The sequence below is a fragment of the Flavobacterium rhizophilum genome (genome assembly GCF_046000485.1).
GTDB lineage: Bacteria > Bacteroidota > Bacteroidia > Flavobacteriales > Flavobacteriaceae > Flavobacterium > Flavobacterium rhizophilum.
The window spans coordinates 299,132-353,900 of sequence record NZ_JBELQB010000003.1 but is presented as its reverse complement, the minus strand read 5'-3'; the positions used below and the strand labels follow the sequence as shown (position 1 = coordinate 353,900).

The window sequence follows — 54,769 nt, the reverse complement described above, 5'->3', positions numbered from 1 at the left end:
ATGTACGTCGCTGTATTAGCGGGTGCAAAACTAGTAAAGTTTTTCTTTTCTGCAAATATTTTCTGAACTTTTTTTTCGAAGCCTTTTTAAAGCAACTCCCTTTATTTAAAAGGGCTTCAGAACATCTACACTACCAAAGAACTTCGCCGTTATTGCGGGTGCAAAAGTAGCCATCTTTTCCACTTCCGCAAACTTTTAATGCCTTTTTTTTAATCTTTTTTTAACCTTATTTCATAACTTACTGAAAAAGTGACTTTTGAAGGAGGAAGTTTTTTGAGTAAAACAGGAAATAACAGAGAACAGACCAAAACAGCTCTACTTTATATAGTATAATGTAATAACAGCCCCTACCCTAGCCTATAGTTATGTCATTAGTATAAACTGCGTGTTAATTTACTTACAAAATATTGATATACAAGTATTTATAAATATTTTAATTATTTAAAACTAACAAATAAATAGTTTGATTCATATTATAAATATTCTGTTAATTGTTTACTAAAAAACACAATATCAAGCATTTATTGATTTTTTTAACATATAACTTTATATAACCTAACAGACAGGTTCTTTGATCACCGAATGTTAAATAATCACTAAAGTATATGAATCGCCTTACTAACAAAAGCATATATTTTTTTAAAACGAGATTAAGTTCTGCGCATCCTCCTTAATATCTGGGGCGCATTAACAGGAAACCAACTAATCAATTATTAATTTAATCTCATTTTATCATGAAAAAAATATACTTTTTAATCATTATTATGATAATGGGTCTAAGCTCCGGCTTTGCACAAAACAATTACTCCTATTATTATAAGGGTAAAAAAATTCCTTTAGACATTAATAAGGAATACCTAAATATCACCGTTACTAACCAGTTTAATGCAGATGAAATAAAACCGCTTGGTTTTGAGGTTGTAGGCATTGCCAGTGCTGCCACAAAAGAAACCCCTCAGGTTATTAAAGTGCATTTTACCGATTCTCCGTCGGAAATTGAATATTACCAAAAGCTGAACGCGCTAAGAAAACTCCGCAGTGTTAACCATGTATCTTATTATATAGAGAGGGGGCACGATGCCGAACCTATTGGGGTTTCAAGTGTTTTTTATGTTAAACTGAAAAGCGAGGGCGACATTGCATTACTTAATAAGGTTGCCGATGAAAAGAATTTAACCGTAATCAAACAAATACCATATATGCCGCAATGGTATATTGTTACTATTAATAAAAATAGTACAGAAAATGTGTTTGATATTACTAACTATATATATGAGACAGGTAATTTTGACGATATTGACCCTGCTTTCATGTTCAATTTTAATAAGAGATGTACAAACGACCCAATGTTTGGCAGTCTTTGGGGACTTAACAATTCTTCTAATCCAAGTTTTGATATTAATGCATGCCAGGCCTGGACTATTACCGAAGGTAACGGTATTAATGTTGCCGTACTGGATCAGGGGATTGATGTGTCGCATAACGACCTTAATGCCAATATCGGTTCGACAGGTTTCGATTCACAGTCGGGCACACCACCAAGTGTGTTTAACCCCTCCAACGATCACGGTACTCACGTAGCCGGTACAATTGCTGCTGTTAAAGATAATAATTTACAGGTAGTGGGCGTGGCTCCGCAGTCAGACCTTATCCCTGTAAGTCATGACCTTTATATATCGTCTACCATTTCGGCCGAACTTGCCAGTGGTATGAGTTGGGCATGGCAAAACGGTGCCGATATTATTAGCAACTCATGGGGTGACCAGGGTGGTGCTTTTTACAATGATCTTCAAAGTGCTGCTTTAGAGAACGCAATTACAAACGCGCTTACTTTGGGGCGTGGTGGGCTTGGTACTCTTGTAGTATTTGCTGCAGGTAACTGGTCTCCGGCTATGGACTATCCGGGTACTTATCATAGTGACATTACAACTGTAGGCTCAATTACCTCTTCAGGCGCACGTTCGTCATTCTCGGGTTATGGTAGCAATCTGGATGTTGTAGCTCCGGGATCAAACGTACTGTCAACACTACCGGGTAACAATACAGGTTATAAAAGCGGAACCTCTATGGCAACACCACATACCAGTGGTACACTTGCGCTTATACTATCTGTCAATCCATGTTTAACCGGTGCACAGGCAAGAGATATACTGGAAAGCACCTGCCAGAAAATAACCGTTTCTTATGGCACAACTGCCGGAAGACCAAACGGAACATGGAGCACACAAATGGGATATGGACTTATAGATGCTTATGCCGCCGTGCTACAGGCACAGTCCACCACATCAAATAGTTACGACCTATATGTTAAAGATTCGTCAAGCCCTTTTGATAATGGTGACGAACCTAATAATGTTACACCATATATGTGGGCAAGTCCCGATATTTGGGTAAGGGTATACCCTGATAACGGTTTAACACATCAAAATCCTGATTATAGCCCATGGAATACTCCAAACACTGTATATGTAAGGGTTAAAAACAGAGGGTGTGTTGCCACAGATGGTACAGATAAATTAAAACTATACTGGGCAAAAGCAGCAACATCACTAAACTGGCCTAATGCATGGAACGGTTCAACTTATGTAGGTGGTGTATTAATGGGCAACCAGATAGGTACACAAACAATACCAGTAATGCAGCCGGGTGACGAGATTATAATTCCGTTTTCATGGGTAGTGCCAAACCCGGCTGATTATTCTTCAATCAATCCTGAACCATGGCATTTCTGCCTTCTTACAAGGATAGAATCTGTAAACGACCCTATGACCTATATAGAAACCAGCGACCTGAACGGAAATGTTAAAAACAATAATAACATTGCCTGGAAAAATGTATCAGTCGTTAATACAATTAACAACGATGCTCCTCCAAGCGGTGTAATTGGAGTAGGTAACACTTTTGAACAGCCAAAATTATTTGCTCTTGAGTTTAGGGCAGATGAAGAAGAGCCGGGTGCCCCAATTTTTGAAGATGCCGATGTGGTTATAAAAATGGACGGTCAGCTTATGGAAGCCTGGGCTGCAGGCGGACAGGCTATGGAAGGTATTGAGTATATAGAAGGCGGAGAAGATATGCTTATCGCATCGCCACAAGCTACACTCCCTAAAATGCTATTCCATCCGGAGCAATACGGCACGCTAAACCTACAGTTTAAGTTCCAGCCGGATGCATCTGAAAAAATTACTTATACCTATCATGTAATTCAACGTGATGTGGAAACCGGCAGAATAATAGGTGGTGAAACTTATATAATTAATAGAGGTAAACCACACGAAAACGGAGAAGCAGTGGCGGTACAGGAAACAGATTATATAACATCTGTAGCTCCTAACCCTGCCTCAAATTCTGTAACCGTACAATATAATGTAACAAGCAGCGACACCGCAAGCATTATGATTATAGGTAGTTACGGCTCGCAGGGAGATAAAACTAATTACGACATTGATGTAACTAAAAATGAGGTTACTCTTGATATTAGCAAATACCCTTCAGGCTTCTATACTGTAGCCCTGGTATGTAATGGTAAAATAATGCATACTAAAAACCTGTATAAAAAATAATTAACTTAGTGCCTGCATGAAGTATGCAGGCACTTTTTTTAAAAAACTAACAAGCTATGAAACAGTTAAATACAACATTTATATTACTTTGTGTATTTGTTATTTCCTGTAGCAGTAGCGATAACAACACTACAGTTATACAAAACACACAACTGGTGGCAAAAGGTTATTTTATGCCGCAAGACGGAGAGTTTAACCCTAATAACCAGTACCTGGCGATTACATCACAAAGCCAGTGGGATAATCTTATTGATACTTTACAGGATGCCGACCCCAATGTTCTAGAGGGATTTACCGAAACAGATATCGATTTTAATGCCTTTGAAGTTATAGCAGTAATACAAAAAAAGAATAGCAGCACAACTGTAGATATTACTAATGTTGCCGAAACTCACAACAATATTATTGTTACAGTTAAAAACCTTTCGCAAAGTGCAATACAGGATGTGGCCTACCCCTATCATTTTATAAAAATTGAAAAGTCTAATAAACCTGTGGTTTTTGAGTAACCTGTTTTTTTATTGATTACTACTATTAAAACTGTGTTTAAAAATAGAGTCTGTTGTTACATCCTCACGGTAAACACCTATCCTTAATGCGGCAACCAAACTGTCTTTAATTTTAAAAAAAGCTTTTTTATCGGTTTGATTATAGCACAGTAACGAATCACCAAGTTTAATATAATCTTCCCCCATGTAATTTATAACGTCTTTTACAGGCATACCTATACTCACCTTATTATTATATAATGAAATTCCTTTTTCAAAAAGGCAAATCTCTGTAAACTCGTCGGTTAACTTATCATAAACATAAGGGTTAACAGAGTCATACACCACCAAAGCCCCAATAACACCTCTATCCCCTTCATTATCTGACGTAAAATAATACACTCCGTAGTAATTATTTTTCCCTTTGTCGGGATAAATACTCACCCTTTTTTTATTTAAAAATGAAGTAGTTATATTACGCCCCACCTGGCGTTTAATATCCTGCACACTTATATCTTCATCTAAAAGTAAGTGCTTAACCTTTGCTACTTCAAACTTAGCAGGTGTTTCTGTCACTTTCTCATCAATACTTTCTTTACAGGAAAACAGCACAGCTATAATAACAGGAACAGCTATTAGAAAAAGTTTTTTCATATATATAAATTAGAGTCCGCCAATACTTACACTCCACTCATTATTACGTTTTATAAGGTACAAATGAAGATTATGATCGTTAGGACAGGGAACCTGCATATAATGTTTAGGAAAAATACAAAAGCTTACTGAATTTTCACTAAGATGCCCCTGTTGGAGTAAATCCTGATAAGAGATTTTTGAAATGATGTTTTTAAGCACGTCATCAAAAACAAAGTCAAAATAACGGGGCATATCCCCTTTGTTGATATCTACATTTGCATACTTCTCTTCATTTTTAATATAAGTAATGGTATCACAGCTATAGGAATACTTAAACAGTACCGGATGTATAGCCCTGATAGGATAGTCTAACCTGGCAGCCGTACTTTTTACATTATTGGTACTGATGTCTTTTTTAAAATCTTTCCAAAACTGCTTTAACCCCACAGTATCAGGAAACACCTCTTTTGGCTGTTCTGTTTTTGGAGTAGCAACCATTTTAGCATCAGGTTTTTTAAACTGTCCTTCAACAACTACAGCAATAGTATCCTTGTCTTTTATTTGTATGGGCGATGTATCATCTGTCTCAATACGTAACGCAGTTCCTAAAGTAAACGGATTTTTAACCACCAGTAAAGATGCCTGAGAAAAAGTGTATTGTGCATCTATCTTTAAAGTTAGCTTTAGTTTATTATCGTTTGTTAGTTGCTTTTTATAAACATAACCTGCTCCCTCACCATTAATCGTAACAATAGTTCCCTCAGTTACGCCATCTATATTATCAAAAACCGCATATACATCATAGTAACTGTTATTACAACCTATAATTAAAAACGGTAATAATAAGTACAAAAGCTTTCTCATTGGTAAGGTTTTCTAAAAAATACGATTTCACTTAAAATAAAAAAGCATGGATAACTCCATGCTTCATATAATGTTATTTTTTACAACATCCGTCAAGCTCCTCATAAGCAACCGGATCGGCTTTAATATCATCAGCGTCATATCCCAGCTTACTAATTGCCGTTTTTATAGTAGTTAAATCAGTCTTCTTTGTATTATAGGTAACACTAATAGTCATAGCCTCCTCGTCAAGCTGAACCATTTGTACGCCTTTTGTTTTTAGCAACCCCAGATTAAGCCTGTCTCCGCACGACTCACATTGTTTACAATGATCGCAGTAAATAGCGGTTTTAATAACTGTTGTCTGAATCTTTTTTTGCTGTGCAAAAGCATTAGCCGACATAAAAAGCACTAAGGCAAAAAATAATGTTTTAAGTAATTTCATGGTTGTTTATTGTTTTTCCAAATATAAGATACCATTTCACAAAAGCAAAACTGAAATCCTCAGCTTAAACTATTTTATTTTTCCAAGCAGTGAGAGTAAAAACTCTTTGTACACATCTCTGGTATAGGCTTTTTTCATAAGGGCTTTTGCGGGAGAATCAGAGACCGAGGCTATAAACTGCTCTACCTTATCGTCACAGGTTTGTTTCCAGTTGGCCAACTTCGCAGCATCCGGCATAGTAGTAACCTGATGCTCAATCATACCTGTAAATTCTTTTATCTGCCTGTTTATACAGTAATTACTGTCTTCCAGCTCACGGCATTGTGGTTGGATTTCGGTTTCGGGATGCAAAAAATACCATCCGCCGTAGTGTTGCTCTATATAAGCTGCAGTAATTTTTTGCTGAGCATGCCCTGTAACTCCCAGGGTTAAAAACAGCAACATGGTTAGTAATGTTTTTGTCATAAATGTTTGTTTAGCCGATAAATATAAGAATTTTACTGCTTTACAATTATCAAAAAGTTTTACCACCTAATTGAATATTGCTTTATAACATCTCTTATAGTGTGACATTGGTTAAGCCTATCTTTAAGATCTGTATTATCATCTCCTTCTTTATAATCTAAACTATTTAATCCGTTAAACATATATTCCTTTACTTCATCAAAACTTATCTGTTTGTTTTGGTACTCAAACACATAACGATAGATAGGCACGAAAAACGGAACAAATTTTCTCCAGGCAGCTATCAATTCCTTACCCGTAATTTTAAAAACATATCCGTTACCATCAACTAAAACTCTGTTTAGGTGATGATCGTCAAAAACTTTTTGAGAAACACCGGGCATTATACCGCTATATTCAATAAGCCCTAAAACCTCTTCGCTGTTCCAGTCTTTTACAGAAATATCTAATAAGGGAAATTCAGGTTGTATTTTCATTAATTCAATTCATTAATCATTTTTAAAATGCTCCCTTACATCCTGTTCATTAAAATCAGGGGTCCAGTTTGGATTAATACGGGCAACCTCCTCAGGCCATTTTGCAGGATTTAGCTGTTTAAGGTTATTTAACTGAGAAATGGCTTTTTCCACACTCCAGTCCGATTTTTTATCATCAGACAACATTACGTTTTTGCAGTTGTCCTTAATCCAGTCTTGCCTCAAAAACATAATAAAATTAGGTTCGCCGTCATCTTCAAGATCAATATCACTGGCAAACAAACAGCACTGGCATTCGGCTTCACGTGTAAAAAACGGAACAGGTTTTTCCAATAGTCCTGTCACCTCATTACTCCCACAAACCGGACACATAACGGGTACATCCTCATACCCCTGGTTAACCGATGCTATAAGTACATCGGCAATTTTATTAATATTATCCTTTCCTATATTTTTTCCGGCAAGGGCAATAGTGGTTTTACCTTCAGTAAATTCAAACGACTTATCACTTAGTGTGTCCCATTCTGCCTTAGTATAGTTTACCTGTTTCTGTATCGGAACTAAAAGAAAAAAAATACGGTAACGCACAGTAAGGGTTTTAGCAACAGTATCTACCTCTGCAAAAGTATATTCCTTATGTATAATAAGGTAAATCAAAAGCACACCTACAGCTATATAAGCATTTTGGTTAATGCTGCCGTTTATTAGCAGATATAAAAACACCAGGCAAATAACAACATATAGTATAGGCCTTATTATATTGAACCACGGTGCTTTAAAAGTATGTTTCATTTTTAAATATTAAGTTGCGCTAAAGTAAGTATTTCCTGCCAAAGTTTACTATTTAAAAAAGTAAAACCCCGCACAAATGGCGGGGCCTCAAATTAATAACGCAGGTGTATTCTAACGGTAAGCCTACTGTATTCGGCTAAACTCTTCAATGCATTTTTTGGCACTTTGCTTAGCAACAGCCAGTGCGCGCCGACGCGCTTCAGGGTCGGTTTCCACATTGTGTTTCTTGAGATAATAGGTAGTGGTCTTATCAAACTCCTTTTGCAGCCCCTGTATAAAGGCTTCGAGTTTACCCCCTCCGGCAGAAATGTAGGTACTGTCGGCATTAAACTCTTTCAAAAAGTTTTTGTAGGCAACAAGGCATGCGCTTTCCAGCTCTTTTTCAAACTCACCGTAATCAAAACTCATGGCAAATACTATTATAACTATCTATTGGTTGAATGAACGGCAAAATAAATTATAATACACCCAAGCACAGTTATAAAATTCTACATGAAATTAGTAAGATTTGTCAGGCGATAGCCACATTATCAGATTGTGAGAAGAATCACTATTTTAAATGATAAATTTTGAATTTTGAATGAAATCCTTCCTGTCGTCAGGATGACAATCACCCTCCGTCATTTTGATTGCAAGGAAGTGAAGTCGAAACACGAGGCTGAAAAGGCGAACTGATGAAATAAATCTCTAAACAATGACAAGCAGAGTAAGCACATCACAGTGGCAAACGGCCTAAGGTGCTGTGGCGTATAGAAAATTATAAACGAGGCGTGAAAAAGCATCCGCTGTTTGAGGCGATAGCCGAGTTCGGATGGTTTAGCCGAGAGCCATAATTTTTAGCCTAAAGCATCTAAGCCCGACTTTTTCGTTCTTTTGTGTCACGGACAAAAGGACAAGTATTAATTTATTGAGATTTCTCCGCTCCACTTCGTTACGGTCGAAATGGAAAAGAGCCTATTCCTATCGTCAGGATGACAACCCTATCTATTATTATTTACAGTCTTAAAATTAATACACTACCTTTTTACTAACACTCCTGTTTACATCAATAACATAAAACAGCGCCTGTATATCATTTACATGAAGTTTAAAATCGGTAAATTCCGGACTATCATTTAAAGAGTGGCACACAATATAGCCCTCTTCGGTATTGTGTTCAATAACCTCTTTTAGTAACGGCATCTTACTTTGAGTAGTATAAATAACCCAGTACGGAAAATCACGATAACGCAACTTGTTTGTCCAGTGTTGGCGTTGCAGTTCGCGTGTGCTAACAATACTATTTCGGCTAATGGCATTACTACTGCCGTCATCCATACTATCGCCGTTAACCTTAAACGCCACATAGCGTCCCTGCACCGGTTTGTCTACCAATATCCCGTGCTGACTCAAATCCATAAGGAAGTCGGCATCCTGATAATTACTCAGCAATCCCGCCTGTACATTAAAGTCGGCTAGTGGCATTAGCATATAATACTGTCCGTTAGGCAGCTCTATAAACTTATTCCCGTTTTTGTTTTCAAAATCAACCGGAAGCTTCACCACTTCACTGCTCTTAACAATAATGGTATAAGGTGTATCGCTGTTAAGCACCTTATTAAGTATCTCCATTTTAGAATTGGGTATGGGCCTTCCTTTCTCATAATTAATAATGGTTTCGCGACTTGCACCTATCAGGTCGGCCAACTCGCGTTGGGTTAGCCCCAGGTGCTCCCTCTTCTGTTTAATCTCTAATGCGTCCATATTCAATACTTTATCGTAACTGTTGATAACTTTTAGATGTTAAAAAGTGATTTTTTACACTTTCGTATTTTGAAATGTGGAATATTCCACTTAATTTTGTACCAATGTTTGAGCAAAGATACACATTATATGCAAATAAACAATAATATTACACATCAAATTGTGGAACTTAGCGAAATAAAAAAAGGATACAATCAGTACTTACGTTCTTATGAAGCACAGCAGGATGTAGAGAATTACACTTACATACTGGAGCAAAAAGCCCATGTAAGTGCCCGCTTAAAGCAACTTTACACTAAGCTGGCACAACAACAGGCAACACAGCAGCACAACCCTGCCCCGGTACGTTACACTAAATACACACCCTGCAGCCATGAACAAAGTGCAATACTACACTTTAATAACGATAAAAGGTTTAGTATTACTGAATGATTAAGACAAAAGACAATTACTCATTAATCTATTATCTGTCATCTATCCTCTTTAAGTCTTTAAAAAATTAACTTAAAAACGCCTTACGCCATGAAAAATCTTATCTGCCAGTTAGAATCGGTTAACCGCCTTATCAGCGAATGCGAACAGGAAATACAATCCATTCAAAACCTGCCTTACTATTCGGTTTTTAAGCTGGAAGACCAGCGTACTTCCGATTTAACCCAACTCACTTCTCAGTTAAAGGGATACCACTCCCAAAAAATTATCCTGCTAAACCAGCTGGAAACTTCACTAAAATTTGAAAAAGCCGCAAGCGAACAATATGCCATTGCGGGGTAATTCGATTATTTGGTTATTCGATTATTTGATATGACATACCAATACACAAATCAACAAATAGCCAAATCCACTTTTTTAATTCTTCAATCATTAAATCTTTAAATCCAAATCCCATGACAATTACAGGAAACATTGAAAACATTGAGTACCGCAACACAGCCGGACATGAAAAAAAAGTAGTAACCATAGTGCCCGATCATCGCCAAAGAGCCTTTGTGGAGTTTCGCGGACGCAAAATGGACGAGCTGCACGGCCTTAAGGAAAACGACGAAATACAGGTTAATGTAATGCTGGAAGGTAAAATATCCAAAAACAGCGGCATACAATACAACAACCTTGTAGCACAGGAAATAAGAGCAATAGTAAGATAACCACAAACATTAAACATAAAATCATGAAAACTAAACAGGAAGAATATACCCGTAAAATACTGGAGCAACTGGAAACCCTTTTTATAGAAAACAGCGACAATGCCATTTCCCTTACCGAACTGGAAGACAATAACAACGCTGCCGATTTTTTCCATGCCCTGGCAAACCTTGCTCCGGCTGTGGTGTACAGTCAGCTTACGCAAAAACAGGTAAACACACTGGAGTTTAACCATGTTGCTAACCGACTGTGTATGATAAATGCCGTTCGATAATATGTTGTTTGCCTATTAAATACAAAGAAGCAAATAGCCGAATAACATTATCACAAAATATTAACATTTACTTGAGAAACCTTTAATACTTAAATAGTTAATTTCAATTTCGTAAGATTGAAAAATTGAACATTTAAAATTTAAAATGTCACCTGCCCTTTTGGGAACCTTAATCTTTAAATAGTATAATTATTAAATCTTAAATCAAACGAACCATGCAATATAAAATAAGAGGAATAGTAGTAGCCGTAGGCGATACCAAAACAACCAAAAAAGGTACAGCACTAAAACAACTTCAGTTTGAACAGGAAGACGGCAAATTGTTTTACCCTACCGCACTGGGTACCAAAATAGAATTACTGGACGATATGCTGCCGGGCGATGTGGCCGATCTTGAATTCCACATTAGCGGATCTAAAGGCCTATACAATAATGTAATTATTGATAATGTTGTAAGGGTGTAAAGCACCTTCAAAATGCCTGCAAAAAGGCTGCAAAAAAATATTTGAAATGAATTTTTGCACTTAATGAGCAAAAAAAACCTTCCGCATATAGCCCTCTATGTGGGCGACTGGGAACGTGATTGCAATGTTTTATCGCTGGAAGCCGAAATGGCCTGGCTTAAAATAATTTTTAAAATGCACCTTTCGGGTAACGAGCCCGTATACAAAACGTCAGCAAAAGGGCTGCAAATTCTCTGGAAATGTACAGCCGGTAAAGCTGCCGAAATTATTGATGAACTCAGCATTAATAATATATGTATAATAGATGAAATCACAGGAGGTTACAGTTTTACTTCCCGACGTTTACAACGTGAAAAAAACATCTCACAAACACGTTCTCAAGCTGCTAAAAAACGACGTAATAAAGCAGAAGAAAACACAACAACCCTAAACAAAACATCAGCAAAAGTGTTGCAAAACACTGACATTGACAATGACAATGATATTGACATTGAAGTTGAAATTAAAACTGATTTTGACGGAAAAGAGGGTATGGGAGAAAAACCAACGGTTGTACTGCCCTACCCCTCGGCCGAGTTTGCCCGCCAATGGCAACTCTGGAAAACCTACCGCCACAATGAGCACAACCAAAACTACCAAAGCGCCGAAAGTGAACAGGCAGCACTCCTACAGCTAACCAACCTTGCCCAAGGTAAACAAACTACCGCCATAGCTATACTGCACCAAAGCATAAGCAAAGGCTGGAAAGGACTATTTGAAATAAAACCACAAGGCAATGCAGGGAAAGAACCTGCCTCAAAGTCGAAAGTTAAGTATAGCGACGACTTCAAACGAAAAATTGCTAAGCGTTTACAGTCCGGTTAACTGCATGCGCCACGGCGGGAGGCTTACCACTATCGACAAAGCCATAAATGCCCCCGCCCCCACACTGGGAACACTGCAACGCGAAAAGAGTAAAGATTTTGCCATAGGCCTTACAATGGGTTGGCTGGTGTACCTTAACGATATACTTAACCTAAACAAACCCATGACCGAAGATCAAATTGAGCTTTGTGCCATAGAGGTAAACGAAACCTACTATACCCTCAAAATAAGCGACCTTACCTTTTTGTTTAAAAAAATAATCAGTGGTGCTTATGGCGAATTTTACGAAAGCCTCACCATCCCAAAGGTATTATCGTTTTTTAGGGAATACTTTGAAGAACGCTGCCAGCTCGCCGAACAGCAGTCACTACGTACTCATAACGACGACAAAAGCCATTCGGAATTTAATTACTCTAAAAACATTAAAAGGGTATTAACAGGCAGTACAAGGTATAAGTAGTATTGAGTAGTCAAAACTAAAGCTTCACCCTTTAAAGACTTTCGACTTTCAACTTTCGACTTTTGACCTGAAGACTTTGGACTATTTGGTCTCCCGTTCTTTGACATATTGTTTTTTCTTTTTCCTGTCATTTCGAATCGAAGCGAAACGAAGGGAGAAATCTCAATTAGATTCCTCATTACGCTGCGCTCCATATCGGAATGACAATCCTGCTGTCATTTCGAACCGCAATGAAATGAAGGGAGAAATCTTGTTTTCTTTTATTATGTTTGCCATATAACACACCTTATTATGTATAAAACTTTAGGCACACATAACTATTATATATACATCCTCACAAATAAAAATAAAACCGTTCTTTATGTAGGCTTTACAAACAATCTAAAAGAGAGGTTATATTATCATGAAAATCCTGAAGCACAGTCAAAATCTTTTACCACTAAATACAAATGCTTCTATTTAATTTACTGGAAACATTATGATGTTGTCGATATCGCAATAACAAGAGAAAAAGAAATTAAAGCCTGGAGGAGAGAAAAGAAAGAAAAGTTAATAGCCCAATTTAATCCTGAATGGAATTTTTTAAATAACGAGATTTGAGATTCCTCATTCCACAATGCCCCATATCGGAATGACATACACGCTGTCATTTCGAACCGAAGGGAAACGGAGGGAGAAATCTCAATTAGATTCCTCATTACGCTGCGCTCCATATCGGAATGACAATCCTGCTGTCATTTCGAACCGCAATGAAATGAAGGGAGAAATCTCAATTAGATTCCTCATTACGCTACGCTTCATATCGGAATGACAACCACACTGTAATTTCAAACTGTAATGAAATAAATTTGATTTTGTTTATGTACTCTAAAAAAGCTTAGTAATCAACAGCCCTAAGCCTAAAATTAAAGAGAAACTAATTATAAAATTATAGGCATTGCCTTTTTGAATATAGCTGTCTAATTTTTGTTTACGACCAAAAAACACCCAACGCAAAAAAGCACCGGGGTAAATAAAAAGAAATCCGGCAATAAATTCAAAAACTATTTCCATTACAAAATCCATCTGCTAAAACTCTAAAAAATCACATACAATTACTAATTCGGTAAAACTCGTCGTAGCGTTCAATAAGGTTATTTTCCAGCAGTTGGGTAAAAGTATAATCAAGCGTGTCCTTTTCATGATCAAAATCACGGTAACCGGTAAGCTGGTATACCTGTCCGCTATCCTTATTTATTATTAGCGGAATGTAACAGGTATTCTCTAAGTTAGTATTGATACCCTGTTCTTCATTAGGGTCAATAGCATATACATAGCCATACATCCTGAAATCAATATAATCAACCCGGAGTACAAGCCTAACCTTTCCCTTTTCATGTTCAAAGTACTCACGATTAAGCCCCTCTATAAAAGCGGCTACCTTAGCATCTATATTATCGTTAATAACCATAGTCCCGGAGATAAAAAAAGTTAACCTATATGTCTGGTTATTAAACAATAATCAGACACATAAATTAACAATAGTAAGTTTTTTGAAGAAAGTGGTTTTTAAGGCTATAATCTGATATTTCTATGTTCCCTAATCTCAAAACGAACAATATCGTACAGCACCTCAATAAGCGATCTAAAGTTCATAGCACTCTGTTTTAGTTAGTTAGGTATAAAGATATATAAATTTAACTTTAGATTAACAGATGGATACAAAATTTAACATTAAAATATTTCAACACCCTTTGTTAATAAGCCTTACCGAGTATTGAAAATTAATTGTTTAACATAAAACACTGTCATTAAGAAGTTTTGATTTCCCTGTATTTTGCCAAAAAAAGCGCAATGATTACAAGCTCCAGTAAGGCCGAAGTAAAAAAGGCATAAAACGACATGGAGAAAAACACTATCCATATTTCCTGCGGACTTTGTAATCCCAGCATTTCAAACATGCGGGTATAACTCCTAAACGGATCGTAAAACGTGCGGGTTGTAGTTAAAAAATAAACCAGGTACAATATATTAATACCATAAAACCCCCAGGAGAAAGGCACTCTGCCCAAGCGTTTGTTAAGCCACAGCTGAAGAGCGATGTTTATACCCAATACAACAAGTGACAAACCGTCTAAAACCGGAAAACGCCCAATTTTAAACAGCAAAAACAGCATCATACCAAGGCATAACACAAAGCTTACTATAGTAAAACGTACCAGTGTCATATAGCTAATATAATGATTTTTAAGCAAATCACTTATCAAGAAAAACCTCCCTATTTACCCGTAAAAACACCTGTTCTTACCAAACCCGTAAAACTACTTAGTGCTAACAGGATTTTCCCTGTTACTTTTGCTATGTGAAAAACAAACCACGCCTAAAACAAATAGTGTCTTTCCTCGAGTCTATCGGGATAGAGGTCGCTGAAGGCCCCCTAACAGCCACCACATTCCTACCGGGACTCGAGTTGGGGCCTAATGTGATTTATGTGGACTTTGATAAACTGAAACACCCCGGAGACATATTACATGAAGCCGGACACATTGCCGTAACAGAATCGACCCAAAGGCAGTATATAGGTACAGATAAAATGCCGGAAGACTGGCCTAATATGGGCGATGAGATTGCAGCCATAGCATGGTCGGCAGCAGTGGCACAACACTTAGACATACCACTAAGCGAAGTTTTTCATCCCGATGGTTATAAAGGTGCTTCTGACTGGCACATAGAAAACTTTTCAAACGGAAATTACATAGGTTTACCCCTGCTTCAATGGATGGGAATTGCCTACAACGATACTGAAATACAAAACGGACATCCACCCTTTCCGGCCGTTAAAAGCTGGCTGCGACCGTAAAATCTGCTGAGTTAAATAACCTATGGTTACCTTACAGAAAGGGAAAGGATGTTTATTTACCACTATTTATTATATTATTAGATTGCCACGCTTCATTGCATTCCGCTCGCAATGACAAACCATACCTAATATTTGATTACCCCTTGCCGTCATTACGAGGAGGAACGACGAAGTAATCTCAATAACCAAAAGAACAATAATCAACTACGTATTTCCCACGCTTTTAAAAGCCCCGTAATTCTACCTGGTGAAATACAATATTTTATACTATTTTTGTAAATAACCATTAATCATAAAGTAATGACTTATAACTGCTTTGACATAGCCGATTTTTTCACAAAACTGGCAAAGGAAGAGGGTCAGGGAATTGACCCCATGAAGCTATTAAAGCTTACTTATATAGCTCATGGTTGGTATTTGGGTATAACAGGGAAGCCTTTATTCCATAATCAGATACAGGCCTGGAAATACGGCTCTGTAATTCCTGATTTGTACTACCCTATCAAAATTTTCGGTAAGAACAACGTAGATCCCTATATTTTTAAGCTTTATACCAAAAATAAGCTGAGTAAGGACGATAAAGACTTCCTTAAAAAAATATGGAACAACTATAAAGATTTTTCGGGGCTGCAGTTATCTGCACTAACACACGAAGAAGGCAGTCCGTGGTCACAGGTTTGGGACGGAAACCATAATGCTATCATAGAAAATAGCATTATAAAAGACTATTACGAACACAAGCTAAACGATTAATAAATGGAACAACAGGACCAGGTATCTATTGCTGACAAGCTAAAAGGAGAAGCTCTAACAAAAGACGTTCAGGATATTCCAAACCAAAGCACACTCTCTGCAGAAGCCGAAAATGAGGAGAACCTTATTAAAAACGGCAACACTAATCCGCAAAACTACAACGAGTTTATGCAGTTTAAGCGTTTCAAAATTCAGCAGAAAAATGAAAAATCAGAACGCAAGCTAAGAAAAAAGAATGCCAAACTGGCCTTTATCTTTTCATCGGCCTGGGCGGTGTTTATAGCCATAGTGATACTCCTTCACGGTTTTGGTCAGCAGTTTAAATTCTTCTCCCTTTCACAAACCGAATTCCTGTTTATAATAGGATCCCTAACCGCATCCATTTTTGCCTTTTACACCTTAGTGTTACGTTATTTGTTTTACCGCAGGGAAACATCTTCAGCTAATACAAAACCGGGAATGTCCGGCATGCCTTCAATGCCCACTAACCCTGCAAATAATACTATAGGGTAGTTTAGTAGGCAGTAATCAGTATACACTTTTCCATTACAACAAGAGTAAGCACATCACAGTGGCAAACGGCCTAAGATGCTGTGGCGTACAGAAAATTATAAACGAGGCGTAAAAAGCATCCGCTGTTTGAGGCGACAGCCGAGTTCGGATGGTTTAGCCGAGAGCCGTAATTTTTAGCCTAAGGCATCTAAGCCCGACTTTTTCGTTCTTTTGTGTCAGGGACAAAAGAACAAGTAAGATTGCCGCGCTTCATTGCATTACGCTCGCAATGACAAACTAAACCCAATACTCATTTACACCCTATCGTCATTACGAGGAGGAACGACGAAGTAATCTATCCTATTTATTGAATAAGATCCTTCCCCGTCAGGATGACAATAACACTCTGTCATTTTGAGCGTAACGAAGTGAAGTCGAAACACGAGGCTAAAAGCCGAACTGATGAAATAAATCTCTAACAACATCAAGCGGCCTAAGATGCTGTGGCGTACAGAAAATTATAAACGAGGCGTAAAAAGCATCCGCTGTTTGAGGCGATAGCCGAGTTCGGATGGTTTAGCCGAGAGCCATAATTTTTAGCCTAAGACATCAAAGCCCGACTTTTTCGTTCTTTTGTGTCACGGACAAAAGAACCGGTAAGATTGCCTCGTTCCATTACATTTCGCTCGCAATGACAACAGGAGTAAATACTTCATCGTGGCAACCAGAAACAAGCAACCCACAAACAAAATATTTCCCAAACTCAATACCATGCCCGAAGCCAAAGCTTCACCACGAAAAAAAACCATATACGGGGAGCACTTCCCTTCGCAGGCCCACAAGCTTTGCCTTTTGGGCGCTACCGATAAAGACCTCGCCACATTCTTCGGCGTATGCAAACGCACATTAACCAACTGGAAAAAACAGCACCCCGAATTTAACCTTGCCGTTCAAAATGGACAAAAAGCTGCCGATATGGAGGTAGCCGCATCACTCTATCAGGCAACGCTGGACAGGGTAATATCCATAAAACAGGCCATTAAATGCAAAGAGGTGTATTACGACCAAAACGGCAAGCGTGTAGAAAAGGAACGTGTAGAAATCGTAGAGGTGGAAAAACACATTCCGGCCGACTTCCGTAGTCAGCAGTTTTGGCTCAAAAACAGAAATCCGCAACAGTGGAGCGACAAACACGACGATGATGATGCCGAAAACGACAAAAGTATAACCCTAAACTTGGGCTCTGGCCTTAACCCTCATGAAACTACTGATTAAACAGGAACACGCCGTGTATTTCCTTAAAGACCCGGTAACCGAAGAGGTACTGTATGGCGGAGCGGCAGGCGGAGGGAAAAGTGCTCTTGGCTGCCTTTGGCTTATGGAAATGTGCCAAAACTACCCCGGTACTCGTTGGCTTATGGGGCGCAGCAAACTCAAAACACTTCGGGAAACTACCCTAAATACGTTTTTTGAACTGGCAGCACAACTACGGCTGGGAAACCAGTTTACCTATAAGTCGGCCGATCATATTATAGTATGGAAAAACGGCAGCGAGATAATACTAAAAGATCTTTTCCTATACCCATCCGATCCAAATTTTGATTCCCTCGGTTCACTCGAAATCACCGGAGCCTTTATTGACGAATGCAGCCAGATAGCTTATGCCGCATGGCAAATTGTAAAATCACGTATAAGGTATAAGCTTAACGAGTATAAACTGATCCCTAAAATGTTGGGCAGTTGCAATCCGGCAAAAAACTGGACTTACAAAGAATTTTACAAACCCGAACGGGACAACTCCCTCCCCCCTTACCGGCAGTTTGTACAATCACTCCCTACAGATAACCCCCACCTGCACCCCAGCTATTTAAAATCACTGCTTCGGTTAGACAAAAACAGTAGGGAAAGGCTCTACTTTGGCAACTGGGAGTATGACGACGACCCCGCCACCCTTATAGATCACGACAGTATAGCCGACTATTTTAACCCCATACACCTTAAACCCGAAGGCTCCAAATACCTCACTATAGATGTAGCCCGTAAAGGGAAAGACAAAACCGTTTTCAGGGTATGGCACGGCTGGGTATGTATAGCCCGCGAACACATTGAAAAATCAGGGCTTGACGTAGTAGTGGCTCAGGCAAAAAAACTACAGTCCAAGTACGGCATCTCCTCTTCTAATACCATTGCCGATGAGGATGGCGTGGGCGGCGGTGTGGTAGATTTTTTAAGATGTAAAGGTTTTGTAAACAACTCGGCACCGCTTGAAGTCCGCGAAAACAACATCTATGTAAAACCCAACTACGATAACCTTAAAAGCCAATGTTCTATTAAAATGGCAGGGATGGTTGTAAACCGACTGGCAGGCGAACTGTGTGATAACCACCACATACAACAAACGGTTACCGAGGAAATGGAACAGGTAAAACTAAAAGACATTGACCGCGATGGTAAGCAGGGTATTATCCCTAAAGAAAGGGTTAAGGAACTCATAGGCCGTTCCCCCGATGAGTGGGACAGTATAATGATGCGCTACTGGTTTGCCCTGCGAAAAGACTACAGGACTACCGTAAGGGTGGGATGATTTGTTAAACAAACACATCCCTGTAGCAAACGGCCTGAGGTGCTGTGGCGTATAGAAAATTATAAGCGAGGCGTAAATAAGCATCCGCTGTTTGAGGCGATAGCCGAGTTCGGATGGTTTAGCCGAGAGACATGATTTTTAGCCTAAGGCATCTAAGCCCGACTTTTTGGTTCTTTTGTGTCACGGACAAAAGAACAAGTATTAATTTATTGAGATTTCTCCACTCCACTTCGTTACGGTCGAAATGGAAAAAGATCCTTCCTCCGTCAGGATGACATACAAGCTAAGTTAGAAGAGCCAAAAACAAGCAACTAAAAACCGGAAACTAATAACCAATACCCATTACAATGAAAAACATAAGTATAAAACAGTACACAGCCCTGCAGGACACCCTTATGTATGATGCCGTACTGGAACACCTAAAACCTAAAAACATCTTTGCCGGCAGGAGCATGGATACTAACAAAATGCCTTATGCCAACGTAAAATACTGCATTAGGTTGCTCCCCAAAATAAACAGTTGGGAGGATATTTGCCAACTCTTCACTATTTGCTTTGATATTACCGAGACTGAGTTTTGGGCAAGCCCGATAGCCGAATATTTTCCGGCAAAAAAATACTTGGTAAGTGAATTTGAAAAAATCATAACTACCGAAAGTAAGGCACTCTCCTCCCAATCGACCGACGCTCACTTGTGGCATATGGCGGGTGCCGACAGGTTAAAACCTTACAGTGATACTCTACCCCTGCTTCAGTTAGGCAAACTCTTTGGTCAGTACCCTTTTGATTTAGGCAGGAAACCTTATGGTGAAATATTCAGCCTGCTGGTACAAACAAAAACACAAAACGAAGTGGAGCACGATTACCAAAAACTAAATAGTAAGTAGTGATTAATGATTACCTCCAATTATATTATTAATCCCTCCTGGCATTGTTGGGGAGGAATCTTCTTTCAACAATCCAGAATCAGAACGACTAAATAATGATTGTAAAATTAATTGTCTGTCTTCTTTATCAACACTAGACTCTTTTAATAACGAAAGGTAGAAAAAGGACAGGTGTTCTCTTTCTTCCGCATCCCTTGCCAAATGATAAGAACTAAACATAGCTTTAGTAACCGCTCTTATACCAAAAAATAAAAAAGAAATAAAAGTTATAAAGACTATCGACCATCTTATAGCTTTAGTTTTTTCACCATCAAAAATTGATTTTAGCATATCTTCTGGTGTATGCCACAACAATAAATATAGAGATATAGACCCAATGAGTACTAACGAAATTAATAAAAACATAAACTTACGTCCTTCTTTTTTTAAAATTGTTGCTCTTTGTTTCCAATATTGGGCTGGTGCCTGAAGTTTTAAAAGATCGTGATAGGTGTTTTCAAGTTCAGTTTTCTTTTCATTTGATATACTATAAAAAGATTCAAACTTTTCTTTTGTTTCAGAAAACCAATCATTAAATGAAGTTTCTTTACTATCTTTTAAATCATCAATTAGTTCAGTGTGCTTATTATAGTTATCATAAGTATTTTCATAATATTTATTTAAATTAATTTCGGAGTCATTAATCTTATCAAGAAATTCATTTCTAAGTTGAGTAAGACTACGCTTTTCACTTTTACTTCTTTTATAAATATCTGATTCATCTTTAATACTATATTCATATGCTAACAAAACACCAATAAAAGTATTCTTATTATTTGTAAAAGAAACACTTTGTATATTGTTAGTAAGAAAATGATATGCTCCATGAAATGCCTCCCTTCTCTTATTAAATATCTCTATTAAAAAAATTGTCTGTGAAATATGATAGGGAAAAGGTTTATCTCTTATGTAATTTATGGTATTATTAATACTCGATAAACGATTAATAATTCCAGACTCATTAATTTTATCGTCTTGTTCTATTAAACTATTTATACTATCTCTTATTGAAATAAAATAAGCTTTTGAATTTTGAAATACAGGAGGCAACGTTTGTTCATAACTTTCCCATCCTTTTATTTGAGTAGTGATATATTTATAAACATTATCTAAACCTGTAAATGTCTCATTGTAATCAACATATTCAAAATTAAAATTGCAATTAAATTCTTTGTAACTATTAGAATACTTAGACTCTGTTACAATCTTAATTAATTCTTTATCAGTCATTTTAAATATAGGTTAGGTGTTTCATCAAAGATAAAAATCAATTTAAAACTTTAGTAAAAAATTAATCAATTATATATAAAGATTGCCATGTCGTTCCTCCTCGCAATGACAAGCACGAGTAAACATACCACAGTAGCAAACGGCCTAAAGTGCTGTGGCGTATAGAAAATTATAAGCGAGGCGTTAATAAGCATCCGCTGTTTGGGGTGATAGCCGAGTTCGGATGGTTTAGCCGAGAGCCATAATTTTTAGCCTAAGGCACCGCAGCCTTGAACTTTTGGTTCTTTTGTTTCAAGACAAAAGAACCGGTAAATCAACATTCACTAAAAGAGATCCTTCCTCTGTCAGGATGACAAACTCAAGCAAACACACTACAAAGCAACCCACAACCCGCAACAAGAAACAAGAAACCCTAAACCCTAAACCCTAAAACAACATGGACATTGTACGTTTTCTTCAGCAAATAGCCGAAGACCAAAACCTTATTTACCATTACGGAAAAAAAGCCGCCCTTAACCTCCTGGAAGGTGAAGGCGAATCCAACACCACTTATTTCCTTCATGAAATTACCACACGTAAAAGCGAATACAACGACACGGGTACAAAAATTATAGCCGATAATTACTCTGGTAAATTCTTCCTTGTAAAACAGTCGGACTTAGACCAGCAGTATTTCGCAGAACGCGACCCTAACCAAACCGGAAAGTTTGCCAAAAACATAGAGCCTTTACTTTCGGTATTCCAAACACTGGGCAACAAAATTGCCTGCAGGGGCATTGCCGTACACCAGTGGGAAAACATAGATGTTACTGATGCACTCGATGCTAACATGGACGGACTACTATGCTCCTACTCCGTTAGAATCCCTGTAGGCTATGAGCAGTAGTACAGCCATTTTAAAGTCAGAGTTCAAACTCCTTAAAGAAGAACTCATTGCAAAATATGATGAACTGGGCATGCGCGCTACCGGAAACTGGGCTAACACCCTTAAAGTGGAAGCCGAAAACTACAGCGCACAAATTACAGGTGCCGCATACAGCGAAGCACTGGAAAACGGTTACAAACCCGGCAAACAGCCTCCCAGTGAGGCCATAGAGCAATGGATTATTGCAAAAGGAATTTCGGCTCAAATTGAAGGCAATATATCCATTAGCAGCCTTGCCTATCTAATTGCCCGAAAAATAGGCCGCGAAGGTTGGGACAGAACAAATTATGGCGGCACCGAACTGATAAGCAGCGTGATTACCCCACAACGCATACAGCTTATTATAGACAAAGTAAGCGAAAACGAACTCATACTTGTTACAAGTGATATTACTAATCTTCTAAACTCTTTTTATGATAGTATTTAAAACCCCTATTGACACCAGCCGCCTCAGGATGGCGTATAATAACGACGTACTTAGCTTTTACGACAACTTTCTGATAAAGCCAAAGTATTGTGACATAACACTGGGAGAAACACCCATAAGGCTTTTCCCTGCTCCCGACGGGACTTTTTTCCTAAACCTCAAGCCTTATGTTACATCGCTTATAAACACCCGTAATTTTGAAGACACGCTGAGTCCGTCAATTGGTGGTATAAACCCGTCTTCTTACGTAAAAGCCTTTAGTAATGGCACTTATCTGGAAAAAGAAATTCATTTTACCATTTACTTTCAAAACGATACCCAAACACAGGCAACCTATAACCTAACATGGCTGGCAGGGGTTAATCAGCATACTGATTATTACCGCCGCACGGTTACTGATTATTTTCCGCTTACCCCGTCAAAGCCCGATAGTACACAGCATTTTTACCTTAAATACTGGGAAGGCTATCCGTTTGATATTACCATGCATATGCCAAACACACAGTATTTTACCCTTCAAAACAACACCACTACCCTTTCTACCCAAATGCTTACACGCGGCAGGGTATCCAGGCTGATACTTAGCGACGGACGCACCGATGAAACACTGGAAAATGTACTTCCGCTTATTGAAGGTCATAACGAATTGAGGTTTAAGGCAAGTAGCACCAATAGCAATAACGATACTTTTATCACGCTCGAAAAAATTCCGTATAAAAAAGGAGCCTACCTAAAATGGCTAAACTCCTATGGCGGTTACAGTTACTGGCTTTTTGAAAATACCTATAGCATTGACCGAAGCACAAAATACATGGGCGAAATTGATAACGACTACAGCAATATAGACAACTCCTTTGGCCGAAGCATACAAATAGGTAAAGAGAGTATTGACTCTTATAAAATTACTGCCGAACTGCTTAGCGAAAACGAACGCCGCATTGTAGAAGGGATTCTGGAAAGTCCGAAAGTGTATCTGTTTACAGGGAAGCCCCTAAGCCAAAATAACAAAAACAACTGGGTAGAGGTTACGCTAAAAACAGGCAATGCCCGCGTTAAAAACCCAAAACAGCCGTTAACCAATTTTACGTTTGATATTGAGCTTCCGCAGCGTTATACAATAAGTTTGTAAAGTCGTAAAGAGAATAGTAATTATAAATGATGAATTTTAAATTTTGAATTAGCCCCTTTCTACGTCAGGATGACAAACACACGCTGTCATTTTGAGCGCAACGAAGTGGAGTCGAAACACGAGGCTAAAAAGCCGAACTGATGAAATAAATCTATAAACTTATATTATAGAGCCTAAAGCATCTAAGTCCGACTTTTTGGTTCTTTTAAATTTGTCATTAGGAGAAGAATTTCTTCATATGTTTGGTACGTAAAGAGTAAACATTTTAATGAATAATTCATAATTAAAAAGTATCTTGCCATAATTAAACCTTACCAAAACAATGAAAAAGCACATCTTACTTTCCCTATTTCTATTTACCATTCAATTAATACAGGCACAGGATTATACCATAGTAAAAACAGATGGTACCGTAGAAAACCCTTTGAGTAATGAGTGCCAGGTTACATTCCTTAAATTAAAGGCAGAATATAGAAAAATGCTGGAAAGCGAAAGCTCTAAAGAATATATTAAACTAACTGAAGAGTTTAACAGAAAAGCTAATAAAGATGAAGATATTGATTATCCGGGAGTCGAAGATCCTTATGATAACTGTATAATCTGGATAGATAAAAATCTTGAAAAAACGGAGTTTAAAAATGTAGAAGAAGCTCAGGAACTGGTTGAGAAGATAAAAAAAATCAACGAACAAAATGTAATGGAAAATTTCGAACTCTTCAAGTCTATAAGACAGGCTGTAAAAGACTGTGGAAACGAATTTTCCAAACGTTTTTATAACGAGCTGATTATTGAGTACGGCCCTGATTTTATTCTTTTATAAGCCTTGGAGCTTTATCCATAATCACGGGAGGAGGTGGCTGTGGTAGTTTATATTGAAGTATACCACTCTTAAAATCATGGTATTCCATAGGCTTTAAATCACAGTCCTTAAGGGCAATAATATCATACACTACCTGTTTTTGGTTATCGGTTTCGAGGTTTGGGATATAAAACGTAGTTTTTACACTGTCTGCCTCAGTATTAATATCCAGTTGGTAGTAACTCGCATCTGCTATATGTCCGTAATCAACTTTGGTATCAAAAACAGCTTCACTACGGTCTAACATTTCGTTTACTTTCTTTTTCCCTATAATACAGTAGTAGTATTTGTAGAGAAAAGTATCTTTTAAAAATTCGCCAGGATTAATCTCTTCACAATAAAAAAGAGTGTCCCCTTTTAGTTCAATCCCAAATCGGGGTTCGTTGGGATTTATACCGCTACCCACTGTGAGTACTAAACTTTCAGGCTGCGGCTGTTGCTTTACAGTACAGGATATAACCAAAAACGAAAGTAAAATATATCTCTTCATAAGGGTAAGGTCAAAAAGCTGTAAACCAAATATAATTAAAAATATACATCATCGTTACCGGAGATTTCTCCACTCCACTTCGTTACGGTCGAAATGGAAAAAGACCCTTCCTTCGTCAGGACGACAATCACACGCTGTCATTTTGAGCGTAACGAAGTGAAGTCGAAAAACCTAAGCCGACTTTTTGGTTCTTTTGTGTCACGGACAAAAGAAGGAAGGAGATGAGATTGCCGCGTCGTTCCTCCTCGCAATGACAACTCTAAAGCTGGCGCGAGCGTCCCGTGTCATAAAAAAATAAAGTAGATACTTCCTCAGTAAGTATAACAGTCTCCTGTCTATTCTCTATTATCTCCCATCTTAAAAAATATTTGACCATAACAAAACAACTTGTCTCTCTTACTTTACATTAACCGGCAGTTAATGGACTTAGACGCAGGCGAGGTTATTGCCCAAACCAAACAGGTAAACGACCTTAACAGCCTTGAAGACCGTCAGTCCAGCTTTACCAACAAGTTCAAACTGCCCAAAACCGCAAATAATGTAAGGGCACTGGACCACATGACCCTTACCGGAAATGCCTCAAACGTACCTTATCAAAAAAACCAGTGTACACTGTATAACGATATGGGCGAATGCTTTATAAATAACGGATATGCAGTAATAACCGACACTGGCGATTACTATGAAGCTGTAGTTTACGACGGTATAATAGATTTATTTAAGGCAATAGAAAATGCCTCACTGGCCGATCTCGACCTTACCGAAACAGAGCACTCCAAAACCCCCGAAGCTGTTGCAAACACATGGAGTCAGGATTTGCCCTACCGCTATATTCTCGCCGATTATAACGGACAAAATCCTATTAATGTTTCTAACCCTATTAAAATATATGTTGATTACCTCATACCCTGTCTTAATGTAGCTTGGCTTTGGGATAAAATATTTGAAAAGTACGGGTTTGAATATTCGGGATCCATATTTAATTCAGATGAGTTTAAAAACCTTTGGTTAACCTATCCTAAAGGGATGGAAAACAACGGTGAGGTGCTTTTTAAAAGTACACCCGAAAGTTGGCATTGGTTAAAACAGGGATGGCCTGAATGGAAAATATACTCTGCCGCTTTTTACGATCCCGAAATTAATGAGCTTGAAGAGACCTGGAGTGAAAACGACGATCCCGAACGTATTCGCTACCTTAAAGCTCCGCAATCAGGTATGTACAGGTTAAACATAAAAGGTAACCTCACTAATGTTAACACTCCGGTAGATTTGGTTATCTGTAAAAATGCCGACTTTCACGGTGAATTTCTTGCCTATGATAACATCGTAATCCCAGAGTTTTATATAGCTGCCCAAAATATACAGCCCAATACTAATTTCAGTACATCAAGAACATTCAGGCTTGAGGAAGGTGAAACCGTTTGTTTAGTATTTAGAAATACAAACAAAAAGTTTAGGTTTTGGGATACTCCTAAATTAGATGTCACTTTTACTAAGCTAAATGTGGCACAAACTAATTTTACCGATGCGCTTTCGGGCTTCACGCTAAAAGATTTCCTAAAGGAAATAATATACCGTTTCGGGCTGGTACTCTACAAAGACAAAAACGAAAACAAGTACGAATTCCTAACCCTTACAGAGCAGTTAACCTCTCCGCCAAGTACCAACTGGAGTGACAAATTTGCCCGAAAAATTAACGAAAGTTATATATACGGCAACTATGCAAAGCAAAACTGGTTTAGGTACAAATACAATGGTGAAGGTTCGGCTCACAACGACCACTACATAGGGGTTAGTAATGAGAATTTAAGTGAGACTAAAGACAGTATCAAATCAAAAATTTACAGTCCGGAACCTTACGAAAGTCCCATTGGCGGACTTACCAATATTTACAAATTTTGGGAAAAAGAAGCCGTAGAAGATCCCGAACCGGGCGAAGCAACCGTAACTTACAAATCGCTGGACAACAGGTTTTACCTCATGCGTTGTGAACCGGTTAATCTAACAACACAGGTATTAAGTACGGTTTTGCCACAGTCTGCCCAGTCTCCTAAATTTTACAGGGAAAACTTTAGTAAACTATCTTTTTTTGATATTATAAACACCTACTACACTCCGCTTAAAAGCATATTGGAAAAAGCCCTTATCGTTAATGCCGAAATGTACCTCAAGGATACCGATGTGGCTAATTTCGATTTTAAAAAACTGTATTACATAGAGGCTCTTTCGGGATATTTTCTGGTCAATAAAATAAACAATTACATACCGGGCAAGCTTACAAAATGCGAACTGGTAAGGGTAAATTATTCGCCACCACAAACCGGTTTTGTATTAGGGCCTATAGTGCGCACCCCGTCATTAACCATAAACAATGTGGTAAGGCTTACCCCTACTACTTATCAGGTAGGCTATATAACCAACTTCCCTACCAGATTTGATGTACTGCACCAGTATTCGCCCGATGGTACTAACTGGAAAACAGGCCGGGTTACCCTTTTATCGGGACAGCCTAGTATTTTAACTACCAGTGTAAACGCTACCCATTTCAGGCTACTGTACAACAGTACCAAAACCTACTCCAATACTTTTATACTTGACTAACATAAAACGATGGCAAAAGACAAAAAAATACTGGCCTCACTGGATATTGATACCAAGAGCCTTGTAAAAAGTGCTGCACAAATGGCCGAAGAGATAGAAAGGCTAAAAAACCAGCAGGATAAGCTTATCAAAAAAGGGAAAGAATCTTCGGTTCAGTTTGTAAAAAACTCGGTCGAACTCACTAAGCTTAGGCAAGCCTATAGGGAACAAACCAAAACACTGGCTGCATACACTAATGAGGAAGGTAAAATTCTTTCACAAAAAAGAGCCATAAAGCAGGCTGTTAATGAAACCAATAAAAGTGAAAACGATTATCTGGAAAACAATAAGAACCTCATTTCCATAAAAAAACAACTTAACAGTGCCGATGAGAACTATCAAAAAAATCTGGATAAAATAAACCGTAAGCTACAGGATAACAAAATGTGGCTGGAAGAAAACGGTAGCGAAAATGCCAAACTTATTGTAACCTTTAACGACTTTAAAAATCAGGTTAGCGAAAGCTATAATTCTATAAATATTTTTAACGGAGGCATCGGCGGACTAATATCGCGCTCACAGGAAATGGGAGGTGCCGGTGCATTGCTAAAAAGTGCCTTTTCGGGTATGACCTCAGGTATTGTAGGGATGACAAAAGCCGCATGGCAGTTTGTAAAAAACCCTTTTGGATTAATACTTGCTGCTGTAGCAATTGCTGCATCGGCAGTTGTAGATATATTTAAAACCTTCCAGCCAATTGTAGAAACGGTCGAAAAAGTTACTGCGGCGGCAGGTGCAGCTTTTGAGTCCATTAAAAACTCAATACTCGATTTTATTAATGTATTATCGGGAGCAAAATCAATAGGCAGTTGGTTTTCAGATATGGGAGAAAACATGGCCGAAGCTGCCGCAGAAGCCTACAAACTTAAAGGGGCACAACAGGAACTTGCCAAGCAAATGGAACTGCAGGAAATAAAAAATGCCGAGGCACAAAAAAGCATTGAGGCATACACCCGTGCCTCTGAAGATCAAACCAAAACCGAAGAGGAAAGATTAGCAGCTCTTAAAAAGGCTAACGAACTTGAACAGCAAAACCTTAATGAGCGTAAAGACCATGCAGAAGAAGCTTACAGAATTGCTGCCGAAGCCCTCGCTAACGGTGCCAACCTTAATGATAAAGAAAAAAAACTGCTAAAGGAACAGGGCTATGAGTATGCACAAAAACTGCAAAAAACAAAAAGTCTTAGTGATGAGGAGATAAAAGCGCTTAAAGATGCCCAACTAAAACGTATTGAAATACAGCAGGAAGATGCCGACCTTACCGTAAAACACCACGACAATATTAATGCCCTTACAGATAAGTTTACAGACGAACAGGAAGAAAAACTAAACAAACGAAAAGACCAGTGGAATGAATATGTAGACCACATGCTCCAAAAACAAAAAGAGCTTTTAGACCTGTATGTAGCCCAAAACAATGGTGTGGCAAAAACATTAAATGAGCAACTTGACTATCAGAAAGAGTACATGACAAAATCCATAGCCCTGCTGAAAGAAGAGCTGAAACAGAAAAAAATAAGCAGGCTACAGTATGATGCTGAAATGGAAAATATAACGCGTGAATATAATGCAAAAATATTTCAGGCTACCGTAAATTTTGCCAATGCCGAACTGGAACTGTGGAAACAGCAAAACCAAAGCAAACTAAATAACAGTAAAGAGTTTACAGATGAAATGTACTTTGAGGAGGAAGAAAGATTAAAAAAATTAAGGGATTTACAGTTAAAAACGTTAGGAGAAGACACTAAAAAAAATGCAGCAGCAATAGCCGAAAAAATAGCTACTAACCAGGAGCTAACCTATGCAGAGACCGAACTATATACCCAGTATTTAAAGATAGAAGAGGATTATAATAATGCTAAACAAGCTGTCGCAAAGGCTGCTGAGGATTCTGAAAAACAGACTGAAGAGAATCGTAAAGCACAGGCAGTGCAAAAAATACGTGAGGAAGCCGATGCAGAGCAACTAAAGTTTGAGTTAGAAATGGCAACTGCCGAAACCCAATATCAGGAAAAAGTTATAGCTGAAAAGGCGCACTTTGCTGCCGAAAAAGCTGAACTTGACGAACGAAAAGCACAGGGGTTAATTGATGATAAACAGTATAACACACTTCTTGAGGCGCAAAAGGAAGAGTCTGCCAAAAATCAAAAAGATATTGAACAAGAAAATACCAACTTTAAACTGGGCCTTGCCTCAAGCACCTTTGGTAACCTTAGTACTATATTAGGTAAAGAGAGTAAGGCCGGCAAGGCTATGGCTATTGCACAGGCTACTATTGATACCTATCAGTCGGCAGTTGCGGCATACAGCTCAATGGCAAAAATTCCTATTGTTGGTCCCGCTTTAGGTGCGGCTGCGGCAGGTGCTGCTGTGGCGGCAGGTTTGGCAAACGTAAAAAAAATTAAGTCGACCAAAACCCCAAAGGCTGAAAAAGGAGCGCTGTTTAGTATTGGCGGGCAAAGGCACAGTGCCGGGGGTACTATGTTTACCGGCGAAGACGGCACCCGCTTTGAAGCCGAAAAGGGCGAACTTATAGGCGTAATGAACCGCAATGCTGCTCGTCACTTTATGGCATTTAACAATGCATTCCCAGCGGGCGGCGGCAGTACAACGGGCAATTATTTTGAGAGTGGCGGTATAGTATCGCGTGATATAGCCCCCTCACAAATAAACATGCAGGAACTGGCTAACCTAACTGCCGAAGCCGTTAAAAGCATACCACCTCCTGTTGTAGCTGTAGAAGATATTATTACACAGGGTAACAGCTATGTACAGGTAAGAGAAGGAGCTAACTTTTAAGTAAAAAACAATAAAGCCTTTAGCAAATGCTAAAGGCTTTATTTATAAGTCTATGTTGTAAAACACTTAGTTTTGTGCCATTCTTTCTTCAATAGTATCTAAGCCACACTTAATAATCCCTCTAACTCTCTCCCCTTCTTGAGGTGTAAAATCACTACCCCATTGAGATTTTTCTTTCCCAAAAATAACTGTAGTTATACGGTGTTCACTAAACAGCTTTTTATCACTTTCTTTCGCTAACTCTAAATGAGTATGCTTTTTTCCATCCTTTTCACTATATACCAATGGTTTTTGCGGAAGTTCTATTTTTTCACCGTTATCAAAAATAATTGTAAGTCCAAAATCGGCCGGGCTATCCATTTCAAATGATAAACCAACAGCTAGTTCCTGTTGAGTAATGAATCCTGTGTCTAGTCGAACCGTTATGTTATAAAAACCAGCCCATTTGTTAATGCCCTTTTTACCATCGTCAACACCTCTATCAAAATAATCACAATAAAAATCGTTTGGAACATCCAGCCCGCCTTCTACCTCAAAATAATAGTGTTCAGGATAATTTTCCAGTAGGTCGTGATAAATAATTTCTCCGTCTTCTGCTTCAAGTGTTAGTTTATTATTATACTTAGGGTGTGTTGATACTACTTTAAAAACCCTGTTTTCCAGAGATTTTGGGTCAGATGTTTCAAATCCTATTTCATGATAGGAATGGCGATGATATTTATCTTTATAAAAATTATGATAGCCTTTTTGTGTTTTTATTTCCTCATCAGTAAGCGGTCTTATTGTAACGGTTTTACCCACTAAAAGCTCCGGGCGTTTAAAAGGAAAAATTTCTGGCTTTTTTTCTTCCTGTGCTATTGCAAGCACACTAAATAGTAAAACTAATGCTAATGTAAACTGTTTCATTATTGATGTGGTTTGTTGTATGATTTTTTTCAAATATAGAGAAAATTTTCTAAGTTTGTAAAAACTTTTTACTACCTTTTTTTCAATATTTGACTACATTTTTAACTCATGTTAAATGAGATACTTAGCGGTTGGAAAAACTTTATCCAAAAAAGCAAAGTAACCGAAAACACTGCCCGCAAGCGTGCTGCCATGTGTGCCTTATGCCCGCATGCCACAAAGGGAAAACTACTTGTTTTTATAAAAGACAACCTTAAGGAAATACAGGGAACTTACTGTAATATATGTAAGTGTCCGCTCTCTGCAAAAGTGCGCTCTAATGATATTTGTCCTGAAAATAAATGGTAAATGACCCGCTATGAAACACTTATAAGCCTACAGGAAAATTTTATGCAACTTGTAGCAAAAAACATTATCCCGGTGCATGTACTGGACTGGAAAGTATACTATGAAGCCTACCTGAAGGAAACCGAATACCATAAAAAATACTTTAAAAAAGTACGTAAAACCCATATGATACAACAGGTTGCCGAAAACTATAACATTACCGAACGTACCATGTTTAACGTAGTTGCTTTTATGGAGGGATAAAAAAAGAGGCTTTATGTAAGCCTCTTTTTTTAGTTTTTTACTTCGGTTAAGCCAAATTCCCTTTGATTAATATAGTCTTCAATGGCGATAGTTATATTACCATTTTCATCTTTTTCTCGATATACCTGAACTGTAAATTTAGAGGAATCATAAACTTGGCTTTCAGTTTCTACACTCTCATAAGTAATCCTGTAATTAAACCATGAATTTTCGCTTTGCTCCTTGTCATAAGTCCAGGGATTTGTTATAAGCCTGCCGCTAAAACTGTTTTTTATGTCCGCTCCATCTTTCTCGGTAAAGGTATAATCAATATAACCACCTGTTCTTTTTGCTTCGAGTGTGCAATCGCAAACAGCTACAGCTTTAAAAGCATAGGTTTTACCTTCTTCAAGTATTTTAGGAAAAGTAAGTTTTTCTCCATCATCTTTATAAAAACCATTTTCTCTTATTTTACCTTCAATAAACTCCCATAATGATTTATTGATATCGAACTCAACTACTTTAGAAATATTAACCTGACTTTTCCATCCTCCAAAATGTCCGTAACGCTTTCCATAAGTGCGAATACCTTTCACTTTCATATATATTCCCCTGTTAAACGAACTTTTAATGCCTAATCCCATTTTGCCTTCAACAACCACATTTTGTTTAACATCTTCATCAAAAAAAGCCCAGCCTTCTCCCTTATACTCTCTGTCTTTAATCCATACAAATGTATATCCTTCAAACGGACCTGAATAATAGCCTTCTTCTTCAAAGTATTCCAGTCGTTGTTCGTCTTCCTTTAGTTCTGTTTTATATACCTGATATTTTTTTAAATAATCTTCTAATAAATGATTATTATAAACCTCAATAATCTCGTCGACCTCTATAGTATATTTAGTAAAGTAACTTTCAAAAAAAGAGCGTTGCTCTATTAATTTCCCTTTTAGCCTAACAAAAGATGTATTTACAAAACCATCTGGAAGCTTATTATTTTTAAGGTCTACTATTATTGGTACCTGTACCAGACTATCCTTTAATGGAAAAAAAAGATTTTCCCTGCCATTTATTTTATAAAACCCTTCTACCTCAACAACACCTTGTTTCTCTTTATTTACCCTGTCCTGCTGATAATTATAAAAAGTATAATTGGTATCTATTACTTTCAATTCAGATATATTAAACTGACTATCATATTCCCCTGACAAACCATAACTACGACCGGTAATTTTAAATCCGCTGCCTTTTACATACACCCCGTTTGCAGTAAACTTATCAGGGTACACTTCGCTATGTTTACGGGAAGCTCTCCCTTCAAAACAAATACCTAAAGTATCTATAACTTCTCCATCTTTCAGTTCTACAAAATAAAGTTCCCCATAGCGTTCATTGTAAAAGCCTTCACCCTCAAAATATTCAATTCTTTCTTCACCTTCATTCAGGGCTTCCTTTTTTTCATCGGCATGTTTTTTTAAAAACTTTTCCATGAGCATTGTGGTGTCAATTAGCATAACCTCATCAACCACTATTCGGTTTTTTATATAATAGCAATCATAATTATATTTTGCTCTCAATATTTTTCCTTTAATCCTAACCCAAGCTGTATTAACAAACCCATTGGGTATTTTATATCTTTCAATTTCCAGATTAATAGGTCCATTAACGGTATTATTCACTACCGGAAACAATGCATGGCCTCCTCCGCCAAGAGATATTTTATAAAAGCCTTCAATTACAATTTCTCTCTCTTCCTCCTGCCCGTAAAAACAAACAGAAACCAGTAGCAGTAATAACGTAAGGTACTTTTTCATGGGGCTTAGTTTTTAATTAAAAGTTCGGTGTTTTCTATCCATACTGCCAGATACGGACTCTCACTATCCCTGCGTTTTAGCAGTACCATAAATGGTTTGTTTACAAACATTTTTTTAGGTACAATTTTCTCCTCAGTCATTTCTTCAGTAATAGCCTCAACTAAAGCTTCACTCTCTACAACAGCGCCTTCTTCATCCAACTGAAAGGAAATACGCTGATAAGCCTCTTTAACTCTATATTCCTCGGGTTGTCCTTTAAGGGTGAACCTGTTATTGGTAAGATCAGGGCAGTTAGATTTTAGGTTAAAATATATTTTAGGTATAACCAAACGGTCTTCTTCACTAAACGTATATCTCCAGGCCTCACTAAGAGTTGGTTTAAACATTTCTCTTGTTTTAATGGTTTCAATTACCTGTTCTATACCCTGCTGTAATGATTGTGGTTTTTGGTTAGGCATCCATAACAAAATCTCATGGCTTTTATCTTTAGGATTGAGCCTTACCATAAAGTCGTTATCGCTATTGTAGTCAAGTACATTTACACGATTCTCATCATGACCTCCCCACGCATAAAAGGCCTCTACATTTTCATTATTAAACAAAAACGGTTCTCTATACACCTCCATACGTTCACTAAACGGAAGTTGCTTTGTAAAACGGGCAGCAGCCTTTATCTCAAAAGTATTAACAATTATCTGTACGGCGGTTTGATATTCGTTTTCGGTAAGGCAGCCTTTGTAATCTTTATAACTGTTTAGTTTTTCCAGTTCGGGGTAATTACTAGCTACAACAATAGGTTTATCAAATGTTTTTGTTATTTGCTCCCATGCCATTAATAGAGTTGGACAGTAAATGGCATTTTTATTCTTACTTAAAGAGCCTGACGGAGTAATAAAAAAAGTAGTGTTTTTAAAGAAGCTGAGATTAACCGCTTCACCAAAGCTTTTTTCACGACTGTGACCTTCAATAAAATCAGCAATTGGATCACCATTAAGGTTTAAATCGACAACCTCAATAGAGTGTAACGGATTTTGGGTTTCCTTTTTGCACGATAAAAGTAATAAAGTCAAAAACAGAAAAACAAAGCGGGTAAGGTTCATGTTTTGTGTTGTTTTGGTTGCTACCAAATATAACGCAAAATGTTAAAATTTTATTACCGCTTATAAAAAGGCTTTGAGTATAAGGCTATATTCTTATGTGATTTTTATAATAGTATATTACTTTTTCTTTTTCTTCTTCTTTTTTTCAATAATTATATCCTCTGCGTTTTCCTCCTCTTCATTATAAACTAATTCAGTAATACCTGCATCATGCATAATACGAGTATCATACCCACGCGCAATAAGTTTTTGATGTTGCTTTATATAATCATTTCTTTTCGGTGTGAAGTTTTCCATTTTATCAGAACTGAAAAATTGCCCAAAAACGGCAAATATGCCCGATATAATTATAAAGCCAAACCATATAGCTAAAATCAACACGCTAATTTCTAAAGCATACGAAAAAATGTATTTTATATCTCCCATAATTAAATTTCTTTTTTCTCAATTACAGGTTCATACCCCTTACTTTTTGCCCATGCTAAATACTCCTCATAATTATCTTTCTTTAGCTTTTTCATTCTTTTATTGTAATTAGGCAAAAGGCGTTCAATAAAATTATAGAGTACGTTTTGCAGAGGAATCCCAATATACCTTATAAAGCAGGCAGCAATAACAATAATGGCTACCCATCTCATTACTATCATAACGATATAATTACTAAAAATAGAACTATCCAATACAGCCTCATTCTCTATTGAGGTAAAAAAAAATAAAATCATTAGGTGTGTTTGTTGATTATCCAAATATAACAATTAACTTTTATCACTGTCATCAAAAATGCCAAGTATAACATCAAGCAACCATTGGGTTTTACCCGGGTCCTGTATCGCCTTATAGGTTTGTTGTTGTAGGGAAATATAATCTACCGTTCCGTTTTCTATAGTAACCAAAAACGGAAAACTCCCATTAAGGCTGTTAATCTCATATAACATAGCAGAAATGTTTGCTCGCTTATAATTAAGTGATATTGGCTTTCGTTTCTCTACCCATACAACCTCAACCTCCTTAGGCAGTATTGGCAATACATGGGTTTCAATAAAAGCTTTGGTTACAAGCCTGTCGTTATAGCAAAAAAACTTTTTGCCTTCGTTTTGGGCAATAAACTTTTTGTATGACTTCTGTCTTGTATAATAACGTAGTAATATAAAAACCAAAAGGATTGATACAGAAATCAATAAAACATCCGTAAAAAAAGGCATAAACTAAGGTGTGTATAAGTAAAAAACTATTCCTTATCAATAAATTTTATACCAATATTATTAGGATAGAATAAAGGCATAAGTATAAATCCTAAAAATATAACTACTAAAATTATATTAAACCAGTTTACATAACTGTATGGTTGGATAAAATTTGGTAAGGTATCTGAACAAAGAATCAAAGTAAAAAAGGCCCACCAATAGAACCTAAAGCGGTTAATGATTTTCATTATTAGATAAGTTGTGGTTTGTAAGTCTCCAAATATAAAAACATTTTACTGAAAAAACCGCTTCAGTAAAACACTAAAAACCCGCCGTATCTTTGTACTGTGAAAATGAGATAACAAATACTTCTTATTATTTAAAGATTCCCCCGCTAACTGAATCAGCTTCCATGTTAAATCTCACAATTTTTCAATCTTTGATAATCTCTCATGTTGACCGCAGGGAGACATCTCTTAATTTAAAATCCAAAATTCAGAATTTATAATAATTGAAGATTCCCACGTCGTCACTCTTCGCAATGATGCAACCCTGAAACAATAACACACAACAGTGAAACATCCAAGTGAAGATTCGGCATTAGGTTCTGTGCCGTAAAGAAAATTACAAATAAGGCGTAAAAGCATCTGCTGTTTGAGGCGATAGCCGAGTTCAGATGGTTTAGCCGAAAAGAAGTAATTTTTAGCCTAAGGAACCACAGCCTTGAACTTTTGGTTCTTTTGTTTCAAGACAAAAGAATATCCTCTCTTTACTATTATCTCACTTCTCAATACTTAATACTTAATTCTCAACATTATGAAATGACAGGAAACATTTACATCTCCGGCCAGATAGGCTCATTTGACGGAACCCCCGGAATAGAGCTTATAGACGTTGTAAGCCAGGTGAAAAAACAACCCAAAGCCACTGCTTTTAACGTACACATCAATTCGGAGGGCGGACTCGTAGATGTGGGTTTCGACATCTACCACTACCTCAAATCGCTGGGCAAACCCATAACCACCATAGGCAGCGGTATAGTAGCCAGTATAGCCACCGTGATATTCATGGCAGGCAGTAAAAGGCTCATTCGTGAAAACACCCCTTTCATGATTCACCTGCCCTGGGGCGGCTCCATGGGAACGGCAGACGAACTCTCAAAATTTGCCACACAGTTAAAAAGCATCGAGAAAAAACTCGTTGGTTTTTACAAAAACACCCTAAACATACAAGAGCAGGCCATACTCCCACTCCTTAAAAACGAAACATGGCTTACCGCTACACAGTTAACTGATTTAGGCTTTACCACCTCGCAGCAGGTAGCAATAGCTGCAAAAGCATATTTAAAACCCAATACTATGACCAAATTTACCGAAAAAGACAGGCACTGGATGGAAAGCCTGTTTACAAAAGTGCTGGCTAAATTTAAGCACAGCAACATGTTTAACAAAGTGGTACAGGATGCCACCGGAACCGAAATTGATTTTACCGATCTGGAAGACGACGCCGTAATCGAAATCGGACAAATGGCAACTGTAGACGGCCTTCCGGCAGATGGCGAGTTTACAATGCCCGACGGTTTTACCTACATTTTTACAGAAGGTGAACTAACCGAAATTATTGAACCCGAAGAAGATGCCCCAGCTGAAGAAGCCGCTGCACTAAGGGCAGAAAACAAAAGGCTTAAAAAACAGCTTAACGTTATTAAAGGTGAGGTAATGGCGCTTAAAAGGCAGGTTACCAGTAACTATAGCCTTGACGGAAAAAGGGCAGCTTACAAAAGACCTGCCGAAAACGACAAATTAGCCGGAATGAAAGAATACTTGAGATCTAAAAAAGCACGATAATGGCATTAGTAAATGCAGACAACCTTACACTAAACCCTCGTGAGGCCGAAACGGTAAGCGGGGTGATTTTCAGCAGAGTCTATAACGATTCAGATCTGCAGGAATTCCACGATATTGAAACCGGAATCGACGTAAGTACACAAATTGCCTTTGCCGGACGATTAGGACTACTGGGTAAAAAAGCCGTAGGATGTACGCCAAACGAGGCAGGTGGCTTTGAATTAACCGAGAAATACTGGACTCCGGTACTGGAAGATTTCCGCCTTTCTCACTGTCAGGCAGATATGCCGGCCCTTTTAAAGCTGTTCAAAAAGTCAAAACGTATTAACCCTGATTTCTTTGATGCTGTAGGTACCGAAGAGTTTGGCGTAATCATATCGGCAGTAGAGAGTGCCATGCTAGAAAACATGCACCGCAAAATATGGTTTAACGACACCACTGCCGAAACTGTAGATAATAACGGTGTGTTTACTAACGGAACCGACCTTGATTACTTTAACTCGTTTGACGGACTGTTTAAACAAATTTTTGCCGAAGTACCTACCACAGCGGCAAACTATGTAAGCATCGATAAAAACGCAGGTGTTGACTATGCTTCTCAGGCTCTTGCCGAAGATGCAGCTTTAGACATCTTTGAAAAAATGGTAACCGCCGCTGATGAGCGCCTTGTATCTGCAGATGATGCTTACATCCTAGCATCACGCTCCCTTGCCGATAACTACCGTGCAACACTAAGGAAAAAGAACTTAGGTTCAGGCTTTCTTGAAGTGGTGGAAGAAGGTCGCCCGCGCCTGTTCTTCGACGGCATCGAGGTAAAAGTACGTTACGACTGGGACAGGTACATTAAAACCTACCAGGACAACGGAACCATCCACAACCTTCCGCACAGGGCTGTATTCACCACAAAATCAAATATACCTGTTGGTACACTAAGTGACGAAGACCTTTCTAAACTGGATGTGTTTTACGACAAAACCCTTAAAACAAACATTATGGATGCTGCCTATACTATAGATGCCAAGCACCTTGAAAGCTACATGACGGTAGCGGCTTACTAAGCTCCGTTATTATTAATTTCAGGTTTCAGGTTATACTAAAATTAAAAATACATTCACTTCCCAAACCTTACTAGGAAGCTCATTCTAATTTGAAACGTTAAACCTGAAACAACTAATTTTAAAAAGCCTTTGCCCTCACCACGCCCGCCCGGCATATTCCTTACTACACCGTGTGACTGCGCATTGCCTTTTATTTCTCTTTAGAGAAAATCTCTTCTCTATCATCTTACATCTGTAATAATTCAATCTTTAAATCTTAAAACAAAAAACATATGCCAATAGATTGCACAGGAAACCTAACAGCCGATATTGTATTTGATTGCGCTAATGCACCCGTAGCAGGTATCGAACAAAACGTGGTACTTATCAATAAAGAAGATATTGATTATGCCAACACAACAACAAGTACAGACAACAGGGTAATAATTACCAACCTTCAGTTAAAAGAAGGCAAAACAGGTTATCTGTTAAGCGGGGTAAAACAATCCAACGGAAAAGCGTGGGAACTTGTTAAAAAAGAAAACGCACCCGACAAGTTTAAACACACTTTTAGCGGCGTAATTTTTAATGCCAGTGCTGCAAACAAACAACAGGCAGACCAGCTAGCTATGGGAGCCAAATATGTAGTGGTTGTAGAGCAGGTATGGAAAGGCACCGATAGTAGTGATGCCTTCGAGGTGCTTGGATTAACATCGGGTCTTGAACTGTCTACCATGACAAACAATTCTAAAGAGAACGATAACATGATTATGTTTGAATTAGCCTCTGTAGATGGCTACGAAGAAGTAACCATGCCACAAACACTTCTTGATGTTGATTATACTGCTACTAAAACAGCATTTAATAACAAGTTCGCTCAGGCAGCAGGATAATGAATTTTACCCAAATGGATATCAGCACCATCGCCCGTTCAGTAACGGGTGATGGTGTGCGGTATCTCCGCCTTTTTCTGGAAGAGTATACCTCAATATTTAACGAAAGGGTAAACCCCTCCTGCCCTAAATGTTTAACCGCTTACTTAGAGAAGTACAAAAACCATTTTAAAAGCATGGAAAACACCACACTATACAGGCTGCATGCCAAATATGAAAACATTCCGCTGGAGTTTGGATCTCCCATACTGGTAAACAATGCCAATATCACTACAGAATATGCCAAAAAACTGTTACGGCATAAAAACGGCGAACGCTATTTTGCCCATATCCCACAGCAGTTAAGCGAAAAATCGGTAGTAAAGCTAAAACCAAAGCGCAAACCAAGAAAAAACAACAACCAAAATAAAGCATAATGAGAACCCTGTTAATAGACGTATGGAAAAGGCTCACCCCGTGGAGTAAATCGGCCGACGTATACGCCAACGATACTGATAATGCCTATCCTGAACGCATGGACAGGCTCATAAACAACAGTGTAACGGCAAAATCGGCAGCAGCCATCATGGTACAATATCTTATAGGTAAAGGCTACGGGGAGCAAAACGACACCATTATTGTAAACAAAAGCAAAAACACTAAACTAATTGATTTTGCCTGCGATGTAGCCGAAGCACTGGTAAAACAACGTGGGGTGTATATCCATATTAACTGGAACGCCCTGTATCAAATTGCCAATTTCAGCATTATTCCTTATGAATGGTGCAGGCTGGGCAAAGCAGATAGTAACGATTATCACGGTAAAATTGCCGTTTGTAAAGAATGGCTTAAGCCTAAAAAAACCGACATTCAGCTTATAGATGTATACAACCCTGATAAAAGGGTCATTGATGCTCAGGTTGAAAAAGCCGGAGGATGGGACAAATACAAAGGTCAGGTACTTTACATCAGTATGGATACAGGGCTTATTTATCCTCTTTCCCGTATTGACAGTGTAGCTAACGATTGTGATAGCGAGGCACAGGCATCGGTATACAAAAACAGGCTGCTGCGTAAAGGCTTTTTTGGGAACACGCTCGTAGTTACACGTCCGCTTATCGGCGAGGGGCTCGAACCCGGCAGCAAAGCACTTATAGAGGCCGAAAGCGAAAGGGAAAAGTTCCAACAGGCCATAAAAGACAGTCTGGGTGCCGAAAGTACGGGTGGGGTTTTATGCCTTGAAATGGATTTTGCCGGAGAAAAACTGGACGATGCAATACTGATAAAACAAATTGAAAGCAAAATAGACGACAAACTCTTTAATTATACCGAAACCAGTGTGCGCGAAAATATATTGGTTGCCTTTAACAACCTCCCTGCCGGACTTATAAAAACCAACGAAACTTCGTTGTTTGGCAACTCAGGCGAAGCCATAAGGGAAATGAAACGTACCTACTGGGAAAACACCACAAAAGAGCGTAATCTGCTAACTGCTATAATTAACCAACTGCTACAAAAATCGCAGGACTATCCAAGCCTTAAAGTTGAACCTCAAAAACTGATAGATGATGCAGCTCTTAATAACCCGAAGTGATATAGCCCAATACAGGCAGATATCCAAAACGCCCAATACCGATAAACTGAATGAAATGATACTGGATGCCCAAATTCAGGATATGGCACCGCTTTTAGGCGAAAAACTCTACAACAGGATAATTTCTGCCCCTCAGGATTATACCGAATTAATGGATGGTGGCACTTACGAACACAAAGGTGAAACCTATACCAATTACGGACTTAAAATGGTGCTCTCCTATTTTGCTTATGCAAGGCATATAATGTTCTCTTCCATTACAGATACACCTTACTCAGTAGTAGAAAAACTTAACGACAGCAGCCGTACGGCAGATGCATCGGCAAAAAAAGCCATATATACCCTTAATAGGGACAATGCCTTTAAAATTTGGGAAAATGTAAAAAACTACCTGATACGTACCTCTCATCCCGATTTTAACTGTAAAGGCAGCAGTACACCTCAACGACTACGATTTACTAAAATTGGATAACCATGATCATAATAAACAGCGTAAGCAACACCCTGTTTTCTTTTAACGGGATAGAATATTTCAGGAACTACATATCGGTTGTTCGCGGTGAAAGGATAGAAATCTTTAACTGCTATGAGCGCGACGATGTTATGCTCCCTTTAACCCATTATAGTGAGGTTAGCCTTAACGGAATAACTTACAGCAATGCTTCAGATTTACAGTCGGTACTACAAACCGTAATCTATTCCAGAGCTACACTGGGCAGTGACGAAGTAGAAGTTGTAGAGCAAAATAATGTGGGCAAGATAATTTACCTTGACTATGTTAGCGGCAGTGATTTACTAACTCAGGTATTAGGAGATATTAATTCACAAACCACACTTATTTCTGCTACAGATAACCCGGTATACTTTACGGCATATAAATCGGCCACCACAGCTTCTGTTGCTCAAAAACTGCGTTTTCAGTTTATGGGCGGAAAAGGAACATGGGGAGCTGGCGGAAGTGCTGTACTTCCATCACATCTTTATCAGTTACCACCCGAATCGTTACTTCCGGAAGATATTACTGCAAACAATAAATCTAATGTGATTTCTTTAGGACAGATTACAAACGAAACTGAATTCCTAACCAAGGTAAATAGTACATTAAGAGATCTTACCGATACATCAAAGTTACATTACTTCAGTTATTCGCTTGATAGTATTTTATATATAAAACGTTTTACAGGGCAGCCCGGTGAATATGACGGTGCACAAACAATACTTACTGAAACGGACTTTAATGATGCTACTAATAGTAATGTACAACCCGGATTATACTTACCTACACTTAAGGACATTACTGCTATTGACTCATTCACAGATACCCCTATTACTATAACCGACAATAATACGGGAGATAATATTACTTTTTCAGGCAGTTCGGTAAAACATACTTCGGTAGACGGTAGTAAAACAACCTTGGACTATCAGCCAAATAGCGAAGATGTAACCTACAGTATCCCCGCTAAAAGTACAGACGATGTATTTGCAATGCAAAGTGATGTTAACGGTATTACTATTGTTACAAATCAATCGGCTAGCGAACTATACCTAAAAAATGTAGACGGAACCATATTAGCGACAATAAATCTGGGATTTCTTAATAATGAAGGAACTACTTTTTTTTATAACGAAACCAGTGAAAAACTGGAGTTAAAAAACGACGATGGTGAAGTACTTAGTGAAGTTCCTGTAAGTGCTTTTGTGGCTAACCTTATGCAATCGGTTAACTTTAACGGAGCCACACCACAAACACTTGAATTTAAAGATGCCGAAGGTAATGTGGTGGATTCGGTTACATTTACTGTCTCAAATATCCAGGGACTGCAAAACGCCCTTGATGGTAAAATAAATATTACTCATCCCTCAAACAACATAACTTCTGTTAATCTGACTGACTGGCAAAAAGCTTTTACAGATTATATTTCAAGACGAGAAAGTTCCCCAGTAACTACGGAGGTGTTTAACGGAGATATGAACACCATGAACAAGGGTACGTATATGACTACTATGTCAACCACAGCCACGAATAAGCCGTTTTTAGATGTTGGCGGTTTGATTTCTGTGGGGTCTGCAACATTAGGCTTTCAAATATTAGGGTCAAGAACTGGTAATGAATTATGGTTCAGACCTTATACTAGCACTTATGGTTCATGGTATAGGTTATGGAACTCAGAAGACTTTACTTTAACAGGAGAATTGGAAGCGAGTGAAGATTTAAACACTTATACAGAAACTGGTATATATACTCAAGACTCTAATGTAGACGCTTCGGGGGGAACAAATTACCCGACACCTTATGCCGGGATATTGAAAGTATTCAGAAAAGGAGATTTTATTTGGCAGAGATATCACTCTTATTCTTTACAAAATGAAGTTTTTCATAGAGGAAGAAACTCAAGCGGAAGTTGGGTTTCTTGGGTCAGGTCTTGGGATACTAGTGATTTTTCACAAAGCAATATAACAAATTGGAATACGGCTTTCGGTTGGGGAGATTTCAGAAATTTTGGTCTTGGAGAGTTCTTATTACCTGTAACAGATTTGATTTCATCGGATACTAATGTAAACAGGTTCTTTAGGTTTTTATCAAGTGCTAACGGCTCGGGTGGTTTCGCTGGCGGTGCAGTTTCAATTCGATACGATAATACTCCCAGTACATCATTTATTGGTGCAAATGGAAGTTATGCTTTTGTTGGTTATAAGAATGGAGAAAATGCAACACCGCAATTTTATAAACTTTGGGATGCAAGAAACTTTACTCAATCTGATGTTAACAATTGGAACTCAGCATACAACAGAGGAGATTTCAGAGACTATGGTCTTGGTAGCGGCTTAGCTTCAAATACCGCCTTAGAAAATGATATACTTATTTTTAATACAACCGGTATTTTTAGAGTGGCTTCAACAGCGATTAATCTACCTGAAACAGACAATGGTTTTATATACAGGATGTATCGTGGAGGTAATAATGCTTATGTAGTATTTTATTCTGATTCTGGTAAAATATTCAAAAATATTAAGGACGGTAGTTCTTGGAGCGGCTGGGAGAGGATTTTAAGTAGTGGAGATATTACTATTGACAGTTCTATTGGTGATGCACAAGATTTAAATAATTTTACAAAAACCGGTAACTATAGCCAAACATTAAATGCTCAGGCAGCAACCGGATCAAATTATCCTGTTCCTTATGCTGGTATGTTAGAAGTATTTTCTAATAATATTACATCTGGAGGAGGTATTAAGGTTTATCAAAAATATCATTCATACAATAATGAACTATATATAAGAGGAAATAGTGCAGGTGTTTGGAGTTTCTGGTCTAAAATAACAAAAAGTTCTGATTTATCAGGTTATCTGGCTAAATCAGGCGGTACAATGACTGGTGCTATAAAATACGGTAATCCTAGTGCAAATCAAATATCCTTTTTAGGTACTCAATTAGCTGGTACAGAAATAGGATATACAGCTTGGATGCTTCAAAACCTGGATTATGATTCTACAAATCAAAAATTCACCAAACCCAGAGCAAATTTATTATCATTAGCATTAGCATTAGGAACTGGAGATAAAGCCCTTAGGCTAATGTATGCCCCAAATGCCGTTTCAAATGGTGATGAGGCTGACTTAAGTACTGTTTTTTCTGTTGACTCACAAGGTAGAATCATAACTCAGGAACATGGAACTTCTGAGCAGTGGAATGAAGTTTATAGTGATAAAAACAACTACCTGAGAAATCAGGCAGATGGAGCGCCAGGAAATGTAATGGGTGGTGCATCGTTTGCAGATTTAAATAATCTTCTTACAGGAATTGCATGGGTTAGTAATACTATATCAAACCTTCCTTCAGGACAGGCTTTCCATGTAATATCATTAGCTGGTACTGATAGCTATCAATCACAATTGGCTTTAAGAAGTAGTAATTTCTATTTCAGAAGTAAAGAGGCCGATTCATGGCAGTCGTGGAAAAGAATATGGCATTCAGGCGATTTCACTCAATCAAATATTGACAACTGGAATACAGCATACAACAGAGGTGATTTCAAAGATTATGGTATCGGTGTGACAGCACCTGTTACTTATCCAATGACAGACTTAAATGACACCTCTGTACCAAATGGCACATATGCAGTTGTTGGAGCTTCAACTTCAAATACTCCAATAACGAATTCAGGTACCATAACTGTTGAAAGGTATTCTACATATATAACTCAGAAATATCAGGCGGTAAATCAAAATGATGTGGTAAGAATGTTTATAAGACATTACAAAACCGGTTCTGCATCATGGACACCATGGAGGGAAATATGGACAGATGAAAACTTCTCTCCTAATGACAAAGCTGAAGTTAATGATACACTATCTTTCAAAGGAACTATTCCTTCAGGTGACAACATTAATAACTACACTGTAAATGGCTTTTATTCTACCGATAGCTCGACCGTCACTAACTTACCTGTTGAAGATAAAGGAATTTTAACTGTAGCTAGTAACGGCAATTATAATTCTCAAACCTATACCAATTACAATTCAAACGAGTTTTATTTCCGTACTTCAAATCCTGCTGGTGGGTGGAACTCATGGGAAAGAGCGGCTAAGTCTTCAGAAAGGATTATAAACGATACTTTAAGTACACCTCCTTCATCAGCATCATTAAATGCACTGTACCCATCTGCAAATGCTACTTTTACCGTTATAGCTCCAAATGTGGAAAAAGGGAACATGTATGTAAAAACAGATGACGGGTGGCTTGTATTCATCGGTAATAGGGTATACTAAATACTTGTAAAGATTTGATCAAATCTTATCATTGTGGAAAAAATATGGATTGCTTTGTCAACCATTATAGCAGGAATACTTTCCTGTTATACCGACCTCAACCTGGCTCTTATTCTTTTTGCCATAGCCACGACTCTTGATACTGCTACTGCTATACATGCCCAAGCCATAGCTAAAAACCTAAAATTTAATCCGGCAAAAAGTTATTTCTGGAAAGAGATATCGAGTACGGGATTAAGAAACTGGATGAAAAAAATTCTATGGGAATATGGCGTTTATCTCATCATGGCTTTTGCCATTGATCAGTGTGTTCTTAAAAACATGATTTTATTTAAAGTACTTGGCAGGGAATTAACCCTGCCGGTACTTGCCGTATATCTTTTTGCATTTATAGAAATGTGGAGCATTGGGGAGAATATAGAGCGCGCAGGTGGCATTAATATTTTTAAACGAATATTACTGTTTATCCCCGAAAAATATCAAAAACTATTAAAACCTTAAGCTATGAAACTTACACAAAACTTTTCTCTGGAAGAATTTAACTGTAAAGACGGTACAGCTGTACCTGAAAAATATTACCCTAATGTGCTTAAAGTAGCCGAAAACCTCGAAGTGCTCCGCGAATACCTACAACATCCTATCATTATTTCAGGTAGCGGATATCGTACTAAAAAGCATAATACCCAAGTTGGTGGTGCTCCTAAAAGTCAACATTTGACAGCTTCTGCTGCCGATATTTCAATACACGGACTTTCTCCTATGAAAATTGCCGAAGCTATTGAAACTCTTATTGAAGAAGGAAAAATGCAGCAGGGAGGTATGGGTGTTTATCCAACTTTTGTCCATTATGATATTCGAGGAACGAAGGCTCGATGGTAAAAAATATAACTCCTTATGTCATAAGCCTTTTATTACTTATACTACTTACTGTTCAGTGTAATAAGAATAATAGGCATAAAAACACTTACCTAAGTAATCTGGATGCTCTTACCGATACTGTAAAGTACTATAAAAACAAGACAGGCACACAAACGGCTACTATAAAAACACTTCAGTTAAAAAATAATGAACTCAACGACTATATTATTAATAAGGACGAAGAGTTAAAAGCAGTTACAGGCGAGTTCAGTTCGCTGCAATCTGTAGTAAAATATACCACATTAACCAAATTCGATACTATTTATATCCCTCTGGAAAAACCTATTATTACCGAAAAAAGATTTGAAGTGAGCGGAGAAAAAAAAAGTAAATGGTTTAGCCTTAATTACACAATTACAAACGACAGCCTTACTATTGCACCTCTCCTAACCTATACCGATGCCAGTGTGGTAACCGGAATAAAACGCAAATGGTTTTTGGGAAAAGAAACCCTTACTACCGATGTTACCTTTACAAACCCAAATATAACGGTGACCAATTTAAAATCGGTTACTGTTATGGTAAATAATCCCTGGTATAAAAAATGGTATGTATGGTTAGCTGCCGGAGTAACAGGTGGCTTATTGCTAAAATAATTTTTAGTTACTTTTTTAAGTACCTGATATCAAAAAGAGTACGCATTTTAAGAGTACTTTCAGAATAATTATCAGACACGTTAAGCACTTTATCCTTATCATCTGCTATAATATAAAAACGGTTTTCGTCTAAAACACCAAAGCCGTTTTTTAACCTGCACTTATGTTGTGCTACATAAAAAGCTACAGCTTTATTATGCCTTAATTCCTCAAGCTTATCATTTTGATCTAGCCTTAGTTTTATTTTTTTGCTACAGTTTTTAAGAGACGCCTTATATGATTTTAAAAGGAGTTCGTCATCAACGTCCGTATTATTACTATTTTCAAGTCGGCTTATTTCACGGTTATCCTTATCAATTTCTTCCCTGTATTTTAAAATATCATTTTCATTAATAAGCAGGGTCATTTCGGCAAACTCCCCCACCGTTATCGTATCCTGAATGATTGTAAGCATTGGCTGATAACCCGATGAGTTTTTTATAGTGTGACTTATATAATAACTAATATTCTCTTCGAGCTTTTCCTCGTGGGTTTTCTCACAGGAAATGCTAAAAAGCGCAGATAGCAAAATATATAATGTACAACGTGTCATAAACAGGTAAAAGGCGTATAGTTTGAATTCCAAAAGTACATTCTTTTTATATCTAAAAAAAACAAAACCATGCTTTTGCATGGTTTTTCTGTTTAATAAATTAGTATATAAAAATTGTATCTGTTTAAAAAGTGTAGCCTATTTTCAGTCCGGCACGCGGAGTCCACTCGTCTACATATTTGTTATCAATATCACCTTTACCTTTTACCTCTATTTTCCACATAATTCCTATAAACGGATCTATAGAAAAATCTCCGAATGTCATTTTAAATCCAACTTCAGGGCTAAAAAAAGAGAAGTAACTATAGGTACCATCAAACTTGCCAAACATCAAATTCTCATCAAACTTTATGTTTCCGTAAGAAAGGTAGTTACCTGTATAGAGCCCTTCGAGCTTAGTACCTTTGTTGTAATATTTTCGCCCTCCTATCTCTATGGCAAATCCCTGCCCGTCTACATCAAAAAGACCAACGTCATAATTCATAATTCCATAAGAGATATTCACAATCTGGGTGTTTTTGTAACCCCATTTAAGACCTTCAAACTCAAATGAAAGTCCAAATTGCGATGGTTCTGAATACATACCCCTGGCACTAATGGTAGTAATTTTGTTATTCTTTTTGTCGCTGTTGTTATCCTTGTCCTGTGCAAAGATGAATGAAGAAGCCATAATGGCTGCAATAGTAAAAAACTTTTTCATGTTGATTTGGTTTTAAGATTGATAATTGTTTATTGATTTAACACAGCATTTTCCAAAATGATGCCAAAAATTAAAACCAATCAAAAAAAGCTATAAAACACTACAAAACAACCCGTTAAAAAACATAAACCACTTACTAAAGTATTTAAAAAACTATTTTTTTAATTGACAGAAAAATTCTAATTCACTTTTCCGTAATCATCAACGCATTTTTTTGCATACTCTTTAGCAATGGCATTAATGCGGCGTTGTGCTTCCTTATCTTCGGCTAAATTGTTTTTATGGGTAAATATTTCCACTACCCTCTCAAATTCGGTTTGGATAAGTCCAAAAAAATCTTCCAGTTTACCGGCACTGTGGTAATGGGTTTTATATTGCATAGACAGTTCGCCTATTGCATCTTCACAGGCACAGTGAAACCTGCTTTCAAGTTCGTTATAATCAGGAGTACTCATACGTTTGTTATTTGGTCGTGCTAAAGATAATTATTTTACTCCTTTATTATTCTAAAAAAAGACCCTACACATACGTACAGGGCCTTTTTAAGGTCTATTGAGTTGGTTATTATACTTGTTATTGCGCCGTGTTCTTAGTTTTTTGCGCTATTTTTAGTTGGGTGCAGGGAACCTAGTCCTCTACAATTGGATTTTCTTCTACAGGAATTTGCTTTTCAACCTGAACATCAAAGTTTTCAAGCATACCGCTGTTACCTATGCCAAATCTCCATTCAAGTATAAAGCTTTCTTCTTCTTCGGTTTCAGGATCATTTTCCTGAATAACTACCATGTGGGCTTTTTCCTGAATATCTTCTTCTTCTTCTTCATTAGCAAAGTAAAGCGTTAGCACATTACCTGTTTTGGTATACGTACCCGAGTTGTACGGTAGATATTGGCCACAGTTGTGTACTACGGTAAACGTATTGTCTTCAAAAAAGGTAAACAATACATCCTGTTCGGTTGGAGTTTCAAGTTCACATCCTAAAGGAAATTCTTCCCCTTGGTATGATACTCCAATCGCTTTCCATTCTCCCAGTATGCTACCCGTGTAGGGGTTATGCAAACCGTTGTCTACTGTCTCCACGTCATCGTCTGAAGTACAGGCTGCAAAAGCCAGTGCCACAAACAATACGGCAACAATTTTTTTCATAGTTTTTAATTTTTACAAATACAGGCCACTAATCTATAAGAATGGTGTTAAATTATGTATTAATAATTTCTTAAAACTTGGATGATTTTTACATTTTTTGCACTTCAAGCCTGTGTCCGCCAAGTGTCCCCTGATTACCAATACCGAAAAAACGAAAGGCTATAAAATCAGTATTCGCTCCTGTTCCATCAGTATGAACCATATGAGCTGTTTCCTGTAGATTACCGTTATTCATAACCAGTGTAAGCACATGTCCGTTAGTGGTGTATGTACCTTCACTAAATAGTATGTTCTCATCACAGTTGTGTTGTATGGTAAAAGTGTTGTTTTCAAAAAAAGTAAAAAGCACATCCTGTTCGGGTTGTTGCGGCAGGTCGCACCCTACTTCAACATGGTCTCCGTCATATTCGTATACAGCAACAGTTTTCCACGTGCCGGCTATCTCTCCCGAAAAAAATTGTTGTATGCTATCTTGTGGTGAAGGGTCTCCGCAATCGGGCGAACACCCAATTGCAACTGCTGTTATACAGCATGCTGCAAGCAGTTTAAGTGAATTCATAAATTAGGTTTGTTTAATTGTTTGTCTGTTTGATAAAATTAATGTTTAAAGTTTTAAAAAAATCTTAAAAAAGCTATCAAAATTAAGCAGCTATCTTATAACATTGCGAGAAACACGTAAAACCACCTGTTTTTTTAAAACCCGTAAATACTCCCTTATCCAAATGAGAGGCAATGATTTATTTTGAATAATCTGCACCTTAAATAAAACTAAATGAATAATCTAAAACTAAAAATTGCGAATACACCCTACTATAATAACGATAACCTGATACTGGAAAAAACCGAAACCGAGATTAACATTAGCCTGAAAAGCGGTGCAAATACTGTAACTCTAACTCCTATTGAAGCAGGACGCATTACAGGGATGCCTACCCCCATGATGGCATCATTAACATTTTGGTATAATTTTGATCCAGATACCAATACCATTACACTATGTGGAAGTGATTACGCTTCAAGCGACAGTACTTATATTACACTGAGTCCAAAAGGCACACAACAGTACCTTAACGTATATTCATATGGAAAGTATGAAAGCGAAAAGTATATTAGTTTTGCTAACGACTCTCTCTTAAAAGAACTACTTAAACAAACTGCTGCAAAAGCAAGCGAGCTTATTATTAATACTGCAAAAAAGCAGTATAACGTAATTGTACGCAGCCCACAGCCGGGGCTTCCGGATATTATTATGGAAGATTTAAGGGCTGTATACCGCAACGGAGTATTTTTAGAACTTCATGATCCGGAAAACGAATATGAAATAGGCGACAAAGTATTTTCGGCCTCTACTGTTTTTGGCGGACTGATAACTTTGCGACCTGATGCTAATTTTGCCAATATTACCAATGCTGCAACCGACCCAAAAATAAGTGGTTACCCCTGGATGCAACTTTGGAATCACTACTATGGCGAAGCCAATGTTTGTGCCTCTAAACATTACAACTATGGCGAAGGCACTTTTAACTGCAGTAGTACCATTATTGGCGGACATGTTATTTTAGGCAAACAACCGGGCGTTGTGCCAGAAGATGGTAACACGGTGTTTATTATACCTATTTGCCAAAGGCATAATAAGAATAACGACGTTTACATGTCCCCAGTTATGTATAACGAAGGTATTGTACTGCATAGCCATTATAATTAGATAAAAAGGTGTTACGTAAAAACACCTGTTTTTTTAAAACCCGTAATAACACGCTGTTTCATGTTATACCCCTTACTTATATTTGTTTCAATTATGGGCAAATAATGAGAAGTTCATAATAAATGTGTATTCTAGCTTATCAAAAACCCCTTGTTTGGTCGTAAGGGGTTTTTTATTTTTTCCATTATTACAACTTTTAGTTATTTAATAATAGATTTAATCAATAGGTTTTAAAAGCCCTTAGCAATGCTAAGGGCTTTTTTGTTTGTCTTATTAATAAGTAATACTACGGGTTTAAAAAAAACAGGTGTAATCACGCAATTTCAAACCAACCGACAGGCGTAACTTTGAAAAACACTAAACAATTACAATTCAAAACATTAAAAATATTACACGTGTATTCCCTCAAATGTATGCTTTGAAAATGGAACCTAACCATTTTAAAAAACAGGGGCGGAATCTGAAAAGCCTAAAGAGTAAGAAACTTAACCAACTAAAAAATTAATATAATGGCATGTAGAACTCCATCTGTAGAGAGAGTTGCAGACAAATCAGTTAATGCACAAAAGCAACTCGACAAACTAACCGAATCAGTTAAAGCACAAAGAGATACGCTTTTAGATGAGTTTGACGGTAAAGTAGGCGAAAATCTAAAAAGAGCCCGCGTTAGTGACGGTACCATTTTAGGTTCTAACGACTATATTAAAGTAGAATACAGCTACGAATTTAGCCTGGACAAAATTGCCGGTGTAATTAAAGATACCTTAAAGGCCATTGCTGCTAACAAAGATTCTAAAAGTTTTCAGGATGCCTTTAGCGATGAGGCGGTAGAGTCGTACACTGACTTGGTTAATTCGGTATCCGAAGCTGCCAAGTCAAAATCAACAGCTGCAGCCAGTATTTCTTTCTCCATGAACAGGCTGGCTCCTGGTGTATTTGCTTTCCTTTCGGCTACATCTGCCAGTTTACTGGAAGAGGAAACCTTTGGTAGCGAATCGATCACATCAACAATTATCTTCTATCAGCTTATTTATAGTATAGACGATTTAAAAAACCAACAGAGTTTTGATGAGGCTGCTATAGATATTCAAAACCTGATGAATATGAAGCGTGTACAGGCTGCCCTTACCGATAGCCTGGCAGACGGATCCATAAGTATTGATGACTGGATGGCTAGGGACGAGAAACTTAATGCTGCTGTAGAGCGATTAAGAGCCCGACTTGATTCGAGAGGATTTGCCGACAGAACCAAAGTTGCTTCAAGAGGTATGAGCGAAAACCAACGACTTGTTACTACAGCCCTTGAAAGACTTAATAAAATGGGCAAAGTATACTACCCTGCGGTATCTATACTGGAAAGCCGTTTAGAATTAAGCTACTATAATTAGTATATTTATGTGTTTAGAAAAAAGCCCCTTAGAAAATCTAAGGGGCTTTTTGATTTACAAATGCAAGTACTGAAATACAATATTATTTTCTGCTCAAAAAGAGTTTATTAATTTACTAAAAGCAGAAAGGATGACGATTTGTTTGTTTTAGGCAAATTAATAAAATCCTGCTAAATGTTAAAATACCCAACAATAGGTATTTCAATACCTGCAACTGATTTATATTCTTGCAATTTAAATTTATTACAGGTTTATTTTACAGGTATTTTTACCTGTTTTTATAAAACAAGTAGTATTCCTCAGGGTTAAAACAATAGAAATCAGTACCTTTGACAACAGGTTATAATCCCTCACAAGAGTGTAACCACACACGTACCGACTAAAGCTTATTAAGGATGATTTTGACACTAGCTTTTTTAATAAGCATACCTAATTAGTAAATATACGTGTACACATAAAAACCCCTTATAATGGACTAAGGGGTTTTTTCTGTTTTATAAGGGTTGTATGTTTTTACCAGGTTTTACCTTCGGGCATTTTATCAAATATAAAACTGAAGTACTGGTCGTAGTAGCTAAGGGAACGGTCGTACCTGTTACTGTCGCGCATTTCACCGTCTTTTAGCACGTAGTTATTAATGGGATATATTATTATGCCATCGACTGGGTCATAACACTCCAGTTTAAAAACGGTTACCTTATACCTGCCCTCCTTAAACTCAATCATACCGGTGCATATTCCGCCCTGAGAAAGAAACGACGGATCGGGCAGGTTCCTGTAGCCGTAGCGTTTTAAATCGTCGGGCGTATAGGAAATACTAAAATCAAGTACGTTGTAATTAAAGTCTACATACTGGCATTTCCCCGTGAGTTTTATCTGTTTCATCATTTCCTCGGGGGTTACCGTCCCCGGAAACACTTTTTCCCAAACCAGGTTACTTTTTATAATACTAAAATTATGCTGACCAAAACCCAGCAACGGAAACAATAATAGTAACAGTAGTTTTTTCATAGAGGTGCTTTTTAATTGGTTTTCAGAGAATACCAATCAAATAGTTTGCCAAGAAAGGATTACATCGTGTCTCACAATGACGCTATGTATTGTCATTTCGATACGGAATGAAAATGGAGTGAGAAATCTAATCAAAATACAAAGAGATTTCTCCACAAGGTCAAAATGGAAATGAGATTCTTCCTTTCGCCAGAATGACATGCAGTACTCATAAAGAGATTGCTTTGTTCCTCGCAATGACGGAGTGTACTGTCATTTCGATACGGA

General features: G+C 37.7%; 61 protein-coding genes. 36 read left to right on the top strand and 25 right to left on the bottom strand.

The window, feature by feature from the left end; genetic code table 11:
• The first annotated feature begins 734 nt into the window (after window positions 1–734).
• Window positions 735–3,563 carry a S8 family serine peptidase gene (locus tag ABS768_RS05730; RefSeq protein ID WP_408074014.1) on the top strand — a complete coding sequence of 943 codons (2,829 nt, stop codon included), beginning with the start codon at window positions 735–737 and terminating at the stop codon, window positions 3,561–3,563.
• A 56-nt stretch (window positions 3,564–3,619) separates the two neighbouring features.
• Complete coding sequence (locus tag ABS768_RS05725; RefSeq protein ID WP_408074013.1) at window positions 3,620–4,072, top strand: hypothetical protein; 453 nt, start codon at window positions 3,620–3,622, stop codon at window positions 4,070–4,072.
• Between the two features lie 9 nt (window positions 4,073–4,081).
• Here the strand turns inward: ABS768_RS05725 and ABS768_RS05720 are convergent, their stop codons facing one another.
• From ABS768_RS05720 to ABS768_RS05685, 8 genes are all read right to left on the bottom strand, one after another.
• Window positions 4,082–4,705 carry a hypothetical protein gene (locus ABS768_RS05720; RefSeq protein ID WP_408074012.1) on the bottom strand — a complete coding sequence of 208 codons (624 nt, stop codon included), beginning with the start codon at window positions 4,703–4,705 and terminating at the stop codon, window positions 4,082–4,084.
• Window positions 4,706–4,714: 9 nt separating this feature from the next.
• The gene (locus tag ABS768_RS05715; RefSeq protein ID WP_408074011.1) at window positions 4,715–5,551 is read right to left on the bottom strand and encodes an MlaD family protein; all 837 of its coding nucleotides are present in this window, start codon (window positions 5,549–5,551) and stop codon (window positions 4,715–4,717) included.
• A gap of 73 nt (window positions 5,552–5,624) precedes the next feature.
• Complete coding sequence (locus ABS768_RS05710) at window positions 5,625–5,975, bottom strand: heavy-metal-associated domain-containing protein (protein WP_408074010.1); 351 nt, start codon at window positions 5,973–5,975, stop codon at window positions 5,625–5,627.
• A 69-nt stretch (window positions 5,976–6,044) separates the two neighbouring features.
• Complete coding sequence (locus ABS768_RS05705; protein WP_408074009.1) at window positions 6,045–6,440, bottom strand: hypothetical protein; 396 nt, start codon at window positions 6,438–6,440, stop codon at window positions 6,045–6,047.
• Window positions 6,441–6,499: 59 nt separating this feature from the next.
• Complete coding sequence (locus ABS768_RS05700) at window positions 6,500–6,916, bottom strand: hypothetical protein (RefSeq protein ID WP_408074008.1); 417 nt, start codon at window positions 6,914–6,916, stop codon at window positions 6,500–6,502.
• A gap of 12 nt (window positions 6,917–6,928) precedes the next feature.
• Complete coding sequence (locus ABS768_RS05695; protein ID WP_408074007.1) at window positions 6,929–7,708, bottom strand: hypothetical protein; 780 nt, start codon at window positions 7,706–7,708, stop codon at window positions 6,929–6,931.
• Window positions 7,709–7,831: 123 nt separating this feature from the next.
• Window positions 7,832–8,116, bottom strand: a complete 285-nt coding sequence (locus ABS768_RS05690; protein WP_330444249.1) for a hypothetical protein — start codon at window positions 8,114–8,116, stop codon at window positions 7,832–7,834.
• A 600-nt stretch (window positions 8,117–8,716) separates the two neighbouring features.
• On the bottom strand, window positions 8,717–9,451 hold the full coding sequence (locus ABS768_RS05685) for a helix-turn-helix transcriptional regulator (protein WP_408074006.1): 735 nt from the start codon (window positions 9,449–9,451) through the stop codon (window positions 8,717–8,719).
• 129 nt (window positions 9,452–9,580) lie between these two features.
• On the opposite strand from ABS768_RS05685, the gene ABS768_RS05680 reads away from it, so the two are divergent.
• The 8 genes from ABS768_RS05680 (at window position 9,581) to ABS768_RS05645 (ending at window position 13,256) form a co-directional block, all read left to right on the top strand.
• A complete protein-coding gene (locus ABS768_RS05680; protein WP_408074005.1) occupies window positions 9,581–9,883 on the top strand; it encodes a hypothetical protein in 303 nt (100 codons plus the stop codon).
• Window positions 9,884–9,973: 90 nt separating this feature from the next.
• Window positions 9,974–10,225 carry a hypothetical protein gene (locus ABS768_RS05675; RefSeq protein ID WP_408074004.1) on the top strand — a complete coding sequence of 84 codons (252 nt, stop codon included), beginning with the start codon at window positions 9,974–9,976 and terminating at the stop codon, window positions 10,223–10,225.
• Window positions 10,226–10,338: 113 nt separating this feature from the next.
• Window positions 10,339–10,596: a hypothetical protein gene (locus ABS768_RS05670; RefSeq protein WP_408074003.1), complete on the top strand. Its 258-nt coding sequence runs from the start codon at window positions 10,339–10,341 to the stop codon at window positions 10,594–10,596.
• 23 nt (window positions 10,597–10,619) lie between these two features.
• Window positions 10,620–10,868 carry a hypothetical protein gene (locus ABS768_RS05665; RefSeq protein WP_408074002.1) on the top strand — a complete coding sequence of 83 codons (249 nt, stop codon included), beginning with the start codon at window positions 10,620–10,622 and terminating at the stop codon, window positions 10,866–10,868.
• Between the two features lie 215 nt (window positions 10,869–11,083).
• Window positions 11,084–11,332, top strand: coding sequence for a hypothetical protein (locus ABS768_RS05660; RefSeq protein WP_035136234.1), 249 nt, complete (start codon window positions 11,084–11,086; stop codon window positions 11,330–11,332).
• 63 nt (window positions 11,333–11,395) lie between these two features.
• Window positions 11,396–12,196: a hypothetical protein gene (locus ABS768_RS05655; RefSeq protein WP_408074001.1), complete on the top strand. Its 801-nt coding sequence runs from the start codon at window positions 11,396–11,398 to the stop codon at window positions 12,194–12,196.
• On the top strand, window positions 12,108–12,656 hold the full coding sequence (locus ABS768_RS05650; protein WP_330444241.1) for a hypothetical protein: 549 nt from the start codon (window positions 12,108–12,110) through the stop codon (window positions 12,654–12,656). The genes ABS768_RS05655 and ABS768_RS05650 overlap by 89 nt, the downstream gene beginning before the upstream one ends.
• Before the next feature lie 291 nt (window positions 12,657–12,947).
• Window positions 12,948–13,256 carry a GIY-YIG nuclease family protein gene (locus ABS768_RS05645; RefSeq protein ID WP_408074000.1) on the top strand — a complete coding sequence of 103 codons (309 nt, stop codon included), beginning with the start codon at window positions 12,948–12,950 and terminating at the stop codon, window positions 13,254–13,256.
• A gap of 267 nt (window positions 13,257–13,523) precedes the next feature.
• Here ABS768_RS05645 and ABS768_RS05640 read toward each other — a convergent pair whose 3' ends face one another.
• From ABS768_RS05640 to ABS768_RS05630, 3 genes are all read right to left on the bottom strand, one after another.
• A complete protein-coding gene (locus ABS768_RS05640; RefSeq protein ID WP_408073999.1) occupies window positions 13,524–13,721 on the bottom strand; it encodes a hypothetical protein in 198 nt (65 codons plus the stop codon).
• A gap of 19 nt (window positions 13,722–13,740) precedes the next feature.
• Complete coding sequence (locus ABS768_RS05635; RefSeq protein ID WP_408073998.1) at window positions 13,741–14,106, bottom strand: hypothetical protein; 366 nt, start codon at window positions 14,104–14,106, stop codon at window positions 13,741–13,743.
• Between the two features lie 340 nt (window positions 14,107–14,446).
• Window positions 14,447–14,863, bottom strand: a complete 417-nt coding sequence (locus ABS768_RS05630) for a hypothetical protein (protein ID WP_408073997.1) — start codon at window positions 14,861–14,863, stop codon at window positions 14,447–14,449.
• Between the two features lie 164 nt (window positions 14,864–15,027).
• On the opposite strand from ABS768_RS05630, the gene ABS768_RS05625 reads away from it, so the two are divergent.
• From ABS768_RS05625 to ABS768_RS05600, 6 genes are all read left to right on the top strand, one after another.
• The gene (locus tag ABS768_RS05625; protein ID WP_408073996.1) at window positions 15,028–15,495 is read left to right on the top strand and encodes a hypothetical protein; all 468 of its coding nucleotides are present in this window, start codon (window positions 15,028–15,030) and stop codon (window positions 15,493–15,495) included.
• Between the two features lie 300 nt (window positions 15,496–15,795).
• The gene (locus tag ABS768_RS05620) at window positions 15,796–16,248 is read left to right on the top strand and encodes a Panacea domain-containing protein (protein ID WP_408073995.1); all 453 of its coding nucleotides are present in this window, start codon (window positions 15,796–15,798) and stop codon (window positions 16,246–16,248) included.
• A 3-nt stretch (window positions 16,249–16,251) separates the two neighbouring features.
• Window positions 16,252–16,761: a hypothetical protein gene (locus ABS768_RS05615; RefSeq protein WP_408073994.1), complete on the top strand. Its 510-nt coding sequence runs from the start codon at window positions 16,252–16,254 to the stop codon at window positions 16,759–16,761.
• 696 nt (window positions 16,762–17,457) lie between these two features.
• Complete coding sequence (locus ABS768_RS05610; RefSeq protein ID WP_408073993.1) at window positions 17,458–18,015, top strand: hypothetical protein; 558 nt, start codon at window positions 17,458–17,460, stop codon at window positions 18,013–18,015.
• Window positions 17,999–19,324: a phage terminase large subunit gene (locus ABS768_RS05605; protein ID WP_408073992.1), complete on the top strand. Its 1,326-nt coding sequence runs from the start codon at window positions 17,999–18,001 to the stop codon at window positions 19,322–19,324. Before ABS768_RS05610 ends, ABS768_RS05605 begins: the two co-directional genes overlap by 17 nt.
• 347 nt (window positions 19,325–19,671) lie before the next feature.
• Window positions 19,672–20,211, top strand: coding sequence for a hypothetical protein (locus tag ABS768_RS05600; RefSeq protein WP_408073991.1), 540 nt, complete (start codon window positions 19,672–19,674; stop codon window positions 20,209–20,211).
• A 3-nt stretch (window positions 20,212–20,214) separates the two neighbouring features.
• On the opposite strand, the gene ABS768_RS05595 is transcribed toward ABS768_RS05600, so the two are convergent.
• Complete coding sequence (locus ABS768_RS05595) at window positions 20,215–21,480, bottom strand: DUF6161 domain-containing protein (RefSeq protein WP_408073990.1); 1,266 nt, start codon at window positions 21,478–21,480, stop codon at window positions 20,215–20,217.
• 436 nt (window positions 21,481–21,916) lie between these two features.
• On the opposite strand from ABS768_RS05595, the gene ABS768_RS05590 reads away from it, so the two are divergent.
• From ABS768_RS05590 to ABS768_RS05575, 4 genes are all read left to right on the top strand, one after another.
• Entirely contained in the window at window positions 21,917–22,366 is a 450-nt protein-coding gene (locus ABS768_RS05590) for a hypothetical protein (protein ID WP_408073989.1), read from the top strand.
• Window positions 22,356–22,832 (top strand): hypothetical protein, encoded by a 477-nt coding sequence (locus tag ABS768_RS05585; RefSeq protein ID WP_408073988.1) that lies wholly within the window; start codon window positions 22,356–22,358, stop codon window positions 22,830–22,832. Before ABS768_RS05590 ends, ABS768_RS05585 begins: the two co-directional genes overlap by 11 nt.
• Window positions 22,819–23,961: a hypothetical protein gene (locus tag ABS768_RS05580; protein WP_408073987.1), complete on the top strand. Its 1,143-nt coding sequence runs from the start codon at window positions 22,819–22,821 to the stop codon at window positions 23,959–23,961. The genes ABS768_RS05585 and ABS768_RS05580 overlap by 14 nt, the downstream gene beginning before the upstream one ends.
• Before the next feature lie 322 nt (window positions 23,962–24,283).
• Window positions 24,284–24,781, top strand: coding sequence for a hypothetical protein (locus tag ABS768_RS05575; RefSeq protein ID WP_408073986.1), 498 nt, complete (start codon window positions 24,284–24,286; stop codon window positions 24,779–24,781).
• On the opposite strand, the gene ABS768_RS05570 is transcribed toward ABS768_RS05575, so the two are convergent.
• Window positions 24,768–25,310, bottom strand: a complete 543-nt coding sequence (locus ABS768_RS05570; RefSeq protein WP_408073985.1) for a hypothetical protein — start codon at window positions 25,308–25,310, stop codon at window positions 24,768–24,770. The genes ABS768_RS05575 and ABS768_RS05570 overlap by 14 nt on opposite strands.
• A gap of 420 nt (window positions 25,311–25,730) precedes the next feature.
• Between ABS768_RS05570 and ABS768_RS05565 the strand changes: the two genes are divergently transcribed.
• A complete protein-coding gene (locus ABS768_RS05565) occupies window positions 25,731–27,911 on the top strand; it encodes a hypothetical protein (protein ID WP_408073984.1) in 2,181 nt (726 codons plus the stop codon).
• Window positions 27,912–27,920: 9 nt separating this feature from the next.
• Complete coding sequence (locus tag ABS768_RS05560) at window positions 27,921–30,749, top strand: hypothetical protein (RefSeq protein WP_408073983.1); 2,829 nt, start codon at window positions 27,921–27,923, stop codon at window positions 30,747–30,749.
• 66 nt (window positions 30,750–30,815) lie between these two features.
• On the opposite strand, the gene ABS768_RS05555 is transcribed toward ABS768_RS05560, so the two are convergent.
• Window positions 30,816–31,655 carry a hypothetical protein gene (locus ABS768_RS05555; protein WP_408073982.1) on the bottom strand — a complete coding sequence of 280 codons (840 nt, stop codon included), beginning with the start codon at window positions 31,653–31,655 and terminating at the stop codon, window positions 30,816–30,818.
• Window positions 31,656–31,763: 108 nt separating this feature from the next.
• Here ABS768_RS05555 and ABS768_RS05550 point away from each other — a divergent pair, with 108 nt between their 5' ends.
• Both ABS768_RS05550 and ABS768_RS05545 read left to right on the top strand, forming a co-directional pair.
• A complete protein-coding gene (locus ABS768_RS05550; protein WP_408073981.1) occupies window positions 31,764–32,003 on the top strand; it encodes a hypothetical protein in 240 nt (79 codons plus the stop codon).
• Window positions 32,004–32,246, top strand: coding sequence for a hypothetical protein (locus tag ABS768_RS05545; RefSeq protein WP_157481027.1), 243 nt, complete (start codon window positions 32,004–32,006; stop codon window positions 32,244–32,246).
• Between the two features lie 29 nt (window positions 32,247–32,275).
• On the opposite strand, the gene ABS768_RS05540 is transcribed toward ABS768_RS05545, so the two are convergent.
• From ABS768_RS05540 to ABS768_RS05520, 5 genes are all read right to left on the bottom strand, one after another.
• Window positions 32,276–34,039, bottom strand: a complete 1,764-nt coding sequence (locus tag ABS768_RS05540) for a hypothetical protein (protein WP_408073980.1) — start codon at window positions 34,037–34,039, stop codon at window positions 32,276–32,278.
• Window positions 34,040–34,044: 5 nt separating this feature from the next.
• A complete protein-coding gene (locus tag ABS768_RS05535; RefSeq protein ID WP_408073979.1) occupies window positions 34,045–35,139 on the bottom strand; it encodes a hypothetical protein in 1,095 nt (364 codons plus the stop codon).
• Between the two features lie 117 nt (window positions 35,140–35,256).
• The gene (locus ABS768_RS05530; protein ID WP_408073978.1) at window positions 35,257–35,565 is read right to left on the bottom strand and encodes a hypothetical protein; all 309 of its coding nucleotides are present in this window, start codon (window positions 35,563–35,565) and stop codon (window positions 35,257–35,259) included.
• 2 nt (window positions 35,566–35,567) lie between these two features.
• Window positions 35,568–35,861: a hypothetical protein gene (locus ABS768_RS05525; protein ID WP_408073977.1), complete on the bottom strand. Its 294-nt coding sequence runs from the start codon at window positions 35,859–35,861 to the stop codon at window positions 35,568–35,570.
• Window positions 35,862–35,894: 33 nt separating this feature from the next.
• Complete coding sequence (locus tag ABS768_RS05520; RefSeq protein ID WP_408073976.1) at window positions 35,895–36,341, bottom strand: hypothetical protein; 447 nt, start codon at window positions 36,339–36,341, stop codon at window positions 35,895–35,897.
• An 803-nt stretch (window positions 36,342–37,144) separates the two neighbouring features.
• On the opposite strand from ABS768_RS05520, the gene ABS768_RS05515 reads away from it, so the two are divergent.
• From ABS768_RS05515 to ABS768_RS05470, 10 genes are all read left to right on the top strand, one after another.
• Entirely contained in the window at window positions 37,145–38,170 is a 1,026-nt protein-coding gene (locus tag ABS768_RS05515) for a head maturation protease, ClpP-related (RefSeq protein ID WP_408073975.1), read from the top strand.
• Window positions 38,170–39,228, top strand: a complete 1,059-nt coding sequence (locus ABS768_RS05510) for a hypothetical protein (RefSeq protein WP_408073974.1) — start codon at window positions 38,170–38,172, stop codon at window positions 39,226–39,228. The genes ABS768_RS05515 and ABS768_RS05510 overlap by 1 nt, the downstream gene beginning before the upstream one ends.
• A gap of 272 nt (window positions 39,229–39,500) precedes the next feature.
• Window positions 39,501–40,100, top strand: a complete 600-nt coding sequence (locus ABS768_RS05505; RefSeq protein ID WP_408073973.1) for a hypothetical protein — start codon at window positions 39,501–39,503, stop codon at window positions 40,098–40,100.
• Window positions 40,101–40,114: 14 nt separating this feature from the next.
• A complete protein-coding gene (locus ABS768_RS05500; RefSeq protein ID WP_408073972.1) occupies window positions 40,115–40,516 on the top strand; it encodes a hypothetical protein in 402 nt (133 codons plus the stop codon).
• On the top strand, window positions 40,516–41,673 hold the full coding sequence (locus ABS768_RS05495) for a hypothetical protein (RefSeq protein ID WP_408073971.1): 1,158 nt from the start codon (window positions 40,516–40,518) through the stop codon (window positions 41,671–41,673). The genes ABS768_RS05500 and ABS768_RS05495 overlap by 1 nt, the downstream gene beginning before the upstream one ends.
• Complete coding sequence (locus tag ABS768_RS05490) at window positions 41,645–42,145, top strand: DUF6712 family protein (RefSeq protein ID WP_408073970.1); 501 nt, start codon at window positions 41,645–41,647, stop codon at window positions 42,143–42,145. The genes ABS768_RS05495 and ABS768_RS05490 overlap by 29 nt, the downstream gene beginning before the upstream one ends.
• A 2-nt stretch (window positions 42,146–42,147) precedes the next feature.
• Window positions 42,148–46,446, top strand: coding sequence for a pyocin knob domain-containing protein (locus ABS768_RS05485; RefSeq protein WP_408073969.1), 4,299 nt, complete (start codon window positions 42,148–42,150; stop codon window positions 46,444–46,446).
• A gap of 33 nt (window positions 46,447–46,479) precedes the next feature.
• A complete protein-coding gene (locus tag ABS768_RS05480; protein ID WP_408073968.1) occupies window positions 46,480–46,947 on the top strand; it encodes a hypothetical protein in 468 nt (155 codons plus the stop codon).
• Between the two features lie 3 nt (window positions 46,948–46,950).
• Entirely contained in the window at window positions 46,951–47,325 is a 375-nt protein-coding gene (locus ABS768_RS05475) for a YcbK family protein (RefSeq protein WP_408073967.1), read from the top strand.
• On the top strand, window positions 47,319–47,960 hold the full coding sequence (locus ABS768_RS05470; protein WP_408073966.1) for a DUF6549 family protein: 642 nt from the start codon (window positions 47,319–47,321) through the stop codon (window positions 47,958–47,960). Before ABS768_RS05475 ends, ABS768_RS05470 begins: the two co-directional genes overlap by 7 nt.
• A gap of 7 nt (window positions 47,961–47,967) precedes the next feature.
• On the opposite strand, the gene ABS768_RS05465 is transcribed toward ABS768_RS05470, so the two are convergent.
• The 5 genes from ABS768_RS05465 to ABS768_RS05445 all read right to left on the bottom strand — a co-directional run bounded on the left by ABS768_RS05465 (window position 47,968) and on the right by ABS768_RS05445 (window position 50,957).
• Window positions 47,968–48,585 carry a hypothetical protein gene (locus ABS768_RS05465; protein WP_408073965.1) on the bottom strand — a complete coding sequence of 206 codons (618 nt, stop codon included), beginning with the start codon at window positions 48,583–48,585 and terminating at the stop codon, window positions 47,968–47,970.
• 91 nt (window positions 48,586–48,676) lie between these two features.
• Window positions 48,677–49,252 carry a hypothetical protein gene (locus ABS768_RS05460; protein ID WP_408073964.1) on the bottom strand — a complete coding sequence of 192 codons (576 nt, stop codon included), beginning with the start codon at window positions 49,250–49,252 and terminating at the stop codon, window positions 48,677–48,679.
• Between the two features lie 179 nt (window positions 49,253–49,431).
• Window positions 49,432–49,707 (bottom strand): hypothetical protein, encoded by a 276-nt coding sequence (locus tag ABS768_RS05455; protein ID WP_408073963.1) that lies wholly within the window; start codon window positions 49,705–49,707, stop codon window positions 49,432–49,434.
• 172 nt (window positions 49,708–49,879) lie between these two features.
• A complete protein-coding gene (locus tag ABS768_RS05450; protein WP_408073962.1) occupies window positions 49,880–50,398 on the bottom strand; it encodes a lipocalin-like domain-containing protein in 519 nt (172 codons plus the stop codon).
• 88 nt (window positions 50,399–50,486) lie between these two features.
• A complete protein-coding gene (locus tag ABS768_RS05445; protein WP_408073961.1) occupies window positions 50,487–50,957 on the bottom strand; it encodes a lipocalin-like domain-containing protein in 471 nt (156 codons plus the stop codon).
• A 213-nt stretch (window positions 50,958–51,170) separates the two neighbouring features.
• Here ABS768_RS05445 and ABS768_RS05440 point away from each other — a divergent pair, with 213 nt between their 5' ends.
• Both ABS768_RS05440 and ABS768_RS05435 read left to right on the top strand, forming a co-directional pair.
• The gene (locus ABS768_RS05440) at window positions 51,171–52,103 is read left to right on the top strand and encodes a hypothetical protein (protein ID WP_408073960.1); all 933 of its coding nucleotides are present in this window, start codon (window positions 51,171–51,173) and stop codon (window positions 52,101–52,103) included.
• A 509-nt stretch (window positions 52,104–52,612) separates the two neighbouring features.
• Window positions 52,613–53,491, top strand: a complete 879-nt coding sequence (locus ABS768_RS05435; protein WP_408073959.1) for a hypothetical protein — start codon at window positions 52,613–52,615, stop codon at window positions 53,489–53,491.
• 513 nt (window positions 53,492–54,004) lie between these two features.
• Here ABS768_RS05435 and ABS768_RS05430 read toward each other — a convergent pair.
• Complete coding sequence (locus ABS768_RS05430; protein WP_408073958.1) at window positions 54,005–54,502, bottom strand: hypothetical protein; 498 nt, start codon at window positions 54,500–54,502, stop codon at window positions 54,005–54,007.
• Between the last annotated feature and the right edge of the window lie 267 nt (window positions 54,503–54,769).

What these genes read in the sequence shown, in the direction of transcription:
- ABS768_RS05585 (WP_408073988.1), top strand. Translation starts at nt 22,356, where the DNA reads ATGAGCAGTAGTACAGCCATTTTAAAGTCAGAGTTCAAACTCCTTAAA.
- ABS768_RS05635 (WP_408073998.1), bottom strand. Translation starts at nt 14,106, where the DNA reads ATGGTTATTAACGATAATATAGATGCTAAGGTAGCCGCTTTTATAGAG.
- ABS768_RS05575 (WP_408073986.1), top strand. Translation starts at nt 24,284, where the DNA reads ATGAAAAAGCACATCTTACTTTCCCTATTTCTATTTACCATTCAATTA.
- ABS768_RS05700 (WP_408074008.1), bottom strand. Translation starts at nt 6,916, where the DNA reads ATGAAAATACAACCTGAATTTCCCTTATTAGATATTTCTGTAAAAGAC.
- ABS768_RS05500 (WP_408073972.1), top strand. Translation starts at nt 40,115, where the DNA reads ATGGATATCAGCACCATCGCCCGTTCAGTAACGGGTGATGGTGTGCGG.
- ABS768_RS05515 (WP_408073975.1), top strand. Translation starts at nt 37,145, where the DNA reads ATGACAGGAAACATTTACATCTCCGGCCAGATAGGCTCATTTGACGGA.
- ABS768_RS05675 (WP_408074004.1), top strand. Translation starts at nt 9,974, where the DNA reads ATGAAAAATCTTATCTGCCAGTTAGAATCGGTTAACCGCCTTATCAGC.
- ABS768_RS05545 (WP_157481027.1), top strand. Translation starts at nt 32,004, where the DNA reads ATGACCCGCTATGAAACACTTATAAGCCTACAGGAAAATTTTATGCAA.
- ABS768_RS05460 (WP_408073964.1), bottom strand. Translation starts at nt 49,252, where the DNA reads ATGAAAAAGTTTTTTACTATTGCAGCCATTATGGCTTCTTCATTCATC.
- ABS768_RS05475 (WP_408073967.1), top strand. Translation starts at nt 46,951, where the DNA reads ATGAAACTTACACAAAACTTTTCTCTGGAAGAATTTAACTGTAAAGAC.
- ABS768_RS05580 (WP_408073987.1), top strand. Translation starts at nt 22,819, where the DNA reads ATGATAGTATTTAAAACCCCTATTGACACCAGCCGCCTCAGGATGGCG.
- ABS768_RS05730 (WP_408074014.1), top strand. Translation starts at nt 735, where the DNA reads ATGAAAAAAATATACTTTTTAATCATTATTATGATAATGGGTCTAAGC.
- ABS768_RS05605 (WP_408073992.1), top strand. Translation starts at nt 17,999, where the DNA reads ATGAAACTACTGATTAAACAGGAACACGCCGTGTATTTCCTTAAAGAC.
- ABS768_RS05595 (WP_408073990.1), bottom strand. Translation starts at nt 21,480, where the DNA reads ATGACTGATAAAGAATTAATTAAGATTGTAACAGAGTCTAAGTATTCT.
- ABS768_RS05555 (WP_408073982.1), bottom strand. Translation starts at nt 31,655, where the DNA reads ATGAAACAGTTTACATTAGCATTAGTTTTACTATTTAGTGTGCTTGCA.
- ABS768_RS05570 (WP_408073985.1), bottom strand. Translation starts at nt 25,310, where the DNA reads ATGAAGAGATATATTTTACTTTCGTTTTTGGTTATATCCTGTACTGTA.
- ABS768_RS05705 (WP_408074009.1), bottom strand. Translation starts at nt 6,440, where the DNA reads ATGACAAAAACATTACTAACCATGTTGCTGTTTTTAACCCTGGGAGTT.
- ABS768_RS05485 (WP_408073969.1), top strand. Translation starts at nt 42,148, where the DNA reads ATGATCATAATAAACAGCGTAAGCAACACCCTGTTTTCTTTTAACGGG.
- ABS768_RS05560 (WP_408073983.1), top strand. Translation starts at nt 27,921, where the DNA reads ATGGCAAAAGACAAAAAAATACTGGCCTCACTGGATATTGATACCAAG.
- ABS768_RS05655 (WP_408074001.1), top strand. Translation starts at nt 11,396, where the DNA reads ATGAGCAAAAAAAACCTTCCGCATATAGCCCTCTATGTGGGCGACTGG.
- ABS768_RS05640 (WP_408073999.1), bottom strand. Translation starts at nt 13,721, where the DNA reads ATGGATTTTGTAATGGAAATAGTTTTTGAATTTATTGCCGGATTTCTT.
- ABS768_RS05725 (WP_408074013.1), top strand. Translation starts at nt 3,620, where the DNA reads ATGAAACAGTTAAATACAACATTTATATTACTTTGTGTATTTGTTATT.
- ABS768_RS05505 (WP_408073973.1), top strand. Translation starts at nt 39,501, where the DNA reads ATGCCAATAGATTGCACAGGAAACCTAACAGCCGATATTGTATTTGAT.
- ABS768_RS05650 (WP_330444241.1), top strand. Translation starts at nt 12,108, where the DNA reads ATGCAGGGAAAGAACCTGCCTCAAAGTCGAAAGTTAAGTATAGCGACG.
- ABS768_RS05685 (WP_408074006.1), bottom strand. Translation starts at nt 9,451, where the DNA reads ATGGACGCATTAGAGATTAAACAGAAGAGGGAGCACCTGGGGCTAACC.
- ABS768_RS05455 (WP_408073963.1), bottom strand. Translation starts at nt 49,707, where the DNA reads ATGAGTACTCCTGATTATAACGAACTTGAAAGCAGGTTTCACTGTGCC.
- ABS768_RS05435 (WP_408073959.1), top strand. Translation starts at nt 52,613, where the DNA reads ATGGCATGTAGAACTCCATCTGTAGAGAGAGTTGCAGACAAATCAGTT.
- ABS768_RS05645 (WP_408074000.1), top strand. Translation starts at nt 12,948, where the DNA reads ATGTATAAAACTTTAGGCACACATAACTATTATATATACATCCTCACA.
- ABS768_RS05495 (WP_408073971.1), top strand. Translation starts at nt 40,516, where the DNA reads ATGAGAACCCTGTTAATAGACGTATGGAAAAGGCTCACCCCGTGGAGT.
- ABS768_RS05665 (WP_408074002.1), top strand. Translation starts at nt 10,620, where the DNA reads ATGAAAACTAAACAGGAAGAATATACCCGTAAAATACTGGAGCAACTG.
- ABS768_RS05450 (WP_408073962.1), bottom strand. Translation starts at nt 50,398, where the DNA reads ATGAAAAAAATTGTTGCCGTATTGTTTGTGGCACTGGCTTTTGCAGCC.
- ABS768_RS05720 (WP_408074012.1), bottom strand. Translation starts at nt 4,705, where the DNA reads ATGAAAAAACTTTTTCTAATAGCTGTTCCTGTTATTATAGCTGTGCTG.
- ABS768_RS05590 (WP_408073989.1), top strand. Translation starts at nt 21,917, where the DNA reads ATGGACATTGTACGTTTTCTTCAGCAAATAGCCGAAGACCAAAACCTT.
- ABS768_RS05695 (WP_408074007.1), bottom strand. Translation starts at nt 7,708, where the DNA reads ATGAAACATACTTTTAAAGCACCGTGGTTCAATATAATAAGGCCTATA.
- ABS768_RS05540 (WP_408073980.1), bottom strand. Translation starts at nt 34,039, where the DNA reads ATGAAAAAGTACCTTACGTTATTACTGCTACTGGTTTCTGTTTGTTTT.
- ABS768_RS05490 (WP_408073970.1), top strand. Translation starts at nt 41,645, where the DNA reads ATGATGCAGCTCTTAATAACCCGAAGTGATATAGCCCAATACAGGCAG.
- ABS768_RS05660 (WP_035136234.1), top strand. Translation starts at nt 11,084, where the DNA reads ATGCAATATAAAATAAGAGGAATAGTAGTAGCCGTAGGCGATACCAAA.
- ABS768_RS05600 (WP_408073991.1), top strand. Translation starts at nt 19,672, where the DNA reads ATGAAAAACATAAGTATAAAACAGTACACAGCCCTGCAGGACACCCTT.
- ABS768_RS05615 (WP_408073994.1), top strand. Translation starts at nt 16,252, where the DNA reads ATGGAACAACAGGACCAGGTATCTATTGCTGACAAGCTAAAAGGAGAA.
- ABS768_RS05445 (WP_408073961.1), bottom strand. Translation starts at nt 50,957, where the DNA reads ATGAATTCACTTAAACTGCTTGCAGCATGCTGTATAACAGCAGTTGCA.
- ABS768_RS05440 (WP_408073960.1), top strand. Translation starts at nt 51,171, where the DNA reads ATGAATAATCTAAAACTAAAAATTGCGAATACACCCTACTATAATAAC.
- ABS768_RS05535 (WP_408073979.1), bottom strand. Translation starts at nt 35,139, where the DNA reads ATGAACCTTACCCGCTTTGTTTTTCTGTTTTTGACTTTATTACTTTTA.
- ABS768_RS05620 (WP_408073995.1), top strand. Translation starts at nt 15,796, where the DNA reads ATGACTTATAACTGCTTTGACATAGCCGATTTTTTCACAAAACTGGCA.
- ABS768_RS05680 (WP_408074005.1), top strand. Translation starts at nt 9,581, where the DNA reads ATGCAAATAAACAATAATATTACACATCAAATTGTGGAACTTAGCGAA.
- ABS768_RS05690 (WP_330444249.1), bottom strand. Translation starts at nt 8,116, where the DNA reads ATGAGTTTTGATTACGGTGAGTTTGAAAAAGAGCTGGAAAGCGCATGC.
- ABS768_RS05525 (WP_408073977.1), bottom strand. Translation starts at nt 35,861, where the DNA reads ATGATTTTATTTTTTTTTACCTCAATAGAGAATGAGGCTGTATTGGAT.
- ABS768_RS05470 (WP_408073966.1), top strand. Translation starts at nt 47,319, where the DNA reads ATGGTAAAAAATATAACTCCTTATGTCATAAGCCTTTTATTACTTATA.
- ABS768_RS05710 (WP_408074010.1), bottom strand. Translation starts at nt 5,975, where the DNA reads ATGAAATTACTTAAAACATTATTTTTTGCCTTAGTGCTTTTTATGTCG.
- ABS768_RS05530 (WP_408073978.1), bottom strand. Translation starts at nt 35,565, where the DNA reads ATGGGAGATATAAAATACATTTTTTCGTATGCTTTAGAAATTAGCGTG.
- ABS768_RS05510 (WP_408073974.1), top strand. Translation starts at nt 38,170, where the DNA reads ATGGCATTAGTAAATGCAGACAACCTTACACTAAACCCTCGTGAGGCC.
- ABS768_RS05670 (WP_408074003.1), top strand. Translation starts at nt 10,339, where the DNA reads ATGACAATTACAGGAAACATTGAAAACATTGAGTACCGCAACACAGCC.
- ABS768_RS05430 (WP_408073958.1), bottom strand. Translation starts at nt 54,502, where the DNA reads ATGAAAAAACTACTGTTACTATTATTGTTTCCGTTGCTGGGTTTTGGT.
- ABS768_RS05550 (WP_408073981.1), top strand. Translation starts at nt 31,764, where the DNA reads ATGTTAAATGAGATACTTAGCGGTTGGAAAAACTTTATCCAAAAAAGC.
- ABS768_RS05565 (WP_408073984.1), top strand. Translation starts at nt 25,731, where the DNA reads ATGGACTTAGACGCAGGCGAGGTTATTGCCCAAACCAAACAGGTAAAC.
- ABS768_RS05630 (WP_408073997.1), bottom strand. Translation starts at nt 14,863, where the DNA reads ATGACACTGGTACGTTTTACTATAGTAAGCTTTGTGTTATGCCTTGGT.
- ABS768_RS05715 (WP_408074011.1), bottom strand. Translation starts at nt 5,551, where the DNA reads ATGAGAAAGCTTTTGTACTTATTATTACCGTTTTTAATTATAGGTTGT.
- ABS768_RS05520 (WP_408073976.1), bottom strand. Translation starts at nt 36,341, where the DNA reads ATGCCTTTTTTTACGGATGTTTTATTGATTTCTGTATCAATCCTTTTG.